The 46,102-nt window shown below is 60.0% G+C and carries 34 protein-coding genes and 1 pseudogene; 19 read left to right on the top strand and 16 right to left on the bottom strand.

The features are described 5' to 3' along the window. Positions 1-165 precede the first annotated feature (165 nt). Entirely contained in the window at positions 166-708 is a 543-nt protein-coding gene (locus tag ACYQ1A_RS19940) for an acyloxyacyl hydrolase (RefSeq protein ID WP_499365122.1), read from the bottom strand. Between the two features lie 214 nt (positions 709-922). Between ACYQ1A_RS19940 and argA the strand changes: the two genes are divergently transcribed. From argA to ACYQ1A_RS19925, 3 genes are all read left to right on the top strand, one after another. Then, positions 923-2,239 carry an amino-acid N-acetyltransferase gene (argA, locus tag ACYQ1A_RS19935; RefSeq protein WP_499365121.1) on the top strand — a complete coding sequence of 439 codons (1,317 nt, stop codon included), beginning with the start codon at positions 923-925 and terminating at the stop codon, positions 2,237-2,239. Between the two features lie 225 nt (positions 2,240-2,464). Next, entirely contained in the window at positions 2,465-5,293 is a 2,829-nt protein-coding gene (locus ACYQ1A_RS19930; RefSeq protein ID WP_499365117.1) for an EAL domain-containing protein, read from the top strand. A gap of 123 nt (positions 5,294-5,416) precedes the next feature. Then, a complete protein-coding gene (locus tag ACYQ1A_RS19925) occupies positions 5,417-6,031 on the top strand; it encodes a LysE family translocator (RefSeq protein WP_499365112.1) in 615 nt (204 codons plus the stop codon). A gap of 18 nt (positions 6,032-6,049) precedes the next feature. Here the strand turns inward: ACYQ1A_RS19925 and fba are convergent. From fba to purL, 3 genes and pseudogenes are all read right to left on the bottom strand, one after another. Beyond that, positions 6,050-7,048 (bottom strand): annotated as a pseudogene (gene fba / locus ACYQ1A_RS19920) (class II fructose-bisphosphate aldolase); the annotation flags it as partial. Positions 7,049-7,303: 255 nt separating this feature from the next. Continuing rightward, entirely contained in the window at positions 7,304-7,612 is a 309-nt protein-coding gene (locus ACYQ1A_RS19915) for a hypothetical protein (protein ID WP_499365108.1), read from the bottom strand. 199 nt (positions 7,613-7,811) lie between these two features. Then, positions 7,812-11,759: a phosphoribosylformylglycinamidine synthase gene (gene purL / locus ACYQ1A_RS19910; protein WP_499365103.1), complete on the bottom strand. Its 3,948-nt coding sequence runs from the start codon at positions 11,757-11,759 to the stop codon at positions 7,812-7,814. Positions 11,760-12,277: 518 nt separating this feature from the next. On the opposite strand from purL, the gene ACYQ1A_RS19905 reads away from it, so the two are divergent. Then, positions 12,278-14,788, top strand: coding sequence for a family 20 glycosylhydrolase (locus ACYQ1A_RS19905; protein WP_499365099.1), 2,511 nt, complete (start codon positions 12,278-12,280; stop codon positions 14,786-14,788). Positions 14,789-14,935: 147 nt separating this feature from the next. On the opposite strand, the gene ACYQ1A_RS19900 is transcribed toward ACYQ1A_RS19905, so the two are convergent. After that, entirely contained in the window at positions 14,936-16,537 is a 1,602-nt protein-coding gene (locus ACYQ1A_RS19900; protein ID WP_499365097.1) for an alpha-amylase family glycosyl hydrolase, read from the bottom strand. 162 nt (positions 16,538-16,699) lie between these two features. On the opposite strand from ACYQ1A_RS19900, the gene ACYQ1A_RS19895 reads away from it, so the two are divergent. Continuing rightward, the gene (locus ACYQ1A_RS19895) at positions 16,700-17,386 is read left to right on the top strand and encodes a glutathione S-transferase (RefSeq protein ID WP_499365094.1); all 687 of its coding nucleotides are present in this window, start codon (positions 16,700-16,702) and stop codon (positions 17,384-17,386) included. 17 nt (positions 17,387-17,403) lie between these two features. Here the strand turns inward: ACYQ1A_RS19895 and ispF are convergent, their stop codons facing one another. From ispF to rnhA, 5 genes are all read right to left on the bottom strand, one after another. After that, entirely contained in the window at positions 17,404-17,877 is a 474-nt protein-coding gene (ispF, locus tag ACYQ1A_RS19890; protein WP_499365091.1) for a 2-C-methyl-D-erythritol 2,4-cyclodiphosphate synthase, read from the bottom strand. Beyond that, complete coding sequence (locus ACYQ1A_RS19885; protein ID WP_499365088.1) at positions 17,868-18,365, bottom strand: GAF domain-containing protein; 498 nt, start codon at positions 18,363-18,365, stop codon at positions 17,868-17,870. The genes ispF and ACYQ1A_RS19885 overlap by 10 nt, the downstream gene beginning before the upstream one ends. Continuing rightward, positions 18,358-19,065, bottom strand: coding sequence for a 2-C-methyl-D-erythritol 4-phosphate cytidylyltransferase (gene ispD / locus ACYQ1A_RS19880; RefSeq protein ID WP_499365085.1), 708 nt, complete (start codon positions 19,063-19,065; stop codon positions 18,358-18,360). Before ispD ends, ACYQ1A_RS19885 begins: the two co-directional genes overlap by 8 nt. Continuing rightward, positions 19,062-19,802, bottom strand: coding sequence for a DNA polymerase III subunit epsilon (gene dnaQ, locus ACYQ1A_RS19875; RefSeq protein ID WP_062222913.1), 741 nt, complete (start codon positions 19,800-19,802; stop codon positions 19,062-19,064). Before dnaQ ends, ispD begins: the two co-directional genes overlap by 4 nt. A 71-nt stretch (positions 19,803-19,873) precedes the next feature. Further along, positions 19,874-20,323: a ribonuclease HI gene (gene rnhA / locus ACYQ1A_RS19870; RefSeq protein ID WP_499365081.1), complete on the bottom strand. Its 450-nt coding sequence runs from the start codon at positions 20,321-20,323 to the stop codon at positions 19,874-19,876. 36 nt (positions 20,324-20,359) lie between these two features. Here rnhA and ACYQ1A_RS19865 point away from each other — a divergent pair, with 36 nt between their 5' ends. Continuing rightward, on the top strand, positions 20,360-20,686 hold the full coding sequence (locus tag ACYQ1A_RS19865) for a hypothetical protein (RefSeq protein WP_062222915.1): 327 nt from the start codon (positions 20,360-20,362) through the stop codon (positions 20,684-20,686). A 12-nt stretch (positions 20,687-20,698) separates the two neighbouring features. Here ACYQ1A_RS19865 and ACYQ1A_RS19860 read toward each other — a convergent pair whose 3' ends face one another. After that, positions 20,699-21,484 (bottom strand): class I SAM-dependent methyltransferase, encoded by a 786-nt coding sequence (locus tag ACYQ1A_RS19860; protein ID WP_062222916.1) that lies wholly within the window; start codon positions 21,482-21,484, stop codon positions 20,699-20,701. On the opposite strand from ACYQ1A_RS19860, the gene gloB reads away from it, so the two are divergent. Together gloB and ACYQ1A_RS19850 are read left to right on the top strand one after the other, a co-directional pair. After that, complete coding sequence (gene gloB / locus ACYQ1A_RS19855; protein ID WP_062222918.1) at positions 21,483-22,247, top strand: hydroxyacylglutathione hydrolase; 765 nt, start codon at positions 21,483-21,485, stop codon at positions 22,245-22,247. The genes ACYQ1A_RS19860 and gloB overlap by 2 nt on opposite strands. A gap of 101 nt (positions 22,248-22,348) precedes the next feature. After that, entirely contained in the window at positions 22,349-23,998 is a 1,650-nt protein-coding gene (locus tag ACYQ1A_RS19850; RefSeq protein WP_499365075.1) for a lytic transglycosylase, read from the top strand. An 84-nt stretch (positions 23,999-24,082) separates the two neighbouring features. Here the strand turns inward: ACYQ1A_RS19850 and ACYQ1A_RS19845 are convergent, their stop codons facing one another. After that, on the bottom strand, positions 24,083-24,811 hold the full coding sequence (locus ACYQ1A_RS19845; RefSeq protein ID WP_499365072.1) for a PEP-CTERM sorting domain-containing protein: 729 nt from the start codon (positions 24,809-24,811) through the stop codon (positions 24,083-24,085). 329 nt (positions 24,812-25,140) lie between these two features. On the opposite strand from ACYQ1A_RS19845, the gene ACYQ1A_RS19840 reads away from it, so the two are divergent. After that, on the top strand, positions 25,141-26,523 hold the full coding sequence (locus tag ACYQ1A_RS19840; protein WP_499365069.1) for a glycosyl hydrolase family 18 protein: 1,383 nt from the start codon (positions 25,141-25,143) through the stop codon (positions 26,521-26,523). A gap of 75 nt (positions 26,524-26,598) precedes the next feature. Here ACYQ1A_RS19840 and uvrA read toward each other — a convergent pair whose 3' ends face one another. Further along, positions 26,599-29,454: an excinuclease ABC subunit UvrA gene (uvrA, locus tag ACYQ1A_RS19835; protein ID WP_499365067.1), complete on the bottom strand. Its 2,856-nt coding sequence runs from the start codon at positions 29,452-29,454 to the stop codon at positions 26,599-26,601. A gap of 184 nt (positions 29,455-29,638) precedes the next feature. On the opposite strand from uvrA, the gene ACYQ1A_RS19830 reads away from it, so the two are divergent. From ACYQ1A_RS19830 to ACYQ1A_RS19805, 6 genes are all read left to right on the top strand, one after another. Further along, a complete protein-coding gene (locus ACYQ1A_RS19830) occupies positions 29,639-30,862 on the top strand; it encodes an MFS transporter (protein ID WP_499365063.1) in 1,224 nt (407 codons plus the stop codon). Between the two features lie 20 nt (positions 30,863-30,882). Next, complete coding sequence (locus ACYQ1A_RS19825) at positions 30,883-32,250, top strand: MFS transporter (protein WP_499365062.1); 1,368 nt, start codon at positions 30,883-30,885, stop codon at positions 32,248-32,250. 204 nt (positions 32,251-32,454) lie between these two features. Then, the gene (locus ACYQ1A_RS19820) at positions 32,455-33,183 is read left to right on the top strand and encodes an oligogalacturonate-specific porin KdgM family protein (RefSeq protein WP_499365058.1); all 729 of its coding nucleotides are present in this window, start codon (positions 32,455-32,457) and stop codon (positions 33,181-33,183) included. Positions 33,184-33,247: 64 nt separating this feature from the next. Further along, positions 33,248-35,683, top strand: a complete 2,436-nt coding sequence (locus tag ACYQ1A_RS19815; RefSeq protein ID WP_499365056.1) for a TIM-barrel domain-containing protein — start codon at positions 33,248-33,250, stop codon at positions 35,681-35,683. Between the two features lie 227 nt (positions 35,684-35,910). Next, complete coding sequence (gene ssb / locus ACYQ1A_RS19810) at positions 35,911-36,429, top strand: single-stranded DNA-binding protein (RefSeq protein ID WP_499365054.1); 519 nt, start codon at positions 35,911-35,913, stop codon at positions 36,427-36,429. Positions 36,430-36,690: 261 nt separating this feature from the next. Then, the gene (locus tag ACYQ1A_RS19805; protein ID WP_499365050.1) at positions 36,691-37,806 is read left to right on the top strand and encodes an NADH:flavin oxidoreductase/NADH oxidase; all 1,116 of its coding nucleotides are present in this window, start codon (positions 36,691-36,693) and stop codon (positions 37,804-37,806) included. Positions 37,807-37,813: 7 nt separating this feature from the next. Here ACYQ1A_RS19805 and ACYQ1A_RS19800 read toward each other — a convergent pair whose 3' ends face one another. Together ACYQ1A_RS19800 and ACYQ1A_RS19795 are read right to left on the bottom strand one after the other, a co-directional pair. Next, the gene (locus ACYQ1A_RS19800) at positions 37,814-38,119 is read right to left on the bottom strand and encodes a high-potential iron-sulfur protein (protein ID WP_499365046.1); all 306 of its coding nucleotides are present in this window, start codon (positions 38,117-38,119) and stop codon (positions 37,814-37,816) included. 83 nt (positions 38,120-38,202) lie between these two features. Next, positions 38,203-39,666, bottom strand: coding sequence for an aminotransferase-like domain-containing protein (locus ACYQ1A_RS19795; protein WP_499365042.1), 1,464 nt, complete (start codon positions 39,664-39,666; stop codon positions 38,203-38,205). Between the two features lie 137 nt (positions 39,667-39,803). Between ACYQ1A_RS19795 and ACYQ1A_RS19790 the strand changes: the two genes are divergently transcribed. Continuing rightward, complete coding sequence (locus tag ACYQ1A_RS19790) at positions 39,804-40,010, top strand: hypothetical protein (RefSeq protein ID WP_499365039.1); 207 nt, start codon at positions 39,804-39,806, stop codon at positions 40,008-40,010. Between the two features lie 167 nt (positions 40,011-40,177). On the opposite strand, the gene ACYQ1A_RS19785 is transcribed toward ACYQ1A_RS19790, so the two are convergent. Further along, positions 40,178-40,633 carry an Hsp20 family protein gene (locus ACYQ1A_RS19785; protein ID WP_062225083.1) on the bottom strand — a complete coding sequence of 152 codons (456 nt, stop codon included), beginning with the start codon at positions 40,631-40,633 and terminating at the stop codon, positions 40,178-40,180. Between the two features lie 303 nt (positions 40,634-40,936). Between ACYQ1A_RS19785 and ACYQ1A_RS19780 the strand changes: the two genes are divergently transcribed. The 3 genes from ACYQ1A_RS19780 (at position 40,937) to ACYQ1A_RS19770 (ending at position 46,102) form a co-directional block, all read left to right on the top strand. Beyond that, positions 40,937-43,189: a putative bifunctional diguanylate cyclase/phosphodiesterase gene (locus tag ACYQ1A_RS19780; protein ID WP_499365032.1), complete on the top strand. Its 2,253-nt coding sequence runs from the start codon at positions 40,937-40,939 to the stop codon at positions 43,187-43,189. A 162-nt stretch (positions 43,190-43,351) separates the two neighbouring features. Continuing rightward, a complete protein-coding gene (locus ACYQ1A_RS19775; protein ID WP_499365028.1) occupies positions 43,352-44,626 on the top strand; it encodes an Nramp family divalent metal transporter in 1,275 nt (424 codons plus the stop codon). A gap of 351 nt (positions 44,627-44,977) precedes the next feature. Then, on the top strand, positions 44,978-46,102 hold the full coding sequence (locus ACYQ1A_RS19770; protein ID WP_499365025.1) for an ABC transporter substrate-binding protein: 1,125 nt from the start codon (positions 44,978-44,980) through the stop codon (positions 46,100-46,102).

Genomic DNA, 46,102 nt, shown 5'->3' with positions numbered 1-46,102 from the left:
ACAAGCGGTTAAAGGTGTACGAGGCGCAAGCCGAACATCAAACCAAGCGCCGCAGGCTCAAGCGGTCAAGGGTTTACACCAAAAGCCACTCCCCCACCCCATTCGCAAACCCCAAACAACAAGGGCCGCAATCGCGGCCCGTTTATCTGTGTTTAACCCGGCTATTTAGAAATGATAGCCATAGCGCAAGAACATGAAATCAATCCCCGGATTCGGCTTGTCGATGCCGGCGTTCGAGAAATGATGGAAGTTAAAGCCCAGTTCCTGATGACCCTTATCAAAGGAACAACCCACGCCTACGCGATCGCTGAACTGACCATGCGAAGTCATATCGTGATCTTCAGCAACCTTGTGCTCAGTCAGATAAGCCACGCCCACGCCGCCTTCGATAAACGGGTTACACCAGTTGTTGTTGGCGTGAAACTGGTAGCGGAACATCGGCACGATATCCACATCGTAATCGGTCGAATTGGACGGGCGGAACTTGCCAGCGGCGAATTCCCAATAGCCGGTCAGGCTACCCACCGAAGTGTCGAACCAGTTAACGCCCCAGTCTTTGGTAACCGAAATGCGATAGGTATTGGGCTTCAGGTCGCTGGTCGGACGCGTGGTCTGGCCGACGGCGAAAGTGATCGAGTCAACGGGTGCGGCTTGCACGCAGGCAGAAGCAGCAACCACCAATAATGAGAAGAGTCTGAGTTTTTTCATGGCGAGGAATCTTACTCCTGCGACTATCGATTTTGGGCAGAAATTTGTGCGCATGTGGTTGCAAGACGATTCCTACAGGCGCGCACCTGTATCGTATGGCCTGTGCAAGGCGGCGGGCTGATTGCAAATCGATACAGCCACAGGCCGCAAACCCGCGCCGATTATGCCCTACAATCCAGTTTTTCGATGTCCCTGCCCCACCGCGGAGTAATGAATGCAACCTGATGATTTCGTGCAATGGTTTCGCCAGGCCGCCCCGTATATCCACGCATTCCGTGGCAAGACCTTTGTCATTGCCCTCGGTGGCGAGGTGGTACGAGATGGCCGCTTCTTTACGCTAACCCACGATATCAACCTGTTGACCAGCCTGGGCGTACGCCTGGTGCTGGTGCATGGCGCGCGGCCACAGATCGAAACGCGCATGGAAGAGCGCGGCCTCGACGTTCATTACCATAAAGGCGTGCGGGTGACCGATGCGCAAACGCTGGAATGCGTAATCCAGGCGGTCGGCCAGGTGCGGGTTGATATCGAATCGCTGCTCTCTATGGGTCTGGCTAATTCGCCGATGGCCAATGCGCACATCCGGGTTTCGGCCGGTAACTTTATTACGGCGCAACCGATGGGCGTGCGCGACGGGCTGGATCTGCTCTACACCGGCGAAGTGCGCAAGATAGATACCACCGCCGTTAACTACCGGCTGGAGGATGGCGAACTGGTGTTGTTGTCCACGCTCGGTTATTCGCCCACCGGCGAAGTGTTCAACCTGACGCTGGAAGACGTCGCCACCAGCGCCGCCATTGCGCTGCGCGCCACCAAACTGTTGTTCCTGTTTGGCCACGAAGGCGTGGTCGATCAACGCGGCAATCTGCAAACCGAACTGACCGCGCTGGAAGCCGAAGAATTTCTGGCCGCCAATCCCAATGTCAACGAAGACGTGCGGCTGTACCTGCCTCAGGCCATCCGTGCGGTACGGCGCGGTGTGGCGCGGGCACATCTGGTTAGCCACAATGTGGACGGCGGCTTACTGATGGAGTTGTTCAGTCACGAAGGCATAGGCACCATGATCTCGCGGGAAACGCTGGAGACCATGCGCCAGGCCGTGATTGATGATGTCGGCGGCATGCTGCAGCTGATCGAGCCGCTGGAAGAACAAGGCGTACTGGTCAAGCGCGGGCGTGAGTTGCTGGAGCGCGAAATCAATCGTTATTCGGTGCTGGAACACGACGGCAAGATCATCGGTTGCGTGGCCATCCATCCTTTCCCTGACAGCAAGATGGCCGAGATGGCCTGTCTGGTGGTGCATCCGGATTATCGCGACGAAGACCGTGGCGCGGTGTTGCTGCGACATGTTGAATTGCAGGCACGTAGCCAGGGCATGGAATCGTTGTTTGCACTAACGACCCGCACCTCGCACTGGTTTGTGGAGCGCGGGTTTACGCAGGCTACGGTCGATGAATTGCCGATCGAAAAAAAGAACCTCTACAACTATCAGCGGCGCTCCAAGGTATTCATCAAGCCGCTCAAGAATTAGGCAAAAACGCGACAACAAAATGGCCCCTCAGTGGGCCATTTCACCGGCGACAACGGTAAGGTTTGCTTGCATCCACAATTTATGACACGCTCATAAAGTTTGCTGGCTTACAGACAGCACGGACGGTTTCATGTTGTCAGAGCACGCCTACAGCAGGCGCTGGCCTGCCGGCATGGCCGAATCGCTTATCCGCATTGACTGCTTCTTGCGAGGTTCTGGCCCGAAATGCCCTTTGTGCCCATCCCTGGTTCGCTGCGTGCCCGGCTGATCGTTGCCGGCATCCTCGTTCAGAGCGTGGTGCTGGCGTTTCTGCTGTTCAATACGTCGCGTATCTGGAACGACATGGTGGCGCACAACACGGATGTGCGCGTCAACGAACTGTCGCAGTTATTGCAGGCCGCCCTGGCCACGCCGATTGCCAATGGCGACATGGCACACACCTCAGAATTGCTTGATGCCTTGCGCGGCCCCGAGGGGATCGACTACCTGGTATTGCTGGACAAGCAACGCCATATCGTCGCGGCGCGCGGCTGGGATGTGTCGCAACCTTTGCCCGCGCCCACCCCACGTTCTGTCTGGCAAGACCTGCCGCCGCTGATCCACGTGGCGGTGCCGATCAAATATGGCAATGAAACCCTTGGCACGCTGCGCTTTGGTTTGTCCGGCCAGGACACGCGCGATGGCATCCAGAACCTGATCCTGCAGAATTCGCTCAGCATGATCGTCGGCATGATCTTGTCCGCCGTGCTGATGGGTTTGCTCGGCTTCTGGCTAACGCGCCATCTCTATCGCTTGATTACCGCGGTCGAAACCGCCAGCCGGGGCCAGTTGGCCGAGATTCCGGTGCCGCCGGGCAGCGACGAAATCTCGCGCCTGACCGGGCGCTTTAACGATATGACGGCCAGCATCCGCGCCAATATGCTGTCGCTGCAACTGAGCGAAGCGCGCTACAAAGCCATCGCCGAATGCACCTATGGCGTCGAATTGTGGCTGGGCCCGGAAGGCCGCCTGGCCTGGGTTAATGCCTCGGTCACGCCGCTCACCGGCTACAGCGTTAACGAATGCATGATGCTGGGCGATTTTCCGTTTACCCTGGCGATGGCCGAAGAACGCGGCCGGCTGGTGCAGACGCTGCAAGCCGCGCTCAAACAAGCCACCTCTGAAGCTGACTTTGAATTCCGCGCCGTACGCCGCGATGGCAGCCTGTTCTGGGCCGCGCTGGCATGGCAGCCGTTACGTAATACCAATGGCGAATATCAAGGTTTGCGCCTGAGCTTGCGCGATAACTCCGCGCTTAAAGAAGACCGGCTCGCGCTCAAAAAAGCCGTACAGGAATTACGCCAGTTGCAGGCGCTCGGCGACAGCTATCTGCATCGGGCCGAGCAAGAACGCGCCCGCCTGACCGCCCTGCTCGCCGCGATGCGCTTTGGCGTGTTGTTTGTCGATGAGCACAATCGCATCGTGTTCTATAACCCGGCCTTTGCCGATCTGTGGGGCCTGGATAATCTTGGCAATCTGGATGGCAAACCCATCGGCCAGATTCTGCAACAAGCCGACAACCGCCCTGATCTGGGCGATATCGTCATCCATTACCTGGAAGAAATCGCGCCGGGCGAAGACCGCGTTGACTATGGCGAGCTGACCATGCACGACGGCCGCGCGGTGACGCAGCAATGCTATCGCGTGGCGGGCCAGCACAATCACGCCGGCAAGATGTGGGTGTACGAAGATGTTACGCAGCAACGCCAGATGGCCGAGCGCATGATCAATCTGGCCGAGCGCGACGCGCTGACCGGCTTGTACAACCGCCATCGCTTCCAGCAAGAGCTGGAACGCATGGTGTCAGAGGCTGACCGCCGCCAGACCGCCATGGCGCTGCTGTTTTTTGATCTGGACGAATTCAAATACGTGAACGACACCTTCGGCCACGCCGTGGGCGATGAATTGTTGAAAACCATTGCCAAAGAAATCGGCCTGCAAGTGCGGCGGCATGAAGTGCTGTCGCGCCTGGGCGGCGATGAGTTTGCAATTCTGGTGCCGGATTGCAACGAGTTTGAAGTCGGCAAGCTGGCCGAGCGCATCGCCGGTGCCGTATTGCAAATCCAGTTTGCGGTGGATGGCCATCAGTTGCGGCCATCCTCCTCGGTGGGTGTGGCCATGTTTCCGCAGCACGCCACCACGCCGGGCGAACTGGTGGCGCATGCCGATTCCGCCATGTACCAGGCCAAGGCCGCCGGCAAAGCCACGTGGCGCATGTATCGCCCCGACGCCGACGTATCGCGCAGCGCCTTTAACCGCCTGAGCTGGAAAGACCGCATTATGCAAGCGCTTGAATCCGATGGGTTCGAGCTGCATTACCAGGGCATCTACGACGTAAACACGCGTGAGCTGGAGCATCTGGAAGCGCTGGTGCGGATGAAGGACGTGCAGAATCCGGGCGGCGTAATCATGCCTGGCCACTTTATTCCACATGCTGAAAAGACCGGCAAGATCGTCGATATCGACCGCTGGGTGATCAAGCGCACGGTCGAATTGCTGGCGGCGCGACCGAATATTCCGTCGGTGGCCATCAACGTATCGGGCCGCTCGTTTGATGAACCGGCGCTGCCAGAATTTATCGGCTCGCTGCTGCGTTTGCATTGCGTTGATCCGCGCCGCTTGCTGGTGGAATTGACCGAAACCGCGGCTGTGTCGGATATGCGCGATGCCCAGCGCTTTATTGATGCGCTGCGTGCCACCGGATGTACGGTGTGTCTGGACGACTTTGGCAATGGCTTTGCTTCGTTTGCGTATCTGAAGCAACTGAAAGCCGATGTGCTGAAGATCGACGGCTTTTTTATCCGCGATCTGCCGCATGACCACGACAGCCAGGTGTTTGTGCGCGGCATCGTCGCCATGGCGCGCGATATGGGCAAGACCACCATCGCCGAGTTTGTCGAGAACGAAGCCATCTACAACATGCTGGTGGATATTGGCGTGGATCTGGTGCAAGGCTATTACCTCGACAAGCCGACCCGCGACCACCCGGCATTACGCGACGCCGCTGCCGCCTGATCAATCTGATGCCTGCAGCTCCGCCGGCATCGTGCCTGGCGGATTCCCTGTTGCCGCATCGTCATGCAAAATGCATGAACCTCGCTGAACCTGACCTTCTGGTCCCCTTCCAAGGAACAACGCATGCGCCTCGACCTCTGGCTGGCTTTTATCGCCACCACCCTGCTGATCTCCGCCACGCCGGGGCCGAATATGCTGCTGATGCTGTCGCATGGCACGCGCTATGGCTGGCAACGCACGCTGGCAACCATGGCCGGCGCGCTGTCGGGTCTGGCCATCCTGTTTACGCTGTCGGCGTTTGGCCTGGCCGCGATTCTGGCGGCGTCGGCCACGCTGTTTATGCTCTTGAAAATCGTTGGCGCGGCTTACCTGGTCTATCTGGGCGTGCAATGCTGGCGGGCCGGTTCCAGCCTGCAATTGCCGCGCGCCGATGGCGAATCAGCAGCCCGGCGTTATCGTCTGGGGCTGACGGTGGCGCTGTCCAATCCCAAAGCCATTTTGTTTGCCGGTGCGTTTCTGCCGCAGTTTGTGGATCCGAACCTGCCGCAACAACACCAGTGGACGGTGCTGCTGACCACCTTCTTTTTTATCGAAGGCTCCTGGCAAATTGCCTACGCCGCGGGCGGTGCCAAGCTGGCCGCCTGGCTGGCCAGCCCGCGCCGCATCAAGCTGTTTAACCGTGGCTGCGGCGGCGCGTTTTTTGCAGTGGGCGGTTTGCTGGCCCTGGCACGGCGCTAAGTTGCACCCCCATCAAACACGGATTTTGCTGGCCATCCCGGCGCTGCCGAAGGCTTCGTAGCGCTGGGTGCAGACCACCGCCATCGCCGCGATGGCGGGCTTGAGCCAGGCGCGTGGATCAAAGTCGGCCGGGTTCGTCGCAAAATGTTTGCGCACCGCCGCCGTCATCGCCAGGCGCAAATCGGTATCGATATTGATCTTGCGCACGCCATAGCGGATGGCGCGCTGGATTTCTGTGACCGGCACCCCCCATGTGGATTTAAGCGCGCCACCAAACTCGCGTAATTCCGCCAGCAGCTCTTGCGGTACGCTCGATGCGCCATGCATGACCAGATGCGTATCAGGAATCGCAGCGTGGATGGCCTTGATGCGCTCGATGGCCAACACTTCGCCGGTGGGCGGCCGGGTAAACTTGTACGCCCCGTGGCTGGTGCCAATGGCAATGGCCAGTGCATCCACGCCGGTGAGCTCGACAAATTCGCGTGCTTGTTCGGGGTCAGTCAGCATCTCCTCACGCGACAACTGCCGCTCGGCACCAACGCCATCCTCCGCCTCGCCATGCCCGGTTTCCAGACTGCCAAGGCAACCGAGTTCGCCTTCCACCGACACGCCCTTCTGATGCGCCAGCTGGACCACTTCGCGCGTAATCATTACGTTGTAATGGAAATCTGCAGGCGTCTTGCCATCTTCGCGCAGGCTGCCATCCATCATCACGCTACTAAAGCCGAGCTTTACCGCACTCATGCACACGGCCAGGCTGGTGCCGTGGTCTTGATGCATGACCACGGGCAGATGCGGGTACGAGGCCACCGCGCCTTCGATCAATTGTTTGACGAACAGCTCACCGGCGTATTTGCGCGCCCCGCTGCTGGCCTGCAGGATGACCGGGCTATGCGTGGCGTCGGCGGCCTGCAGAATGGCGTGGATCTGTTCGAGATTATTGACGTTGAAGGCGGGCACGCCGTAGTCATGTTCAGCGGCGTGGTCGAGCACTTTGCGTAGCGAGACAAGGGGCATGGCGGTTCTCCGGGTGATTGTGTTGCAGCGCAATACAATCTAGCGGGACACCGCCACAGCCGAATCGGGACTATCGTCATTGCGGCTTACGCCATTGCCGAAAGCCCCATGACCACTGCAGGGACGGGACACATCGATATGCCCCGACGCAGCGCTTATCACATAGGGTGGGTCTGGACCCACCCTCCAAAGCCGCATAGCAAGCGTCGCGCATTGTTATGCCACTTGGGGCGGTGGGTCTTGACCCACCTTATGTCATTGCGCTTTGTAGCACTGTTGTTTGTTGATCAGTTCATCCAGCGCGGCCAGACGCTTTTTGCGGCCCAACGTAATGGTGCCAGTCTCGCGGTCGATCGGGTCTTTCTTGAGCGCGTCGCGTTCCTTGATCAAATCGGCGCAGTTGGCTTTGGCTTGAGCCTCCGCCGCTTGTGACGCGGCATCGGGCTTGGGTTGTTCCTTGACCGATTGGGGCAGGCTTAAATCCAGTTTGGGCGCGTCGTCGGCCAGTGCGGGCATGACCGCCAGCGCCAGCAGCGCATAAGACAAGTAGCGTTTTAAATACATGGGGAGGCTCCGGGCGGTGTTTATGGGTTTTATACAGCGCGGCGAGCGCGGCTGTTCCATGGGTTATAGCCGTAAAAAAAGGCGATGTGATCATCGCCTTTTTCTTTGCGCTTAACTTTGCGCTAACCCGGTACCGGGTGACATCCGCCGGACGCCGGAGCCAACGCAGGATAAATCCGACTGCCGTAGCGGGCCGGGATTAGCCCAGCCACTTGCGCGCGTTGCGGAACATGCGCATCCACGGGCTATCTTCGCCCCAATGTTCCGGATGCCAGCTCATGTTAACGCTGCGGAATGTGCGTTCCGGGTGCGGCATCATCAAGCTGAAGCGGCCATCTGCGGTCGTTACGCCGGCCACGCCTTTGGGGCTGCCATTGGGGTTAAGCGGATAGCGCTCGGTGGCTTTGCCCGCGCTATCGACATAACGCATGGCCACAATCGCCTTGCCCAGATCACCTTGCTGGCTGAAATCAGCAAAGCCTTCGCCGTGCGACACCACCACCGGCATCTTGCTGCCGGCCATGCCGCTAAAGAACAGCGACGGCGATTCCGGCACTTCCACATTCACCAGCCGCGCCTCGAATTGCTCCGACTTGTTGCGGGTAAATTTGGGCCAGTCTTGCGCGCCCGGGATGATGCCCGCCAGGTTGGCCATCATCTGGCAACCGTTACACACGCCCAGGCCGAAGGTATCGCTGCGGCCAAAGAACGCTTCAAATTCAGCACGCGCCCGTGCGTTAAACAGAATGGACTTGGCCCAGCCTTCGCCCGCGCCCAGCACGTCGCCGTACGAGAAACCACCGCAAGCGGCAAAGCCCTGGAAGTCGGCCAGGCTGATGCGGCCCGAGATGATGTCGCTCATATGCACGTCAACCGCGCGGAAACCGGCGCGGTCAAACGCTGCGGCCATTTCCACGTGGCCGTTCACGCCCTGCTCACGCAACACCGCGATGCCCGGACGCACGCCCTTGGCAATGTACGGCGCGGCAATATCTTCGGACGGCTCAAACGACAGCGTGGCGATCAGACCCTTATCCTGCTTGTCTTCGATGCGAGCAAATTCGGCATCGGCCACGGCCGGGTTGTCACGCAAACGTTGAATGCGATAGCTGGTTTCGCTCCAGGCTTTTTGCAGTTCAACGCGCGTTTCGTCCAGCAGCAGACGGTTGCGCTTTTTGATCTTCAGGCGGTCATCGTGGTTGAGCGTACCAATCACGTGCAGTTCGCTGCGGATGCCCACATTGCTGAAGGCGGCGATAACAGCTGCGGTATCGCTGCGCTTGACCTGCAGCACCGCGCCAAGTTCTTCGTTAAACAGCACGCCCATCACGCGACCGTTTTCGGCCTTCTCGATGGATTCTTGCGTCTGTTCGTCTTCTTCACGCGCACGGCGACGACGTTCGATACACAGTTCGTCAATTTCCAGCGTCACGCCAACGTGGCTCGCAAACATCATTTCGGCCACCGCCGCCACCACGCCACCATCCGAGCGATCGTGATAAGCCAGGATGCGGCCTTCGGCGTTCAGCTTCTGGATGATTTCAAAGAATGATTTGAGACGCTCCACGCTGACCACATCAGGCGCCCATTGGCCAACCTGGTTGTACACCTGCGCCAGCGCCGAACCGCCCAGGCGACACTTGCCATCGCCCAGATCAATCAGGATCAGATCGGTATCAAACTCGGGCTTCAGCATCGGCGTCAGCGTTTTGCGCACGTCGGTGACCGGGGCAAAGGCCGAGATGATCAGCGACAGCGGCGAGATCACTTGTTTCTGCTCGCCGTCATCGTTCCACACCGACTTCATCGACAGCGAATCTTTACCCACCGGAATGCTGACGCCCAACTCGCGGCACAGCTCCAGGCCCACGGCCTTGACCGTGTCGTACAGATTGGCGTCTTCACCGGCGTGGCCGGCAGCAGCCATCCAGTTGGCCGACAGCTTGACGTCGCCCAGCTTGGCGATCGGCGCGGCGGCCAGGTTGGTCAGCGCTTCGCCCACGGCCATGCGGCCCGAAGCGGGTGCGTTGATCAGCGCCACCGGCGTGCGTTCGCCCATGCTCATGGCTTCGCCCAGCACGGTGTCGTAACCCATGGTGGTGACGGCCACGTCGGCCACCGGAACCTGCCACGGACCCACCATCTGGTCGCGCACGGTCATGCCGCCCACCGAGCGGTCACCGATGGTGATCAAAAAGGATTTATTGGCCACGCTGGGCAGACGCAACACGCGGAAGGTGGCGTCTTTCACTTCGAGGTCGGACGTGTTGAACACCGGGCGTTCCACCGGCTTGCGCGTCACATCACGCGTCATCTTGGGCGGTTTGCCCAGCAACACATTCATCGGCATATCGACCGGGCGATTGCCGAAGTGGTCATCTTCCACGATCAGTTGTTTTTCTGCGGTGGCATGGCCGACCACAGCAAACGGGCAACGCTCGCGTTCGCAGATGGCGGCAAAGTCATCAATCGAATCGGGCATGATCGCCAGCACGTAGCGTTCTTGCGATTCGTTGGACCAGATTTCACGCGGGGCCATGCCGTGTTCTTCGATATGCACCTTGCGCAGGTGGAACACCGCGCCACGGTCCGCGCCGTCCACCAGCTCGGGGAAGGCGTTGGAGATGCCGCCTGCGCCCACGTCATGGATAGACAGGATGGGGTTGTTGGCGCCCAGCTGCCAGCAGCGGTCAATTACTTCTTGCGCGCGACGCTGGATTTCCGGGTTGCCACGCTGCACCGAATCAAAGTCGAGATCAGCTGCGTTGGCGCCAGTGGCCATCGAACTGGCCGCACCGCCGCCCATGCCGATCAGCATGCCAGGGCCGCCAATCTGGATCAGCAACGCGCCATCGGGCAGATCGTTCTTGCCAATGTGGATGGCGCTGATATTGCCGAGGCCGCCCGCCAGCATGATGGGCTTGTGATAGCCGCGACGCTCGCCTTGCCAGGTTTCTTCAAAGGTACGGAAATAGCCGGCCAGGTTGGGGCGACCAAATTCGTTGTTGAACGCGGCCGCGCCGATCGGGCCTTCGATCATGATCTGCAGCGGCGACGCAATGCGTTCCGGCTTGCCGTATTGCTCGGTTTCCCACGGCTGCAATGCGCCCGGAATATTGAGGTTGGACACGGTAAAGCCCGACAAACCCGCCTTGGGCTTGGAACCACGGCCGGTGGCGCCTTCATCACGGATTTCGCCGCCGGAACCGGTGGCCGCGCCAGGGAAGGGCGAGATCGCGGTCGGGTGATTGTGCGTTTCCACCTTCATCAGAATGTGGGTGGATTGCTCAACGTAGTTGTATTCGGCGCTGCCCGGCTGCGGAAAGAAGCGGCCAATAGTGGCGCCTTCAATCACCGACGAGTTGTCGTTGTAGGCCACCACGGTGCCTTCCGGATGCGCCTTGTGCGTTTCGCGGATCATGCCAAACAGCGAATACGGCTGTTCTTCGCCATCAATGACAAAGTCAGCGTTAAAAATCTTGTGACGGCAATGTTCCGAGTTGGCCTGGGCAAACATGGTCAGTTCAACGTCGGTGGGATTGCGGCCCAGCTTTTTATAGTTTTCGACCAGGTAATCGATTTCGTCATCCGACAGGGCAAAACCGCTGTCGATATTGGCCTTGGCCAAGGCCTCGCGCCCACCGGCCAGGATATCGACACTGGACAGTTCGCGCGGCGCGTAGTGGTGGAACATGTCCTGGCAGGCATCCAGCGATTCGAACACCTGTTCGGTCATGCGGTCATGCACCAGCGGCAGCAGCGCGGCTTTTTCCGCGTCGGACAGCGGCTGGCCGTCTTTGCTGGCGTACACGGCAATGCCGCGTTCGATGCGGGTGATTTTTTCCAGACCACAGTGATGCAGGATGTCACTGGCTTTGGAGGACCACGGCGAGATGGTGCCCAGACGCGGTAGCACCAGCAGCAGAGTGCCCACGGCGGCGTCGGTTTGCGCCGGTTCGCCGTAATGCAGCACGCGCGCCAGCGTATCTTGCTCGGCGGCATCCAGCGGCTGTGTGGTTTCGGCAAAGTGCCAGAATTCGGCGTAGATCGCTGCTTTGATCCCTTGTTCGGCCAGCGCGGCCTGGAGTTTTTCGACGCGGAACGCAGAAAGCGCGGTGCCGCCGCGCAGCTTGAGGACATCAGCCATGTGTAGGGTCCGGATTTGGCAGAGGTAAACGGAGGCGTAATTGTACCGAAAATGCGTGCTTTGCGGCTGTCCGATTGGCCTGCGTTTGGCCCCAACTGACGCCCGCATCACGCTTTTGCAATCAGATTTGTATCAAACCGCCGATCCAGGCAAAAAAACCACGCCTAGGGTGTTTCTACTAGGCAATAAGAAAATGCTGATGCAGCATCTGTCCGGGCGGCATGCCAAAAAGACTTTGCTGTGATTGCCCGGATCGAATCACAAGCCCGCACAAAGGCCTACGCTACACCCACAACACGGCCACCCAAAGGCCGGAGAACCCCATAGGGTGGGTCAAGACCCACCAATCAAAGCCGCCTGCAAAAGCCAGTTGCTTTGCTTACCGCCTGGTTGGTCGGTTTAGCCGCTGCCGCGCTGAGGTCGCGCACTTGGCGAACCACTTTGGCTGGTGGGTCTTGACCCACCCTATGGGTATCAGATTTTTTCAGGATTCAGGATTCGTCGAGGAAACAAACCAAATGACCCGTCCCGCAGGTAGCCAGCTCAAGCTGACATGGCAAAACATCGGCAATCATGTCGATGGCGACAATTTCGAGTGCGAACTCACGCTGACCAATCATTCCGCCACGGCGCTGTCGGGCAATGACTGGGCAATCTATTTCAGCTTCTGCCGCAAAGTGCACCCCGATTCGGTGACGGGCGGCGTGGGCATCAAACATATCAACGGCGATCTGTGGCAACTGACGCCCACGGCCGACTTTGGCACGCTGGAACCGGGCGCCAGCCGCAAGATCACCTATCGCGGCATGTTCTGGGTGATCCAGAACACCGACGCCCCGCTCGGCTTTTATATCGTGTACGACGATGGCACCCCGGCCGCACACGCCTCGGCGATTGGGGACCCGGAAATCATCGCGTTTACCCGCCCGGAACAACGCAATCGCAACCTCAACGACAAAGTAACGCCGGTAACTGCCGCCAGCCGCTTTGACGACAACGCCATGCTCAGCCTGCTGCCCACAGCGCAAACCGGCCTGATTACGCCCAAGCCGCTGTCGCTGACCAAGGGCCACGGCGAATTTCTGATCGACGCCGCCACGCTGATCGTGCATAGCGATGATCTGGCCGCCGAAGCCGCCTTTCTGCAACAAAGCCTGGCTGACCTGGGCGTGCGTCCGTCACGCGCCGCGGCCGGTGCGGGCATTACGCTGCAGATTGGCTCGGTTGAAGTCAAAGGCCACACCGGCGCGGCGGAAGAAGCCTATCGCCTGGAAGTGACCAGCGCTGGCATCAGCATTACCGGCGCCAGCGCTGCCGGTGTGTTCAATGGCATTCAAAGCCTGCGCCAGTTGCTGCCGGTCAGTGCCTGGGTTAACCCCGCGCCGACGCTGGCCGTGCCCGCCGTCATCGTGGTCGACGCACCGCGCTTTGCTTATCGCGGCATGCATATCGATGTGGGCCGTAACTTCTCCAGCAAAGAAACCGTGTTGCGCCTGCTGGAAGTGATGGCGCTGTACAAGCTGAACAAATTCCACTTTCACATCACCGATGACGAAGGCTGGCGTATCGAGATTCCAACGCTGCCCGAACTGACCGAAATCGGCAGCCGCCGCGGTTTTACGCTGGACGAAACCGACCAGGTGGTGCCGAGCTTTGGCTCGGGCGCGGTGGCCGAAGGTTCGCACGGCACCGGCTTTTACACACGCGCTGACTTTATCGAAATCCTGCGCTTTGCTACTGATCGCCATATCGAAGTCATCCCCGAAATCGACGTGCCGGGCCACGCCCGCGCCGCGATCAAGGCGATGAATACGCGCCATCAACGCCTGCTGGCGCAAGGCCGCGTCAACGAAGCCGAAGAATATTTGCTGGCTGATTTTGATGACGAATCAAAGTACGAATCGGTGCAGTTGTGGCACGACAATGTGATCTGCATCGGCCGCGAATCGGCGTATCGCTTTATCGAAACCGTGGTCAGCGACTTGCACGCCATGTTTGAAGAAGCGGGTGCGCCGTTCAAGGCCCTGCACACCGGTGGCGACGAGATTCCGCACGGCGCATGGGAAGGCAGCCCGATCTGCAAAGCGTTTATGGCCGAGCAAGGCTTTGAAACCATTCAGCAATTGCAGGATTACTTCCTCGGCCGTTTCCGCGACGTACTGCAACGGCATGGCCTGGCGGTGGCGGGTTGGGAAGAAATTGCGCTGATCAAGGAGCAGCAAGCCGACGGCAGCCACAAGCTGGCGCCGAACCCGAAATTTACCGACGCCAATTTCCGCCCGTATATCTGGAACAACGTGTGGGGCTGGGGCCAGGAAGATATCGCATACCAGCTGGCCAATGCGGGCTACAAGGTGGTGCTGAGCAACGTTACCGATCTGTACTTTGATCTGGCGTATGCCAAAGACCCGGAAGAGCCTGGCTATTACTGGGGCGGCTTTATCGAGACGCGTAAGCCGTTCTGGTTCTGCCCGCTGGATATTTACACCACGGCCACCACCAACCTGTTCGGGCATGACCTGGATCGGAAACAGCTCGACGCCATGGCGCGGCTGACCGATACCGGCACGCAGAATGTGCTGGGTATCCAGGGCCAGCTGTGGGGTGAAAACGCACGTAATGCCGGTCGCGTGGAATATCTGGCTTGCCCACGGATTATTGCGCTGGCCGAACGCGCCTGGGCGGCTGATCCGGGCTGGACCTTTATCGCCGATGCGGCCGCACGCAACGACAAGATGAACGCAGACTGGAACGAGTTTGCCAACCGCCTGGGCCAGCGCGATTTGGTGCGGCTGGATGGTTTCCTTGGCGGTTACGGCTATCGCATTCCGTTGCCGGGCGCCAAGCTGGACGGCGGCAAGCTGCACGCCAACGTCAGCGCCCCGGGCCTGACCGTGCGCTACACCACCGATGGCAGCGAGCCGACGGTGTTCAGCGCGATTTACGGCGAACCGGTTGCGGTAAAAGGCGAGATCAAGCTGGCCACGTTTAACAGCACCGGCCGCAAGAGCCGCACCGTGACGGTTTAAGCAGCGCTATCGAAACGAACGGTAGGGTGCGTTACCCGCAGGGCAACGCACATTTCGGTTACCGTGGACGCTGGATGGCCCCTAACGGGGCCAGGGCCTTCGGCCCCAAAATGTGCGTTGCCCCTACGGGGTAACGCACCCTACGTTTTATTGCACGCGTTGCAACACCAGCGCTTGTTGCGGCACCAGTTTGACGGTGTCGCCCGTCACGGCTTGCGATAAGGCGCTGCTGCTGAACAGCGGCGCCCATTGCTTGCCGGCCAGATCGCCCTTCAGCGCAAACTCAGCCGGTTTGCGGCTGTAGTTCAGCAGCACCAGCACTTGCTTGCCGTCTTTCTCCCGCACATACGCCATCACCGCGTCGTCTTCTTCGCTCAACACGCGCAGGCTGCCGGTCTGCAATGCCACTTGATTACGGCGCAAGGCGATCAGGCTGCGATAGGTTTCCAGCAACGACCCCGGCTGCCCGGCCTCGGCGGCCACATTGCGCCGCTGATAATCATTGCCCAACGCGCGGAACGGTTTGACCTTGGAGAACCCGGCAAACGCGCTGCCATCCCATGCCATCGGGCCACGCAAACGCTGGTCATCGTATTGCACCGGTTCGCTAAAGGTCTGACCGATTTCTTCGCCGTAATACAAAAACGGAATACCGGGCAAGGTTAATAGCGTGGCGGCCGCCAGTTTATAAGCGCCCGGATCATCGCCCAATTGCTGACCAATGCGCGCGCCCGCAAAGCTATCGTGATTGGACAAAAACGTGGCCATGCGCGGCATGGGTTTTTGTTTTAGATAGTCATACAGCGGGCCCATAGAACGGCCCATCTGCACGCTTTTAATAATTGAAGTCTGCAAGCCAAAGGCAAAAGCACTGCCCGCCGAATCGCTGGCCGAAAACTCCGCCGGTGCGCTTGGCACTTCGGCCACCATATAACGCTTGCCGTACTGATTAAGCAGATCGCGAATCTTGCGCATGATGGCGTGATTCTCCGGCTGGTTTTCCCACAGATTGGGGCCGTTTTCAACCAAAGCGCCCACGGCATCAAAGCGGAAACCATCCACGCCGCGATTCATCCAGAAACGCAGATTGTCCAGATGGAATTCCAGTACCTGCGGATTGCGGAAATTAAAGTCCGGCATGATGCTGGCAAAGGCGCCGTAGTAATAACCGCTTTTGCCGGCGTACCAAGGGTCCCCGCCATAAGTCACCCAGCCTTTGGGCTTTTTATCACTCCACACATACCAGTTGCGCCATGGCGAGGCCGGATCGCTATTAGCGGCGGTAAACAGCGGATGTATATCCGAGCTGTGATTGATGACGTAATCCAGAATCACGCCTATGCCACGCTTGTGCGCTTCGGCGACAAAGTGGTCGAAATCGGCCAGCGTGCCGTAATCGTGTTCGATATCGCGGTAATTGGTCACCGCATAACCGTGGTCATGATCGGAGCTTTGATAGATCGGCAATAACCACACGCCGGTAATCCCCAGCGCTTGCAGATAATCCAGCCGTTGCGTCAGCCCTTTAAAGTCGCCTATGCCGTCGCCATTGCCGTCCTGATATGACCGCACCAGGATTTCCATAAACACGCCGCGCTGCTGCCAATCAACCGGCAGGCCGCTGTCTTTAATCTGCACCGGCACCGCGCCAATATCAGCGGGGGCGGCGGGTTCTCCGGCAAACAGCGGGGCGCCGATCAGGGTGGTGGCCAGACCGGCCAGTTTCAGCTTGGTAAAGGGCGAACTCATCAAAAAGTCTCCTGCGTTGCGCGCAGCATAGTCTCAAACCGTTTTGAATGCTTATAAGGCCTATCCCGGAGGACCGATATGCGCCAATCGCCGACACGCCACGCGCGCAATCCAGGCTAAAGTCAGGGCCAGCTTTTAAAAACACCTTGCGGAACCCCGACGATGATAACCGTGCATCACCTCAACAATTCGCGCTCGCAGCGCGTGTTATGGCTGCTGGAAGAACTGGGCGTGCAATACGAAATCGTGCGTTATCAGCGCGATGCCAAAACCATGCTGGCGCCGCCCGAATTGCGCGCGATTCATCCGCTGGGCAAATCGCCGGTGATTACCGATGACCGTGATGGCGCACCGGTGGTGATTGCCGAATCGGGTGCCATCATCGAATACCTGCTGGATAACTATGGCGAAGGCTGGTTGCGTCCGGCCAGCAATACGCCGGAACGGCTGCGCTTTACCTATTGGCTGCACTATGCCGAGGGCTCGATCATGCCGCTCCTGGTCATGAGCCTGGTCTTCAACAAGATGCCGGAACAACCGATGCCGTTCTTTATCCGGCCGGTGGTGCGCGGTATTGCCAGCAAGGTCAAAGCGGTGTTTTTAGGGCCGCAACTTAAAACGCATCTGGCGTTTATTGAGGGCGAATTAAACAAGAGCACCTGGTTTGCCGGAGAAGAATTCTCGGGGGCGGATATCCAGATGAGTTTTGCCATGGAAGCGGCCAATGCGCGCAGCGGCTTCAGCAAATATCCCAAAGCCCAAGCATGGCTGGAGCGGATCCATGCTCGCCCCGCCTATGCGCGCGCCCTGGAGAAAGGCGGACCTTTCTCGCTGGGCGATCCGGCTTGATCAGATTGATCTACTGATCAGACGGGCAACAACAAACAGACGGCCTGGGCTTCGACGGCTTCGGATAGGCCGACCGGGCCCAGTTTTTCGTAGGTTTTGGCTTTAACGTTGACTTGATCGGCTGCAATCCCGAGGTCAGCCGCGATATTGGCCACCATGGCCGGAATATGCGGCGCCATTTTCGGGCGCTGAATCAGAATGCTGGCGTCGACATTGCCCACTTTCCAACCGGCCGCATTCACGCGCTTGACGGCCTCGCGCAATAACACGCGGCTGTCCGCGCCTTTGAATTCGGCGGCGGTATCCGGAAAATGCCGGCCGATATCGCCCAGGCCTGCCGCGCCCAATACCGCATCCGTAATCGCGTGCAACAAGGCATCGGCATCCGAATGGCCCAGCAGGCCCAGCTCAAACGGAATGGTGACGCCGCCCAGGATCAGCAAGCGATCGGGCACCAGGCGGTGCACATCCCAGCCCTGACCTATGCGCATGCCACGGCCTCGGTTTGCGTCACGATGGCGGCCACTTGCTCCAGCCATTCTTTATCGATGGCGTCGTAGGTGTTCAGCTCAATCGAATCGACATCCAGCACCGCGATCACCTTGCCGCTGGCGTCATGCAGCGGCACCACGATTTCGGAACGCGACAGCGATGAGCACGCAATATGACCCGGAAAGGCGTCGACATCGGGCACCACTAGCGTTTCGTTACGCGCCCAAGCGCCGCCACACACACCCTTGCCATGCGCAATGCGCGTGCAGGCAATCGGCCCCTGGAACGGCCCGAGTACCAGTTCATCGCCCACCACGCGATAAAAACCGGTCCACAGCCAGCCAAAGGTTTGTTGCAATGCGGCCACGGCGTTGGCCATGCGCGCGATTTCGTCGTTTTCGCCGTCGAGCAGCGCGCGGATTTGCGGCACCAGCGCGGCGTATTTAGCGGCCTTGTCGCCGTTCTCAATAATCAGATTTTCAGCCATGCGGCGCTTCCTTGCGTTGTTGCAGGATCAGGCTAGCCAGATGCAGATCCTGCGGGTAAGTCACTTTGAGATTCCACGGGCTGCCGTGCACCAGGCGCGGGGCGTGGCCCTGCTGCTCCATGGCGCTGGCTTCATCGGTAATGTGGGCTTCGGAGACGTGATCCAAAGCGCCGGCCAGCGGGCCGACGCGAAACATCTGCGGCGTTTGCGCCTGCCACAAGCCATCGCGCGGGCGGGTGGCGGCGATATGCTGGTCGGCCGAGGCCTGCTTGAGCGTATCGGCCACCGGCACCGCCAGGATGCCGCCCACCGCATCGTCGAACAGCGTATCGATCAGCTGATCCACCAGTTCCGGCGCAATACAGGGGCGCGCGGCGTCGTGCACCAGCACCCAGTCTTGCGGATTCTGGCCAGCGGCGGCCAAAGCGTTAAGGCCATTGCGCACGCTGCGGGCGCGGGTGTCGCCGCCACAGCGCAATACGGTCAGTCGCGTAAAGTCGGACCAATCAAACTGATCCCAATACTCATCGTCGGCACTCAGCACCACCACTATGCGCTGCAGCCGCGCTACGGCGTGCAAGGCGGTGAGCGTATGCCAGATCAGTGGCTGGCCCAGCAAAGGCAAATATTGTTTGGGTTGGGCCACGCCCATGCGGCTGCCGCTGCCTGCGGCGGGCAACAGCGCAATACAGGCGCTCACGCTGCGGCCTCGGCCGGAACAGGCGGCGCTTCGATGGCGTGCCACAGACATTGGCCTTTGACGATCTTGTCCAGATCGTTGAGATAACTCTCATGCAAGGCCAGCTCTTCGGGCGTCGGCAGGCTGATCTTGAGCGGCCCACGCGCGGCGCGCACCACAATCTGACCATTGCTGTCGGTGCTGCCATCGTTGACGAAATCCATCAGCAGACTGTCCTGGCCGCGCGTCATCGCCAGATAGACTTCGGCCAGCAGCTCACAGTCGATCAGCGCGCCATGCAACACCCGCGCCGAGCGATCGACTTCAAAGCGGTCGCATAACGCATCCAGGCTATTACGTTTGCCAGGGAATTGATCTTTGGCCATGGCCAGCGTGTCGACCACGCTGTGCACATAATCCTGAATCTTGCCGCGCTTGAGCTTGCCCAGTTCGTGGTTCAGAAACGCCACGTCAAACGGTGCGTTATGGATGATCAACTCGGACCCGCGCACGAACTCCAGAAACTGGTCGACCACCTGCGCAAAGCGGGGTTTGTCCGCCAGAAAATCGCTGGTCAGGCCGTGGACATTCAGCGCGCCCTCTTCGCTATCGCGTTCGGGGTTGATGTACAGATGCAGGTGCACATCGGCGGCAGACACTTTGCGATCGATCATTTCGACCGCAGCAATTTCAAGAATGCGGTTGCCGTCTTCCACGCGTAAGCCCGTGGTTTCGGTATCCAGAAGAATTTGACGCATATGCGACTGCCCAACCTTTTCTAAACAGACTCAAAACAAAACAACTTCGTCACCACCGGCCGAGGCCGCGCTTAGCGCAACGGACGCCCCAGCACGGATTCAACGCCACGATTGGCCAGTTGATCGGCGCGCTCGTTGAATTCGTGCCCGCTGTGGCCTTTGACCCACTGCCAGGTCACCTTGTGGCGCGCCACTTCGGTGTCCAGCCGCTGCCACAGATCGGCGTTCTTGACCGGCTTTTTGTCGGCCGTCTTCCAGCCGTTGCGTTTCCAGCCATGAATCCAGCTTTCGATGCCATTCTTTACGTATTGCGAATCGGTATAGATGACGGCATCGCAGGCACGGGTCAGGATGCCCAGACCCTGGATGACGGCCATCAATTCCATCCGGTTATTGGTGGTATGTGCTTCACCACCAAACAATTCTTTCTCTTGTGCGCCATAACGTAATAAAGCGCCCCAACCGCCGGGGCCCGGGTTGCCCTTGCAGGCTCCGTCGGTATAAATCTCTAATGTGGCCATTCAAAATCCATTAATAAAACCAACCGGGAGAACCCCATGCGCGTCGCCCTGCTCGCCCTGACCCTTACCGCCGCCACTCTGGCCGCGCCGGCGCTGGCTGCTCCCTTCTGTTTGTGGAAAGTGCCTGCCAGCAAAGATGTCGCGGCGCGCTACGAGCGCTATCTGAACCTGACCGTGGTGCAATACGTTGATCTGACCGACAGCGACGTGCACATCGTGTTTGGCGGCGGCAACCTCGGCAGCGGCCATGATCTGCATATCACCATCAAGAATCGCGCCGACGGCTTGCGCATTTTGCAAGACCTGGCCGACACCGCCCGCGCTTGCGATAAAGATGCGCCCACGCCGCTGGCCAAATCCTGAACGCAGTCGCGACTACGGCTTGCAACGATCCTTGGCGGCTTGTTCACGCAAACGCTCGATGCGCGCATCGCTCACCTTGTCGATCGCGGCCGCCGGGGCCGTGGTCGGGGTGGGCACGCGCCGCCACTTGGGTTCGATCATGCGCACGCCGCGCACACGCTTCACCACATCCAGACAATAAACGCCGCCAGCGGCAGGCCACCAGCGATCACCCGCGTCTTCCAGAAACTTTGAACGCGCCAGCCATTTCTCGCGCTGCACCGGCAAGCTGTACAACAGATATTCGCCGCGCATGCTTTCCAGATTCAGCAAAGACAACCAGTCCTTCAGCCGGGGCAAAGAGATAAACTGCCCACGCCACGGCACTTCGTGCTGCTTGTGCTTAAAGCGCTTGAGCCCCCACAAACTCCACGGATTAAACCCGGTGATCAGCAAACGCCCTTCCGGCACCAGCACGCGTTCGGCCTCTCGCAAGACCTGATGCGGATCGGCGCAGTAATCAAGCACATGCGGCATCACCAGCAAATCAATCGACTGCGCCTCAAACGGCAGAAACTCGCCGCAGCACCGCACGCGGGTGCCAGCAGACTGGCCGACCAGCGTGCGCCAGGGCATGCGGTTGGCGCGCAGGCAATCCATCTGCGGCAATTCCAGCTGCACCGCCTTATAACCAAAGATGTCAGCGGTGGTCCGATCAAACCATGCGGCCTCTTCGGCCAGCAGATAGCGGCCTAGCGGGCTTTGCAGCCACTCGGCAAAATAGTCGAACGTATTTTCCACACCAACGGGCATGTCCATGTTCAAGATCACCCCGATTCCGATTCTGGATACGAATTATATCTGGCTTTTGCACGATGACCGCCATGCGTTTGCAGTCGACCCCGGCGAGGCCCCGCCCTTGCTGGCGTATCTGGATGAGCATGGCCTGAGCCTGGCGGGCATCCTGATTACGCATCATCACGGCGATCATACCGGGGGCCTGGCGCAACTGGCGCAGGCGGCGCCCTGTCCGGTGTATGGACCGGGCCATATTGCCCTGGTTACCCAGCCGGTGGCAGAGGGCCAGACGCTGGAGGTGCTGGGCACGCCGCTGGAGATACTGGCGGTGCCGGGCCATACGCTGGATCACCTCGCCTATTACGCTGCGGGCACGCCCGGTGCGCTCTTTTGCGGTGACACCTTGTTTGCCGCCGGTTGTGGCCGCTTGTTTGAAGGCACGCCCGAGCAGATGTTTGCCTCGCTGCAAAAGCTGGCCGCCCTGCCCGCAGAGACCCGCGTCTGCTGCACGCATGAATACACGCTGGACAATTTGAAGTTTGCCTTGGCCGCCGAGCCTGGCAATCTGGATTTGCAGGCGCGTTTTGCCGCAGCCCAGTTCACCCGTGCGGCTGGCTTGCCTACTTTGCCGTCAACGCTGGCGCTGGAATTGCAGACCAATCCTTTTCTGCGTTTTGATGCCATCGGCATTAAAGAAAGTGCTTTAGCTCAAGACGCGCAAGCCACTGATCCAGTGCAGATTTTTGCAACACTGCGCCGATGGAAGGACCGTTTCCGGGCCTGATTCGTACCGCCCGGCCTGTTCAGGCCCACTCGCGCATTGACAGCGGCGGCGCCTGCCCGGCACCATCGGTGCCAATTTTGAGCATTCGCAGGGTTGTCACAATGAAATACCGACTGCTTGCAGGCCTGTTGCTGGGCCTGTTCAGTGCGGCGGCGATGGCGGAAGACATTTCCGGCAACGTAACCCGTATCGACTATCAATTGCGCGACCCGGCCTTTACGCTGTCTGACGACACCGCACAGACCGTGTCGACACTCTTTGCCGAAGACCCCGTCGCCAGCATCCATTACGACAACCTGTGGGATCGCATCCGTGGCGGCTTTGCCATGCAGGACGTTGATAGCCCGCTGGTGACCAAATGGGAAAACTATTACGCGGCGCGCCCTGATTATCTGGCGCGCATTATCGATCGCAGCTCGCGCTATCTGTATTACGTGACCAGCGAAGTCGAAAAGCGCGGCATGCCTATGGAATTTGCGCTGCTGCCGATGATCGAGAGCGCGTACAACCCCAAAGCCGAATCGACCGCTAAAGCGGCGGGCATGTGGCAGTTCATCCCGGAAACCGGCAAGCGTTACGGGCTGGAACGGACCTGGTGGTATGACGGTCGCCGTGATGTGGTCGCCGCCACCCAGGGCGCGCTGGATTATCTGCAAGAACTGTATGGCATGTTTGGCGATTGGCAGCTGGTGCTGGCCTCATACAACTGGGGCGAGAATGGCGTAGCGCGCTCTATCGCCAAAAACGAAGCCGCCGGTTTGCCGACCGATTACGCCAGCATCCGCATGCCGGACGAAACACGTAATTACGTACCCAAGTTGCTGGCCGTGCGCAATATCATCGCCAATCCGTCGGCTTATGGCATCACGCTGGCCTCCTTGCCGAACCAGCCTTACTTTGCGACGGTAACGCCCGGTCGGCATATGGATGTCAAAGTGGCCGCCGAGCTGGCCGAAGTACCGGTGGATGAATTGCTGCGGCTCAACCCGGGCTTTATCCGCCCGGTGATTGCGCACAAGGACGACCGCCAGCTGGTACTGCCGGCCAGCAAAGTGGATATCTTTGAGAAAAACCTCGCGGCCAATGGCGACAAACCTTTGCTGAACTGGCAGCCGTATGTGACGCACGCCGGGGAAAATCTCGACAAGCTGGCGACGTCCTTCGGTATTACCGTGGCCGAACTCAAGGACATCAACGACATCGGCAACCGCGAGCGTGTGGCGCGCGGTCAGACCATCCTGGTGCCGAAGAGCGCAGATATCGACGCCAGCGAGCAGCAAACCCTGGTGGCGCTGGCGGCCAACCGGGCGGCTGATCCGGTGGACACCGGCGCGCAAGATGCGCCGCGTAAAGTGCAGATCGCGCAGCCTTCGGCACGCGTGGTCAAAGTGGCGTTACGTCAGAGCAGCCAGACCGAGGCCGATGACACGCCCACCACCTATCGCGTGGCGCGCGGCGATACCGTGTTCAACATTGCCAAACGCTACGGCATCAGCGTGGCCACGCTCAAAAGCATGAATGGCCTGCGCAACAATCACATCAGCACCGGGCAGACGCTAAAGCTGGCCAGCAATGGCGCAGCGCATAAAACCAGCGACCGCGGCCAGGCGCAGCGTTATACCGTGCGCCGCGGCGACACCATGGCGTCGATTGCGCACAAGCACAATGTGGATACGGATGATCTGAAGCGCTGGAATCCGCAGCCGTTTACGCCGGGCATCCAGTTGGTGATTTATCAACCCAATGGCTAATCAGATGGACAGACCTGGCTAGCACGGGTCTGGGCGTAAAAAAGGCGTCGACGCAATGTCGACGCCTTTTTTATGCGCCAATTCTTAGCTGTTCTTGCGCATGCGCCGACGGGCTGACGCCATCAAGCCCACCAGGCCCACGCCCATCAACGCGTAAGTTTCTGGCTCAGGAACGGGAGCGGTTGCGCGTGTGCCATAAAAGTTGCCAATCTGGCTAAGCCCAAGCGTATAGATGCCTGTACCTGTGCTGCTGTCCAGTGCGCCTACTGTATAGATAAAACTACCCTTGTACTCGGTGACGCCAGTGGCGTACGTGTTCGGCGCGATCCCTTGAGAGGACTGCCCAGTCAGGCTGGAGTCCAACAGACTATCCACCCCACCATCGACCAGAGCAGGGTCGGCCGGCAGTGTAATCAGCAAGTCGTAATCAACCGTGATGGTCCCCGCGTAGCCATTTGTAGCAATGGCAAACTGCAGTCCAGTGCCTGCCCACGTGGCGGTGTCCTGGGCAATGGGCCAGTACTGCCCCAGCACATGAAAACCGAGACCATCGGAGTCCAGCGTTTGCGTTAGCGCGGCATGAGTGGTGGCAATGCTGAAATCCGTGGTGGCAGGCGCGGCGAGCCCGCCACCCGCAATGTCAGAGCCAATGATGCCGCCGGACGTTTGAGCTGGCGTGGCGTTAAGGCTCAAACCATTGCTTAACTGAATACGCGTGGTCAGATCGAAGCTTAACGGAACTACGGTGGCGTGCGCGCTGGCAGCAGCAGTGGCGAGCAACGCTGCTGCGATCAGGCTGGGGCGAAGGTTCATACAAGACTCCATGGGGCGGTTCAGGCGGAGGTGCCAAAGGTGGAGACCAATGATCTCCATGCCAATCTTGTATAGATCATAATTTACACGTTTTATTCGCGTAAGCATTGGGGCCGATGAAGGGTATATATGTTTGTCCCCGCTGATCCGCGACCTGCGGCCATTTTGTGAATGGCATCACGCATTGTGTCGGCCGGTGTCGGACAAATGCTGATTCTGCCGCCGCAGCGTTGACAGTGCTGGGAGCCTCCGCATAATCGGAACGGATGGTAAAAATACCATCGCAGTTCCTAAAACAGTACAAACAGTTGTAACCGGAGGATGTACCCATGAAGCACAAATTGTTCGCACGCGGACAAGGGAAAGTCGCGCTCGTCGCTTTGCCTGCCCTGTTGGCCTCTGCCCTCGCCATGGCTTACCCGACCTGGGTAGATGGCGGTACCTATAGCGCGGGCACCATCGTGTATTACAACGGCCATGATTACAAAGCGCTGGTCACACAGACTGATTACGCTGGCGCAGGCTGGAACCCGGCGGCAACGCCGAGTCTGTGGCAAGACCTGGGCGTAGATAGCGCAACCCCGACCCCGACCCCGACGCCTGCCCCCACACCAACGCCCACCCCAACACCCACCCCGACGCCAGCACCAACCCCGGCCCCAACGCCAGCCCCAACACCCGCGCCGACCCCGGCCCCCACGCCGACCCCCACCCCAGCGCCAACCCCTGCGCCCACGCCGACGCCGTCTGGTTCGCTGGCCAAGCACGCGCTGGTGGGTTACTGGCATAACTTCACCAATCCGAGCGGCCCGACCTTCCACATCGCCAACGTCAGCAATGACTACGACGTAATCGTGGTGGCCTTTGCCGACAACGCGGGCAACGGCAACGTCAGCTTTACGCTCGACCCCGATGCCGGCACCGAAGCGCAATTCATCGCCGAAATCGCCGCCAAGAAAGCCGCAGGCAAAAAAGTGGTGTTGTCGCTGGGCGGTCAGGACGGTTCGATTACGCTGAACAGCGCCTCCGACGTCACCAATTTTGTGAACAGCCTGTACGGCCTGATCACCAAATACGGCTTTGACGGGATCGATCTGGATCTGGAAAGCGGCAGCGGCGTAACGTCCGGCGCAGCCATCATCAACAACCTGGTCACCGGTGTTAAGCAACTGAAAGCCAAGGTCGGCAGCAGCTTCTATCTGTCGATGGCGCCTGAGCATCCATACGTGCAAGGCGGCTACATCACCTATGGCGGCATCTGGGGCGCGTATCTGCCGATTATCGACGGCCTGCGCAACGAGCTGACCGTGATCCACGTGCAGTACTACAACAACGGTGGCCTGTACACGCCGTATAACGCCAATGCCTTGCCGGAAGGTTCGGTGGACATGCTGGTGGCCGGCAGCAAGATGCTGATCGAAGGCTTCCCGCTGGGTTATGGTAATTCGGGCAGCTTTACCGGTCTGCGTCCGGATCAGGTGGCGTTTGGCGTACCAAGCGGCAACAAGTCGGCCAATAGCGGCTTTGTGACCACCGCGACCGTCAACGCGGCCGTGGATTGCCTGACCACGCTGACCAATTGCGGCACGGTTAAACCGAACCAGGCTTACCCGACCTTCCGCGGTGTGATGACGTGGTCGATCAACTGGGACAAGTACGACGGCTTTAACTTCAGCCCGGCGGTGGCGGCGCATCTGCACGCCTTGCCGTAACCCTGCCACGGTGCAATAAAAACGGGACCAGTCGGTCCCGTTTTTTTTTATCCACTCAAGCCACGCATAACCCGCTTATTTGTGCGATTCCAGCACGCGTGCCAGGTAATGCCCGGTATGCGATTTCTTGTTGGCGGCCACATCTTCCGGCGTGCCGACGGCAATAATCTCGCCGCCGCCCGCGCCACCTTCCGGGCCCAGGTCGACAATCCAGTCAGCAGTTTTGATCACGTCCAGATTGTGCTCGATGACGACCACGGTATTGCCGTGCTCGCGCAAACGGCGCACCACGCCCAGCAGCAAATCAATATCGTGGAAGTGCAAACCCGTGGTCGGCTCATCCAGGATATACAGCGTGCGGCCGGTATCGCGCTTGGATAACTCCAGCGCCAGCTTCACCCGTTGTGCTTCGCCCCCCGACAGCGTGGTGGCCGACTGACCCAGGCGGATATAGCCCAGGCCCACGTCCATCAGCGTCTGCAGTTTGCGCGCCACGGTGGGCACGGCCTGGAAGAACTCCAGCGCATGCTCCACCGTCATTTCCAGCACTTCGGTGATGCTCTTGCCCTTGTATTGCACTTCCAGCGTTTCGCGGTTGTAGCGCTTGCCGTGACACACATCGCACGGCACATACACATCCGGCAAAAAGTGCATTTCAACCTTGATCACGCCATCGCCCTGACACGCTTCGCAGCGGCCGCCCTTGACGTTAAAGCTGAAACGCCCCGGACCATAGCCGCGTTCGCGGCTGGTGGGCACACCGGCAAACAATTCGCGGATCGGCGTAAACAAACCGGTGTACGTGGCCGGGTTGGAACGCGGCGTGCGGCCAATAGGCGATTGATCGACATTGATGACTTTGTCGAACAGATCCAGGCCGTTGATTTCCTGGAACGGCGCCGGTTCGGACGAAGCGCCATTCAGATCACGCGCCGCGATGGCGTACAGCGTGTCGTTGATCAGCGTGGATTTGCCAGAGCCCGATACGCCGGTAATGCACACCAGCAAACCCGCTGGCAGCGCCAGATCAACGTATTTTAGGTTGTTGCCGTGCGCGCCTTTCAGCGTGAACCACTTGTCTGGATCAGGCGAACGCCGCGCTTCCGGCAGCTCGATCCGCCGTGTGCCGCTGAGAAACTGGCCGGTAATCGAATCGGGGTTGGCCATCACTTCGGCTGGCAAACCGGCGGCAATCACCGAGCCGCCATGCTCGCCCGCGCCGGGGCCCATATCGACCAGGTAATCGGCGGCGCGGATGGCGTCTTCGTCATGTTCGACCACGATCACGGTGTTATCCAGATCGCGCAGGCGCATCAGCGTGCCGATCAAACGGTCGTTATCGCGTTGATGCAGGCCAATCGACGGTTCGTCCAGCACATACATCACGCCGGTCAGACCCGAACCGATTTGCGAAGCCAGCCGAATCCGTTGCGCCTCGCCGCCCGACAGCGTGTCGGCGCTGCGTTCCAGGCTTAGGTAATCAAGCCCGACGTTAACCAGAAAGCCCAGGCGTTCGCGGATTTCCTTGACGATTTTTTCAGCGATCTGCGCTTTATTGCCTTCAAATTCCAGCGCGGTAAAAAACTGGCTGGCATCGCGCAGTGCCATTTGCGCAATCGCATGCAGCGTTTCAGTGCCGACTTTGACAAAGCGGGCCTCCCGGCGCAGCCGCGAACCGCCGCAGCTGGGGCAAGGCTGGTTGTTCTGATATTTGGCCAGTTCTTCGCGCACCGTCATCGAATCGGTCTCGCGATAACGGCGTTCCAGATTGGGGATGATGCCTTCAAAGCTATGAATGCGTTCGAACTTGCTACCGCGCTCATTCATATAAATAAACGCGATCTGGTCCTTGCCCGAACCATGCAGCACCGCGGTGCGTACTTCGTCGGTCAGGTCTTCCCAGGCGGTGTTCAGATCAAAGCCGTAATGCTCTGCCAGGCTGCCCAACATCTGAAAATAGAATTGGTTACGCTTGTCCCACCCCTTGATCGCGCCAGCGGCCAGGCTGAGCTCGGGGTGCGCCACCACGCGTTTGGGATCAAAGAAAGTGATCTGGCCCAAGCCGTCGCACTTGGGACAGGCGCCCATCGGATTGTTGAACGAGAACAGCCGCGGCTCGAGTTCGGGCAGGCTAAAGCTGCACACCGGGCAGGCAAAGCGCGACGAGAACCAGTGTTCTTTGCCGCTATCCATTTCCACCGCAATGGCGCGGCCATCGGCGTGGCGCAAGGCGGTTTCAAACGATTCGGCTACCCGTTGTTTCAGATCGGCGCGCACTTTAAGGCGGTCGATCACCACTTCGATGGTGTGCTTTTTGTTCTTGTCGAGCTTGGGCACGGCGTCGAGTTCGTAGGTCTCGCCATCCACGCGCACGCGCACAAAACCTTGCGCGCGCAGCTCATCAAACAGATCAAGGTTTTCACCTTTGCGGCCCACAATCAGCGGGGCCAGAATCATCAGCCGGGTTTCTTCTTCCAGCGCCAGCACATGGTCCACCATCTGGCTGACGGTCTGTGATTCCAGCGGCAGATCGTGATCCGGGCAGTACGGCGTACCCACACGGGCAAACAGCAAGCGCAGGTAATCGTGGATTTCGGTGACCGTGCCGACGGTGGAGCGCGGATTGTGGCTGGTGGCCTTTTGCTCAATCGAGATCGCCGGGCTCAAGCCTTCGATCAGATCAACATCGGGTTTTTCCATCAGCTGCAAAAACTGGCGGGCGTAGGCCGACAAAGACTCGACGTAACGACGCTGGCCTTCGGCATACAAGGTGTCGAAAGCCAGTGAAGATTTGCCCGAGCCCGACAGCCCCGTAATCACCACCAGCTTGCCGCGGGGCAGATCGAGACTGACGTTCTTGAGGTTGTGAGTGCGTGCGCCGCGGATGCGGATCAGCGGGATATCTTGTTCTGCGGTAGGACGGTAGCTCATTATCCGGGCCTGATGCCAATGTGCTGAATGCCCACGCGGGCAATCCGTGAATATAACAGAATCGGCCAGTAAGGCCGGGCGTTGCGAGACCCATCTTGATAAAAACCGGCGGCTCAACCTGGTGTGGTGCGCCGGCCTGCTAGAATGGCGGTTTTCCGCTCTCTCTCGGTGCGACGATACGCTTATGCAAACCAGCGCAACCACCTCGGCCACGCCGGCGCCTGCCGCTTCAGCGGTACAGTCCACCGCCTTTGGCGTGTTGGGCGCGATCAGTTTTTCGCACTTGCTCAACGACATGATCCAGTCGTTATTCCTGGCGATCTACCCGATCCTCAAAGGCGGTTTTCATCTGAGTTTTACCCAGATTGGTCTGATTACGTTGACGTATCAGATCACCGCATCGTTGCTGCAACCGGTGGTGGGGCTTTATACCGACCGCAAACCACAACCGTATTCTTTACCGATAGGCATGGGGTTTACGCTGGCAGGTTTATTAATACTATCGGTGGCGCCCAGCTTTGGCTGGTTGCTGTTGGCAGCTGCGCTGGTCGGCACCGGTTCTTCCATCTTCCATCCGGAATCCAGCCGCGTGGCGCGGATGGCTTCGGGCGGCCGGCACGGCCTGGCGCAGTCCCTGTTCCAAGTGGGGGGCAACCTCGGAAGTTCAATGGGGCCCTTGTTAGCCGCTGCAATTATCGTGCCGCATGGCCAGGGCAGCATTGCCTGGTTTTCGCTGGCGGCGCTGGTCGCCATGGTGGTGCTGTACAAGGTGGGCGGTTGGTATCGTGTCCATCGCCAGGGCGCGCGCGCCAAAAGCGGCCGCGTGGCGGCGCATGATTTGAGCCGCAAGCAGATCGGCACCTCGATTGCCATTCTGCTGGCGCTGATTTTCTCCAAGTATTTTTATATGGCCAGCATCGGCAGCTATTTCACCTTTTATCTGATCCAGAAATTTGGTGTCTCGGTGCAATCCGCGCAGGTGCATCTGTTTGTGTTCCTGTTTGCCGTCGCTGCGGGCACCGTCATCGGCGGGCCGGTTGGCGATCGCATCGGGCGCAAGTATGTCATCTGGGCGTCCATCCTGGGCGTTGCTCCTTTTACGCTGGTGCTGCCCTACGCCAACCTGTTCTGGACCGGTGTGCTGACGGTCATTATTGGCGTGGTGCTGGCCTCGGCGTTTTCGGCCATCCTGGTGTATGCGCAAGAATTGATCCCCGGCAAAGTGGGCATGGTGTCGGGCCTGTTCTTTGGCTTTGCCTTTGGCATGGGCGGTATCGGTGCCGCCACGCTGGGGGTGCTGGCCGACCACACCAGCATCGAATTTGTTTACCACCTGTGCGCGTTCTTGCCTTTGTTGGGTTTGATCACCATGTTCCTGCCTGATCTGGACCATCAACGCGCTGCCTGACCCGCTTAGATACTCATACGATGAATCCTCTGGAATTACGCGCTTCGCTCGGCCTGGCCGGGTTGTATGCCCTGCGCATGCTGGGCATGTTTTTGATTTTGCCGGTGTTTGCGGTGTACGCCACGCAGCTTGAGGGCGGCAATAACCACGCCCTGGTCGGGCTGGCGTTCGGCGCATTTGGTCTGACGCAGGCCTTCTTGCAGCTGCCCTTTGGCATGTGGTCCGACCGTGTCGGCCGCAAAAAAGTCATTTACGTCGGTCTGGTACTGTTTGCCGTCGGCAGCGTGGTCTGCGCCAGCGCCCACAGCATTGAATGGATGATCGCGGGCCGGGCGCTGCAAGGCGCGGGGGCAATCTCCGCCGCCATTACGGCCCTGCTGGCTGACCTGACGCGCGAAGAAAATCGCACCAAGGCCATGGCAATGATAGGCGGCAGCATCGCCACCACCTTTGCCGTGTCGCTGGTCGCGGCCCCGACGCTGGCCAACTGGGTTGGCTTGCCGGGTATTTTTCTGCTGACGGCGATTCTTGCGGTCGCTGCCTTGATCGGGGTGTGGAAGATCATTCCTTCGCCCACCTTGTCGCGTTTTCATTCCGACGCCGAGGCCAACCCCAGCCGCCTGCCCGCCGTGCTCAAGCATCCGCAGCTGCGTCGTCTCAATTACGGCGTATTTGCTTTGCACGCCGCGCAAATGGCCATGTTCACGGTCATGCCACTCTTGCTCGCCAGTACCGGCCACATCCCGGTCGCGCAGCATTGGGAAGTCTATTTGCCGGTGGTGCTGGTCGGTTTTGTCTTGATGGTGCCTGCGGTCATCGTGGCGGAAAAACGCAATCTGCTTAAGCGCGTGTTTCTGCTGGCCATTGCGCTGATGTTGGTGGCGCAGACGGGGATGGCGCTATACATGCCCAATCTGGTCATGATTTTTGTCTGGCTGGGCCTTTATTTTGTCGCCTTCAATATCCTGGAAGCCACGCAGCCCAGCCTGATCAGCAAAATTGCGCCCACCGACGCCAAAGGTACGGCCATGGGCGTGTATAACACCTGCCAGTCACTGGCGATGTTTGTCGGTTCGGTGGCGGCCGGTTATCTGTATCAGCACGTCGGCGCGACACCGGTGTTCTGGCTGTGTGCCGCGCTGATGGCGGTATGGCTGGTGGTTACGCTAGGGCTGGAACCGCCCTTGCCGGTCAAGACGCAGATGTTCCATATCGGCGAAGCATGGCGCGGCAGCGCGGCCGAGTTGTCGCAACAGCTGGGCCGGGTGGCTGGCGTCAAAGAAGCGGTGGTGTTGTTAGAAGAACGCGTGGCCTTGCTCAAGGTCATGCAGAGCGGCTGGGATGAAGCCGCGGCCCGCGCCTTGATTGCGCAGACCGGCGCGGTTTAAGCGTCGTCCGAGTGGTACTTTTTACGTACCCTCCCGCTCCATAATCTCAAAATGCGATGCACATACGCGGCGGGCCTGAAAACGGCACCGCCGCTGTGTTTTTAGCGCAGCGGAACGCCCTGTTCCACGCTTGATCCAGCGCAAATTTAATTGCCTGTCACAAGCAAATACTCGCTCCCCATTCACCCAGGGAGAGCCCCCGTCATGACCATCCGTCCCATCCTTCGTCATACCGTAATCGGCATCAGCCTGCTCGGTGCTTTCAGCTGTGCCCACGCTTTTGAAGTCGACGTGCGCGGCGAATATCGCACCGGTAGCGAGCAATACCGCAGCCGCGTCAAAGTCGCCAATGTCTGGCAGAACGGCTTTGGCGCTTCGCTGGAAGCCGCGGCATTTAACGGCAGCGGTTCGCTAGACAGCTTCCGTAGCGATTACAGCGAAATCGAAGCCTGGTATGCCATTCCAGCCAGCGACAGCGTCACCGTGCTGCCCGGTGGCGTGCTGACGTGGAACAGCAATGGCTCGACGATCAAGCCGTATCTGCGTGCCAACTGGGCATTCTGGCCCACCTGGCGAGCCGATGCCCGCGTGCGTTACGACCACGCCAATTACGACTCGGTGACCCGCCGTGGCATGCCCGCAGGCCAGGTCCACAGCAACAACGACAGTGCGTGGCAGCTGGATTTCTGGCTCACCAAATGGATAGACAAGACCGCCATCGAATACAACTACGCCTGGAACAAAAAAGACGACAGTCAGTTTGTCTACAACAACGGTCGCTCCAGCCAGTATCTGCACAACCTGAAAGTCACCTACACCTTGCAGCCGAATCTGTTGCCGTATGCCGAGGTGGCCTATATGGGCAATACCGCCGATCTACGCAATGACGATACCGAATGGCGCCTGCGGCTGGGCCTGATCTCACGCTTTTGAACTGCGCTGACGCAAACGGGGCCACCGCCCCGTTGTTTGTTCTCTTGTCGCAAGGACTGCCGCCGTGCCCCATTCTGCTCATCCACCCGTGTTTGCCTTGCACACCCGCCAGGGCGCACTGCTAACGTTGCGCAGCACGGACCATGAACATCTGGCGCACGTCTTTGTGCTGGAGACCGACATTATCCGGGTACTGGTCCTGCCCGGCGCCACGCTGAACCAGCCGCACAGCTGGGCCATCGCCCCGGGCCAGAGCGACGTCGCCAGCGGCGGGCGCGATCGCTTTGATCTGCGTGGCTTTGCCCTTCCCGACTATCAGATTCGCCACTTGCCGGGCCAGCTTGTGGTCGAAACCAGCCAGTTACGCCTGACCATTACCCTCGCCGGTTTGCGCTGCGAATGGCAAAGCCGGATCGACCAGACCTGGTACAGTGTGGCCGCCGATCGCACCGCGCAGGCCATCAACTGGGGCGGCTGGGATCACCGGGTTTACCACTATCTGCAGCATGCCGAAGACCAGATGTATTTTGGCCTCGGCGAACGCAGCGGCCCTGCTAACCGTGCGGGGCAACGCTATCGCCTGAGCAATTGCGATGCCGATGGCTACCACGCCAGCAGCAGCGACCCGCTGTACAAGCACATTCCCTTTTACCTGGCGTGGCAGCGCCACAGCCCGGCCGCAGTCGGCCTGTTCTACGACACGCTGGCCGACTGCACCTTTGATATGGGTCGCGAAGTGGACGCCCGTTACGGCCGTTTTCGCAGCTTTGTCGCTGACCATGGCGATCTGGATTACTACGTGATCGGCGGCGCTACGCCCTTGCACATCGTGCAGCGCTACACCTGGCTTACCGGTCGCCCGGCGCTGATGCCGCGTTGGGCGCTTGGATTCAATAGCAGCGCCACCTGCTACGCCGATGCGGCGGATGCCGAAACCCGCTGCGACGACTTTATGCGCGGCTGCCAGCAGCACGACATGCTCTGCGACGCGCTGCAACTGACGCCGGGCTACAGCAGCATAGGCCGCAAGCCGCATGTGTTTCACTGGAATGCCAAGCGCTTTCCGGATCCTGCGGCGCTGATGCGCAGCGGCCTTGCGCGCGGCATCCGGGTCGTCGCCAGCATCACGCCTTATCTATACGCCGACCACCCGCGTTATGCCGAGGCGGCGACACTGGGCCTGCTGATCAAAGGCCTCGATGGCAAGCCCGATCTGCAAGCGCTGCGTGACGGCGCAGGTGCCTGGCTGGATTTCAGCAACCCGGCGACCGATCGCTGGTGGCAAGCCGGCATCAAGAATGCCCTGCTCAGCGTGGGCGTCAGCGCGCTGGCGCATGAAGCCGACGCCTTCGACATCCGCAATGTCGACGCCGTCGCCCACCACCACGGGAAGCGCGGCATTGCCATGGAAACGCGGCCGCTGTTTCCGCTGCTTATGGCGCAGTCTTCGCGCAAGGCCTTGCTGGCGCAGGCGCCCAACCAACGCCCCTTGCTGAGCGGGCGCGCGGGCTACGCCGGTATGCAGCGCTATGTACAGACCGACTCCGGCGCCAGTGTCGCCAGTTGGGAGACCCTGCAGTTCAATATCAAGATGGGGCTGGGCCTGGCGCTGTCGGGCGTTTCCAATATCGGCCACGCGGTGGGCGGCGTACTCGGGCCTAAACCGGGGCGCGAACTGTTGCTGCGTGCCATCCAGGCCAATCTGTTCATGCCGCGCTTTTTTATCAGATCCGGCCACAGCGACGACCACGACGGCCCGAGTAGCGAGCCATGGCGCTTTATCGGCAGTGCCGCTCAAATCCGCATGTTGCTGCGGCTGCGCTATCGCTTGTTGCCACAGATTTATCACTTGCTCTGGCGCGCGCATTACGCCTATGAGCCGGCCATCCGGCCCACTTTCCTGAACTTTCCGGCGGACCCGGTCTGCCGCGAAGAAAACGACGACTGGATGCTGGGCGCCGATTTGCTGATTGCACCGGTGGTGCAGGCCGGCGCCAGCACACGTGAGGTGTATCTGCCCGCGGGCTGCGACTGGTTTGACGGTTACCGCGGCGACTACTATCGCGGCGGCCAGTACGCCAACTTTGTGGCAACGCCGGAAGATCCACCCGTGCTGCTGGTGCGGGCGGGCGCCATGATTGCGTTGAACACCGCGGAACAGCAGTTTGATCAACGTGCCGATGCCCGCGGCTTTGCCTTGTACCCGCCACCCGGCAGCGGCGAATTTGCCAGTAGCTGTTTTGACGACGATGGTATTTCGCCGCTGCTGCGGCCGGATGGTGCGGGCCATTTATGGCAGCTGCATTTGCTCAGCAGCGCCGATGCGCTGAGCTTGACCCTGACGCCGCCGGACCAGCACCGCGCACAAGACTTTGTGACGCTGTACCTGCCCGAACAAGAGCAACGCCCGCTGCGCGCACCAGGCTGGCATGTGGCGTCGGTGCAAAGCGCAACGGCCAGCCGCTGCCTGTTGCTCACGCGGGACGGTGCCCTGCACTAGCGGCGCTGAACGGCAATCGAGCGTAGCGGCGGGTGCGGCGCATCGGCTCCCGTTTTTTGTGTGTAGGCGGACCGGCTGCTGCTCCCCGTGCGACGATTGCCCCGGTATACTGTGCGGCTGTCAGATCGCCCCGCAGGGTGGTCGCCCGCGCAAACGCTGCGCACGCCCGCTTTAACCAGCCGCAGACCCGATATTTCTGTCTGCGTGCCTTATCTCAAGGAACCCCTATGGCATCGCTCAACAAAGTGCTGCTGATCGGCAATCTGGGTCGCGACCCGGAAACCCGCTATCTGCCTTCCGGCGGCGCTGTCTGTAATTTCAGCATCGCCACCACTGACCGCTACAAAGACAAGCAAGGTCAGCAGCAAGAAAAAACCGAATGGCACAACATCACCATGTACAACCGCCTGGCTGAGATCGCCGGCCAGTACCTGAAAAAAGGCAGTGCCGTTTATATCGAAGGTCGCCTGCAGACACGCAAGTGGCAAGACAAGGCGACCGGTGCTGACCGTTACACCACCGAAATCATCGCGGACCAGATGCAAATGCTGGGTGGCCGTGGTGGCGGCGGTATGGGTGGCGGCAACCAGGACGGCGGCTACGACGATTTCAATCAGGAATACAGCGCGCCAGCCGCTGCCGCACCGGCACCGCGCCCGCAACAGGCGGCACCGGCCCCTGCGCCCGCAGCCCAGCGCCAGCCAGCGCGTAGCTTTGATGATTTTGAGGACGATATTCCGTTCTGATCAAACCAGGCGCCGTCCGGCCTGACTCCAATGGCTCGCATTGCATGCGAGCCATTGCTTTGCACGTTTTCTAGTGGACCGGTCTGGTGAATACGGGCTGCGCCTGATTTCGCGCAAAGACCGGCCCAGCTTGGCGTTGCTACGCTAGCAAACCAAAAACCCATGCCGTCATCGCTGCGCGTCAGTACGTGCATGCGTCGCCATTCCAGGCGGCTGCGCCCCGCCTGGCGCACCTGCAATCAATCGAACCAAGGATCCTTCATGTCCGCGCTGTTTACGCCGTTCACGCTCAAAGATGTCACCCTGCGCAACCGCATTGCCATCCCGCCGATGTGCCAGTACAGCGCCGTCGATGGCTTTACCAACGACTGGCACTGGGCGCATTACGCCGGTATGGCGCGGGGTGGTGCCGGTCTGGTGATCGTCGAGGCAACCGGCGTGTCGCCCGAAGGTCGCATTACCCCGGGCTGCACCGGCTTGTGGAGCGATCAGCATATCGAAGGCATGGCGCGCGTTGCCGCCAGCATCAAGCAAGCGGGCGCGGTGCCGGGCATCCAGATTGGCCACGCCGGGCGCAAAGCCAGTGCCAACAAGCCGTGGGAAGGCGACGATCATATTGCCGAGGGTGACCCGCGCGGCTGGGATACGCTGGCGCCGTCGGCCATTGCATTTGGTGGCGGTCTGCCCAAGGTGCCGCAAGCGATGACGCGGGACGACATTGCGCGCGTCACGGCCGACTTTGTCTCCGCCGCACGCCGCGCTCGCGATGCGGGCTTTGAATGGCTGGAACTGCACTTCGCCCACGGCTATCTGGCGCAGAGTTTCTTCTCGGCGCACAGCAATCAGCGCACCGATGAATATGGCGGCAGCGCTGAAAATCGTGGTCGCTTTCTGCTGGAAACGCTGGCGGCCGTGCGCGAAGTCTGGCCACAGCATCTGCCTTTGACCGCACGTTTCGGCGTCATCGAATATGACGGCGCTGACGCGCAAACGCTGGCCGAGTCGATCGAACTGGTGCGCAAAATGCGCGCTGCCGGCCTCGACATGCTCAACGTCAGCGTCAACTTCGTCATTCCCGATACGCAAATTCCGTGGGGCACGCCCGCCTTTCTTGCGCCGATTGCCGAACGCGTGCGTAACGAAACCGGTTTGCCGGTGGCGTCGTCATGGAGCATGGACGATCCGCACACGGCACAACGGCTGATCGCCGATCAGCATATGGATCTGGTCATGATCGGCCGCGCCCATCTGGCTAATCCGCATTACGCCTATGAATTAGCGCAAGTGCTCAAGCAGGACCGTGCCGATTGGGTACTACCCGCGCCCTATGCGCATTGGCTGTCACGCTATAACGGCCCGGGCAAGGTCCAGCAATAAACGGCGTTCAGGGCACGTACTGATCGCACCAACCCGCCCCGGCCACCTGTTTGCCCTTGATCAAGCTACAGGCGCCGCTGGCCGAATTGGCGGGCGGGTTGTACAGCTCACAGGTATCGCAGCGCTGGCCCGCGGCGTAGGTCGGATTGCTGGCTTTGTCCACTTTGCTGGCGTCGGCCACGTAGTGCAGTTTGATAGCCTCGGGGTCCGACTCCGTCAGCAGCGGGTCGTCGGCCCGTGCAGTGCGCGCCAGCAGCAGGGCCAGGCTGGCGGCTGGCAGGGTTTGCAGCAAAAAAGTGCGACGTGTAGGCATAACAAGCTCCGCGAATGAGTGCTGATCTAACGCACCAGGGCCGCGCCGCGCCGACCGCCGCTGCTGGAACGGCGCTCGGTGCGCTATACCGCCATCTGTTCGCGGATCAAACGGCCGAGGGTTGCGATTTCGCGCTCGGTTTCGGGCCGGAAGCGATGACCCGCGTTCAGCCGCATGCAGTTTGCAAAACTGGCATCCAGGCTGAACAAACGCCCCGGCGCAAAGCGGATGTGTTGATCGAGTGCGCGCCGCTGCAACTCGGAGCTGTCCATCCCATGCGGCAATTCCACCCAGATCAGAATGCCGCCCGGTGCAGCCGCCATGCGCGTCTCGGCCGGAAAATGCGCTTCCACCGCCGCACGATGCGCCGCAGTGTAATCCGCCATGGTCCGGCGCAAGCGGCGCAAATACGGTTCGAACTGGCCGCTGGCCATAAACGTGGCCAGGGTGCGCTGGAACAACAAAGGCGGCGGCTCGCCTTTGGCCATCAAGGCATATTCAAAGGCGTAGCGCTGATTACCGGTAACGGCAAAGCCCACCGAAATGCCCGGCCCCACCAGAAACCCCAGGTCGGCGCAGTAATACACATTGCCGGTCTGATCAAACGCCTTGAACGGCAGCGGCCGCGCCTTGCCGTAATACAGCTCGCCCACGCTATCGTCTTCAATCAAGGGCACGCCATGTTGCGCCAGCAGATCCACCGTACGCCGCTTGGCCGCATCGCTCATCAAGCTGCCGGTGGGATTGGGGAAGTTGGCAGTCAGCACACAGGCTGCGATTTTTTCCCGGCGCAAGGCAAACGCCAGCGCGTCCACCGACAGCCCATCGACCGGATGCGCCGGGATTTCCAGCACTTGCACGCCCAGCGTGTCCAGCAAATTCAGCAAGGCCATATGGCTGGGCGACTGGATGGCCACCACGTCACCCGGCTTGGTAAACAGCCGCAAAAAGGTATGCACCGCTTCGGTTTCGCCATGCGTGATCAGCACTTCATCTGCGTCCCAATGGCAGCCCAGTTGTACCGCTCGCCGCGCCAGTTGTTCACGCAACGCGCTGGACCCTCCACAGACAGACGCCCGCGCCAGGATGCCGGGGTCGCGCCGCGCCTGCAGCGTCATGATGCGTTGCAGGGCCACGCCCGGATAACAATCGGGATCAATCAAGGCGCGGCACAAACGATCATCGTGATCGCTGCGATGAAATTCGCGCATCAGCGCCCGCTGTGACGACAGCGCCACCGGCAATGGGCGGGTAATGGTCGGTGCGGTCTGATGAGGAAAGCGCAGATGATGGTCAGGCCGTCGCACATAGAAACCGGAACGCGGGCGGGCTTCCACCAGTCCGGCGTCTTCCAGCAAATGCAGGGCGTGAGTCACGGTGGCCGGGCTGGCCCGAAACGTGCGACACAGCGCGCGCACCGAAGGCAACTTTTCGCCCGGGCTAAGCTGGCGTGTTTCGATATCCAGTTGCAGGCGCGCGGCCAGCTCGCTATAGCGGGTTGCACCATTGCGGGGCGCGGCGTCGGCCGTGTAAGGGTCTGTTTCCATAGGCGGATAGGCACAGATTTGGCAGTGGGCAGAACTGATACTATCCAGCTTTTTTATGCTGCGTCTATGGCCTGCCAAACGCTTTCATCACAATGACAACATCATTGGACGAAGGCGCTAGCCTGGAGGTTTTGAGCATGCATATCCCCGCTGCAACCGTGCAAATCTGCCCCACATGTGGCGCGCGCCCTCGTCTGTTCGTTCGTCTGCTGAATACACTGCGCCAGCTGCGCAACACGCACGCCGAGCAGGCGCTGAGCGAAGATCAGTTCAGCGAAGCGCGCGCGCTGGATGAAGATCTGCAGCATCGTCGTGGCCAGGTGCACGACCGCCATTTCTTCTAGCTGCCCCGGCGATACGCTGCCGCCGTCCTGCCTGGTGCATAACGGCGTTTTTCATGCCCTGGCCTGAGGCATTTTTTGGTCCGGGCTGCGGCACAAAAAAAACGGCCAGGAACACGCGTTCCTGGCCGTTTTTTATTGCAACAGATCAGCGCCAAACCGGGCGCGAATCAGGCAGCCTGACGTTCCAGCAGCGTCACATTGTCGCCGCCGCCGATGGCGATCTTGCGCGGCTTGAAGGCTTCGGGCACTTCACGCTTCAGTTCGATATTGAGCAAACCGTTTTCCAGCGAGGCGCCAACAACGCGCACATGATCGGCCAGGCGGAAGCTATGCTCAAAGTCGCGGGCGGCGATGCCGTTATGCAGATAGGTGGGGCGGTTTTCCGGGCGTTGTTTCTTGCCGGTTACCTTGAGGGTGTCGCGCACCAGTTCGATGTCCAGGTCTTGTTCGCCAAAACCGGCCACGGCCATGGTGATGCGGTATTCGTCTTCAGCCACCAGTTCGATGTTGTAGGGGGGATAGCTGGGAGTGCCGTCGTTGCGCAGCGCTTCGTCAAACAATTGGGCGACGCGATCAAAGCCGATGGCGGAGCGGTACAGCGGAGCAAAATCAAAAGCACGCATGGTTCATATCCTCGTAGATTCAAGCAATATGGGTTGGGCGGGTCTCACCGTGAGCCCCCGCTGCAAACAAAAATAGGCCCCATCAAGCGGGTTTCAAGCGCGGCCAGGCCTGGTGATTTTTGCAATTTGAAATCGCGCCATGCGGCCTTATTTGTTAGCGCCCCGCGTCCTGCCAGGTGCCTTCCCCGGCTACGCTCGCAGCCCATTGCGGGCGGCCCGTCCTGCCCTCCGCCGGGCAATTGCACAGAATCGTTTAAAACCAACTAAAACCAGAGAGTTGCGGCACATTGATCAAAGGAACCCATGTTGCATATGCACCGGCTCTGGCCGCGCAAGGTCGGGACGAAACTGTTGGCGGTCATGCTGGTGGGGCTGGGCTTGTCGCTGACGCTAGCGCTGCTGGCCATCTGGATGGTGTCGCGCGATGCCACGGAGTCTTCGCATGTACTCGCCATCCACGCCGCGGAGAACATGGCCTTGCAAGTGACGGCGCAAATGGGCGAGCACGATTTTCTTGATCCGTTGCCGCCGTTTGCGCGTTACAACATTCAGCGCACGCTCGACTATGCCAATCGCCTTAAAGGCCGGGACGCCGAGATTTTTGATAACAATCTCATGATTGTGGCCGACACCGACCACGCCGATCTGGGTCGGCACGAGCCCGAAGAATGGCGGGCCGTGCTGAGCGCCATGCTGCATGATCGGCAACCCCGCTTTTTTGAAGAAAAAGCGGGCCATGACCACGAGCGGCGCTTGCTGGCCGCCGTTGTTTTGCGCAACCCGGCTGGCGAGCAAGTCGGCGGCGTCATCATGGATTACACCGACCTGGCCGATGAGCTCGCAGCCACCGCGCGCCATTCCATCCTGGTTTTGCTGGGCACCAGCCTGGTGGCCTTGCTGCTGATGCTCTACGTCGCCGCCACCACCGTCCGCCCGATTGCACGCGCCGTGCGCCGTCTGCATGGCGCAACGCGCGCCCTCGCCTCCGGCAAACCGGTGCGGCCGGTGGGCGTGAAAGGCAGCGATGAACTCAGCGAGCTTTCGCGCGCATTTGATGAGATGAGCGATCAACTGGTGGCCTCGCGCAGTGCGATTGAAACTGAAATCATCGAGCGCCGCGCCGCGCAACTGGCGCTGCAAGAAGCCAATAAACAACTGGAAAATCGCGTCGCCGAGCGCACCGCCAGCCTGGAATCAACCAACCGCCAACTCGAAGACGAACTGGCGCATGGCAAAGAAATGGAACGGCAACTGGAACAACTGGCGCGTTTTGATTCGCTTACTGGCCTGCCCAATCGCGCCATGTTTCTGACCTGCCTGGATCTGGCGATCAAACGCGCGGATCGCAGCAAAAACATGGTGGCCTTGATGTTTATTGATCTGGATCGTTTCAAGTCGATTAACGATTCGATGGGCCATCGCATCGGCGACCAGGTCTTGCAACAAGCGGCGCAGCGGCTGAGCGCTTGCCTGCGCGAATCGGACGTGGTCTCGCGCATCGGCGGTGACGAATTCACCGCTATCCTCGAAGAAATTGCCGACACGGACGCCGCCCGCGCAGTTGCGGCCAAGATCGTCGCGGCGTTTATTCCGCCCATCGTGATCGAAGACAAAGAGCTGTTTTTATCCAGCAGCGTAGGCATTGCGCTCTATCCGCGCGACAGCACCGAGCCTGGCATGCTGATGACGCAAGCTGACTTTGCCATGTACGAAGCCAAGGCCAACGGGCGCAATCAATACGCCTTGCATTCCGAGCAAATGGCCAGCGTGGTGCTGCAACGGCTGGCGATGGAAAACGCCTTGCATCACGCCATTGAACGCGGCGAACTGTCTTTGCATTATCAACTACGCATTTCGGCGACCGACCACCGCCCCACCGGCACCGAGGCCTTGTTGCGCTGGCAGCATCCTGAGCTCGGCCATGTGGCGCCGGCGGACTTTATTCCGGTGGCGGAGCACAGCGGCCTGATTCTCGAAATTGGCGAATGGGCCTTACGCAGCGCGTGTCAGCAACATACGGCCTGGCGTGAGGCCGGTCTGGCGCCCGGGATTATGGCGGTGAATATTTCGGCGGTGCAGTTCAAACAAGGCGACTTTGTTGAACGCGTGCTGCGTATTGTGCGGGAGAACCGCATGGCGGCCGGCCAGCTGGAACTGGAATTGACCGAAAGCATGCTGGCCGACAACCCGGAAAGCGCCGCTGCCGTCATGCAGCAATTACGCGATCACGGCATCGGCCTGGCGATCGATGATTTCGGTACTGGTTATTCCAGCCTGAGCTATCTAAAACGTTTTCCCGCCTCACGCATCAAGATCGATCGCAGTTTTGTGCATGACATCGATCTGAACCAGGAAGACGCGGCCATCGCTGCCGCCATCGTGGCGCTGGCGCGCAATCTGAATATTGAAGTCACGGCCGAGGGTGTGGAGACCGGCGCGCAACTGGCGCATCTTGCGCCCTTGGCGTGCGCCGATTATCAAGGCTATTACTTTGCCCGCCCCTTGCCGCCGGAAGAAGTCCGCGCCGCCTTGTTACCGCGCACGGCAGCGGTCTGAACGGCGCGGGCAGCCACGTTGTGGGCGCGCGCGCTGCGCCGACGCGGCACATGCTGACACAGCGCCCCCGGTCTTCTGGCAGAGAGTTCCGCCGCGCTGTGTTGCTGCGCGCGCCCAGCACGCTCACCATAGGGCAACTTTGTCTGCCTCCGCAGGACCATCATGACCGAGCTGGCGCTTAGACTCGTCAACGCCCACGCGGCCTCGCGCAACTGGCTGCGGCGCTTACGCACGTTTATCGGGCCGGGATTTCTGATTGCGGTCGGCTACATGGACCCCGGCAACTGGGCCACCGATATGGCCGCCGGTTCGGCGTTGGGCTACGCCCTGCTGTGGGTGGTGCTGGCGGCCAATATCGCCGCGTTGTTCATGCAATATCTGTCGGCCAAACTGGGCGTGGTCACCGGCCACGATCTGGCGGAAATGTGCCGCATGCGCAGCTCGCGCACAGTTAATTTGCTGAACTGGCTGGGCTGCGAACTGGCAATTTGTGCCTGCGATCTGGCCGAAGTCATCGGTAGCGCCATCGCCCTTAATCTTTTGTTTGGATTGCCCGTGGTCTATGGCGTGGTGCTGACCATCGCCGATGCATTGCTGGTGCTGTGGCTGACCCAGCGCGATATGAAGCGGCTGGAAAAACTGGTCTATGTGCTGGTCGGCACGGTGGCCCTGGCGTTTCTGGGCGAATTGATTCTGGCGCGGCCCGACTGGCTGGCGGTGGCGGGCGGCGCGGTACCGTCGTTGCAACCGCTGGGCGATAGCACCGGCATCCTGCTGGCTGTGGGCATCGTCGGGGCGACGGTCATGCCGCATAACCTGTATCTGCATTCGGCGATCGTGCGCGGCCCGGCCAACGAGAACGCCAAACGCCGCGCCAACCGTCTTGGCTTTGTAACGTGGGATTTGATCCTGGCATTGTCGCTGGCATTTATGGTGAACGCCTCCATGCTGATCCTCGCGGCCAGCGCCTTTCACGCCAACGGCATCACCCATATCGCCACGCTCGAAGATGCACATCGCTTGCTGCAACCGCTGTTGGGCAGTGCGCTTGCGCCCATTTTGTTTGGCGTGGCCTTGCTGGCGGCGGGCCAAAGCGCCACGCTGACGGCAACGCTGGCGGGCCAGACCATCATGCAAGGCTTTCTTGGCTGGAAACTCTCTGCCGCCATCCGCCGCGTGTTGACGCGTGTGGTGGCCGTGGTGCCTGCGTTAGTGGCGGTGCTGTTGTTTGGCGAACAATCGCTGGGGCGTTTATTGATCCTGAGCCAGGTGGCGCTGTCTTTACAGCTCCCGTTTGCCATTGCGCCGCTGGTGCGCTTTACCAGCAACCGCCAACTGATGGGCGCGCAGGTCAACCCGGCATGGCTAAGCGCTTTGGCCTGGCTGATTGTCGGCTGCGTGGTGGCCGGTAATCTTGTCTTGCTGTGGCAGATGTAACCCAGCTCACCGCACCGGTTTGTATTGCGGTTTTTAGTAAGCAAAGGCTGCCGCAAGCCAACTGATATCGATACAATGCGCGGCTTGCTTACGCCCCAGCCACCCACATCGACCATCTGGTCAGTCTGTTTTGCCATCTGGCAAGTCCCGTCTATGCTTGATGTTCTGACGAAGTGCCGCTGTGCTGGCATATGCGGTCACCCGTCGGCCCAAGCTGACTGATATCATTATTTGATAATGTACATATGATTCGACTTCGCCCGTCCCCGGCGCGCGAGGTCGGGCTGCCCGGTTTTCTGGACCGGCGGCTTTCGCTCCACTTTGATCCACATTTAGCTGAAGAGAGTCCCCATGCGTGCCCTTTGGATTGCGTGTCTGGCAGCCCTTGCCATAAACGCCCACGCCGAAACCGGTGTAACCGATAGCGAAATCATCATAGGCCAGTCGGCCGCCCTGTCTGGCCCGGCGGCCAAACTGGGCCAGGGCGTCAATCGTGGCGCCAAGGCGTATTTCGACTACGTCAACCAGCACGGCGGGGTTAACGGCCGCAAGATCAAACTGGTGGCGCTGGATGATGGCTATGAGCCGGACCGTGCCGCCGCCAATACCAAAGAACTGATCAGCAAACAGGGCGCATTTGCCTTGTTTGGCTATGTGGGTACGCCAACGTCAAACGCGTCGTTGCCCGCCGTCAAAGAAGCACACATCCCGTTTGTAGCGCCGTTTACGGGGGCTGCCAGCCTGCGTACCCCGGTCATCAAGGAAGTCTTTAACGTGCGCGCCGGTTACCAGGAAGAAGCTGCGCGGGTGGCTTCGGCCATGAGCAAGATCGGCATGAAAACCGTCAACGTGTTCTACCAGGACGATGCCTATGGTCAGGCTGGCCTGAAGGCCATGCAGGATGCCGCGCCCAAGTACGGCATTACCATCAACGCCACCGCCACCGTCAAGCGCAACACGGTCGACGTGGCCGGTGCCATCAATGAACTGATCGTCAAGAAGCCGGCCAATGCCGTGTTTATGGTGACGGCGTACAAATCGAGCGCTGCCTTTATCAACGCGGCGCGCGCCAAAAACTCGATCGGCCCGTTCTACAACGTGTCGTTTGTGGGCACCGAGGCCTTGATCGCTGAACTCAAAAACGACGGCAGCGGTTTGATCGTGTCGCAAGTAATGCCTTCGCCTTACAACCCGGTGCTGCCGGTGACCATTGATTACATCAAGGTCATGACTGCCGCGGGCATCAAGGATGTGGATTATCCCAGCCTGGAAGGCTATGTCGGCGCCCGTGTACTGGTGGAAGGCCTGAAGCGTGCGGGTAAAGGCCTGACGCGTGACAAGCTGATTGCTTCGCTGGAAGGCATGAGCGATTACGATATGGGCGGCTTCCGCGTGAAGTTTTCGGGGTCGGACCATGGGGCTTCTTCCTTTGTCGACCTGACCGTGATCGACAAAGACGGCCACATCCACTCTTAA

Source organism: Silvimonas sp. JCM 19000 (genome assembly GCF_054652575.1).
This window is presented reverse-complemented; position numbering and strand designations above follow the sequence as displayed.

What these genes read in the sequence shown, in the direction of transcription:
- ACYQ1A_RS19865 (WP_062222915.1), top strand. Translation starts at nt 20,360, where the DNA reads ATGCGCGTCGCCCTGCTCGCCCTGACCCTTACCGCCGCCACTCTGGCC.
- ACYQ1A_RS19925 (WP_499365112.1), top strand. Translation starts at nt 5,417, where the DNA reads ATGCGCCTCGACCTCTGGCTGGCTTTTATCGCCACCACCCTGCTGATC.
- ACYQ1A_RS19930 (WP_499365117.1), top strand. Translation starts at nt 2,465, where the DNA reads ATGCCCTTTGTGCCCATCCCTGGTTCGCTGCGTGCCCGGCTGATCGTT.
- argA (WP_499365121.1), top strand. Translation starts at nt 923, where the DNA reads ATGCAACCTGATGATTTCGTGCAATGGTTTCGCCAGGCCGCCCCGTAT.
- gloB (WP_062222918.1), top strand. Translation starts at nt 21,483, where the DNA reads ATGTTCAAGATCACCCCGATTCCGATTCTGGATACGAATTATATCTGG.
- ACYQ1A_RS19805 (WP_499365050.1), top strand. Translation starts at nt 36,691, where the DNA reads ATGTCCGCGCTGTTTACGCCGTTCACGCTCAAAGATGTCACCCTGCGC.
- ispF (WP_499365091.1), bottom strand. Translation starts at nt 17,877, where the DNA reads ATGCGCATAGGTCAGGGCTGGGATGTGCACCGCCTGGTGCCCGATCGC.
- ACYQ1A_RS19915 (WP_499365108.1), bottom strand. Translation starts at nt 7,612, where the DNA reads ATGTATTTAAAACGCTACTTGTCTTATGCGCTGCTGGCGCTGGCGGTC.
- ACYQ1A_RS19940 (WP_499365122.1), bottom strand. Translation starts at nt 708, where the DNA reads ATGAAAAAACTCAGACTCTTCTCATTATTGGTGGTTGCTGCTTCTGCC.
- ACYQ1A_RS19790 (WP_499365039.1), top strand. Translation starts at nt 39,804, where the DNA reads ATGCATATCCCCGCTGCAACCGTGCAAATCTGCCCCACATGTGGCGCG.
- purL (WP_499365103.1), bottom strand. Translation starts at nt 11,759, where the DNA reads ATGGCTGATGTCCTCAAGCTGCGCGGCGGCACCGCGCTTTCTGCGTTC.
- ACYQ1A_RS19775 (WP_499365028.1), top strand. Translation starts at nt 43,352, where the DNA reads ATGACCGAGCTGGCGCTTAGACTCGTCAACGCCCACGCGGCCTCGCGC.
- ACYQ1A_RS19770 (WP_499365025.1), top strand. Translation starts at nt 44,978, where the DNA reads ATGCGTGCCCTTTGGATTGCGTGTCTGGCAGCCCTTGCCATAAACGCC.
- ACYQ1A_RS19825 (WP_499365062.1), top strand. Translation starts at nt 30,883, where the DNA reads ATGAATCCTCTGGAATTACGCGCTTCGCTCGGCCTGGCCGGGTTGTAT.
- ACYQ1A_RS19845 (WP_499365072.1), bottom strand. Translation starts at nt 24,811, where the DNA reads ATGAACCTTCGCCCCAGCCTGATCGCAGCAGCGTTGCTCGCCACTGCT.
- ACYQ1A_RS19800 (WP_499365046.1), bottom strand. Translation starts at nt 38,119, where the DNA reads ATGCCTACACGTCGCACTTTTTTGCTGCAAACCCTGCCAGCCGCCAGC.
- ACYQ1A_RS19850 (WP_499365075.1), top strand. Translation starts at nt 22,349, where the DNA reads ATGAAATACCGACTGCTTGCAGGCCTGTTGCTGGGCCTGTTCAGTGCG.
- ACYQ1A_RS19895 (WP_499365094.1), top strand. Translation starts at nt 16,700, where the DNA reads ATGATAACCGTGCATCACCTCAACAATTCGCGCTCGCAGCGCGTGTTA.
- ACYQ1A_RS19780 (WP_499365032.1), top strand. Translation starts at nt 40,937, where the DNA reads ATGTTGCATATGCACCGGCTCTGGCCGCGCAAGGTCGGGACGAAACTG.
- uvrA (WP_499365067.1), bottom strand. Translation starts at nt 29,454, where the DNA reads ATGAGCTACCGTCCTACCGCAGAACAAGATATCCCGCTGATCCGCATC.
- ACYQ1A_RS19795 (WP_499365042.1), bottom strand. Translation starts at nt 39,666, where the DNA reads ATGGAAACAGACCCTTACACGGCCGACGCCGCGCCCCGCAATGGTGCA.
- ACYQ1A_RS19785 (WP_062225083.1), bottom strand. Translation starts at nt 40,633, where the DNA reads ATGCGTGCTTTTGATTTTGCTCCGCTGTACCGCTCCGCCATCGGCTTT.
- ACYQ1A_RS19820 (WP_499365058.1), top strand. Translation starts at nt 32,455, where the DNA reads ATGACCATCCGTCCCATCCTTCGTCATACCGTAATCGGCATCAGCCTG.
- ACYQ1A_RS19860 (WP_062222916.1), bottom strand. Translation starts at nt 21,484, where the DNA reads ATGGACATGCCCGTTGGTGTGGAAAATACGTTCGACTATTTTGCCGAG.
- ACYQ1A_RS19885 (WP_499365088.1), bottom strand. Translation starts at nt 18,365, where the DNA reads ATGGCTGAAAATCTGATTATTGAGAACGGCGACAAGGCCGCTAAATAC.
- ACYQ1A_RS19905 (WP_499365099.1), top strand. Translation starts at nt 12,278, where the DNA reads ATGACCCGTCCCGCAGGTAGCCAGCTCAAGCTGACATGGCAAAACATC.
- dnaQ (WP_062222913.1), bottom strand. Translation starts at nt 19,802, where the DNA reads ATGCGTCAAATTCTTCTGGATACCGAAACCACGGGCTTACGCGTGGAA.
- ACYQ1A_RS19830 (WP_499365063.1), top strand. Translation starts at nt 29,639, where the DNA reads ATGCAAACCAGCGCAACCACCTCGGCCACGCCGGCGCCTGCCGCTTCA.
- rnhA (WP_499365081.1), bottom strand. Translation starts at nt 20,323, where the DNA reads ATGGCCACATTAGAGATTTATACCGACGGAGCCTGCAAGGGCAACCCG.
- ssb (WP_499365054.1), top strand. Translation starts at nt 35,911, where the DNA reads ATGGCATCGCTCAACAAAGTGCTGCTGATCGGCAATCTGGGTCGCGAC.
- ACYQ1A_RS19840 (WP_499365069.1), top strand. Translation starts at nt 25,141, where the DNA reads ATGAAGCACAAATTGTTCGCACGCGGACAAGGGAAAGTCGCGCTCGTC.
- ACYQ1A_RS19900 (WP_499365097.1), bottom strand. Translation starts at nt 16,537, where the DNA reads ATGAGTTCGCCCTTTACCAAGCTGAAACTGGCCGGTCTGGCCACCACC.